The 56,440-nt window shown below is 63.7% G+C and carries 56 protein-coding genes (2 of these 56 running past the window's edge); 45 read left to right on the plus strand and 11 right to left on the minus strand.

Annotation, left to right across the window (positions count from 1 at the left end):
- Both LOY33_RS08550 and LOY33_RS08555 read right to left on the minus strand, forming a co-directional pair.
- Positions 1–56 carry the beginning of a MacB family efflux pump subunit gene (locus tag LOY33_RS08550; RefSeq protein WP_258662450.1) on the minus strand. 1,912 nt of this gene lie to the left of the window's left edge, so 56 of the gene's 1,968 nt are visible here — the first part of the coding sequence; it begins with the start codon at positions 54–56; the stop codon falls past the left edge of the window.
- Entirely contained in the window at positions 57–1,235 is a 1,179-nt protein-coding gene (locus tag LOY33_RS08555) for an efflux RND transporter periplasmic adaptor subunit (RefSeq protein WP_258662451.1), read from the minus strand.
- Between the two features lie 255 nt (positions 1,236–1,490).
- Between LOY33_RS08555 and LOY33_RS08560 the strand changes: the two genes are divergently transcribed.
- The 3 genes from LOY33_RS08560 to LOY33_RS08570 all read left to right on the plus strand — a co-directional run bounded on the left by LOY33_RS08560 (position 1,491) and on the right by LOY33_RS08570 (position 4,023).
- A complete protein-coding gene (locus tag LOY33_RS08560; RefSeq protein ID WP_104572886.1) occupies positions 1,491–1,967 on the plus strand; it encodes a sigma-70 family RNA polymerase sigma factor in 477 nt (158 codons plus the stop codon).
- A 169-nt stretch (positions 1,968–2,136) separates the two neighbouring features.
- Positions 2,137–2,622 carry a histidine kinase gene (locus tag LOY33_RS08565; RefSeq protein ID WP_104572885.1) on the plus strand — a complete coding sequence of 162 codons (486 nt, stop codon included), beginning with the start codon at positions 2,137–2,139 and terminating at the stop codon, positions 2,620–2,622.
- Positions 2,623–2,706: 84 nt separating this feature from the next.
- Positions 2,707–4,023 carry an MFS transporter gene (locus LOY33_RS08570; RefSeq protein ID WP_104572884.1) on the plus strand — a complete coding sequence of 439 codons (1,317 nt, stop codon included), beginning with the start codon at positions 2,707–2,709 and terminating at the stop codon, positions 4,021–4,023.
- Between the two features lie 75 nt (positions 4,024–4,098).
- On the opposite strand, the gene LOY33_RS08575 is transcribed toward LOY33_RS08570, so the two are convergent.
- Positions 4,099–5,763 (minus strand): electron transfer flavoprotein-ubiquinone oxidoreductase, encoded by a 1,665-nt coding sequence (locus tag LOY33_RS08575; protein WP_043863152.1) that lies wholly within the window; start codon positions 5,761–5,763, stop codon positions 4,099–4,101.
- A 543-nt stretch (positions 5,764–6,306) separates the two neighbouring features.
- Here LOY33_RS08575 and LOY33_RS08580 point away from each other — a divergent pair.
- The 9 genes from LOY33_RS08580 (at position 6,307) to LOY33_RS08620 (ending at position 13,311) form a co-directional block, all read left to right on the plus strand.
- Positions 6,307–7,056 carry an electron transfer flavoprotein subunit beta/FixA family protein gene (locus LOY33_RS08580; protein WP_043863151.1) on the plus strand — a complete coding sequence of 250 codons (750 nt, stop codon included), beginning with the start codon at positions 6,307–6,309 and terminating at the stop codon, positions 7,054–7,056.
- The gene (locus LOY33_RS08585; RefSeq protein WP_043863150.1) at positions 7,057–7,986 is read left to right on the plus strand and encodes an electron transfer flavoprotein subunit alpha/FixB family protein; all 930 of its coding nucleotides are present in this window, start codon (positions 7,057–7,059) and stop codon (positions 7,984–7,986) included.
- Positions 7,987–8,080: 94 nt separating this feature from the next.
- Positions 8,081–8,887 (plus strand): substrate-binding periplasmic protein, encoded by an 807-nt coding sequence (locus tag LOY33_RS08590; protein WP_408980701.1) that lies wholly within the window; start codon positions 8,081–8,083, stop codon positions 8,885–8,887.
- A gap of 9 nt (positions 8,888–8,896) precedes the next feature.
- On the plus strand, positions 8,897–9,250 hold the full coding sequence (locus tag LOY33_RS08595) for a DUF4398 domain-containing protein (protein WP_043863148.1): 354 nt from the start codon (positions 8,897–8,899) through the stop codon (positions 9,248–9,250).
- Complete coding sequence (locus LOY33_RS08600) at positions 9,247–10,056, plus strand: OmpA family protein (RefSeq protein ID WP_043863147.1); 810 nt, start codon at positions 9,247–9,249, stop codon at positions 10,054–10,056. Before LOY33_RS08595 ends, LOY33_RS08600 begins: the two co-directional genes overlap by 4 nt.
- Before the next feature lie 188 nt (positions 10,057–10,244).
- Positions 10,245–11,690 (plus strand): PLP-dependent aminotransferase family protein, encoded by a 1,446-nt coding sequence (locus tag LOY33_RS08605; RefSeq protein ID WP_043863146.1) that lies wholly within the window; start codon positions 10,245–10,247, stop codon positions 11,688–11,690.
- Between the two features lie 67 nt (positions 11,691–11,757).
- Positions 11,758–12,288, plus strand: a complete 531-nt coding sequence (locus LOY33_RS08610; RefSeq protein ID WP_043863145.1) for a hypothetical protein — start codon at positions 11,758–11,760, stop codon at positions 12,286–12,288.
- A 127-nt stretch (positions 12,289–12,415) separates the two neighbouring features.
- Complete coding sequence (locus LOY33_RS08615; protein WP_043863144.1) at positions 12,416–12,670, plus strand: YkgJ family cysteine cluster protein; 255 nt, start codon at positions 12,416–12,418, stop codon at positions 12,668–12,670.
- 35 nt (positions 12,671–12,705) lie between these two features.
- Entirely contained in the window at positions 12,706–13,311 is a 606-nt protein-coding gene (locus tag LOY33_RS08620; protein ID WP_058541861.1) for an START domain-containing protein, read from the plus strand.
- A 134-nt stretch (positions 13,312–13,445) separates the two neighbouring features.
- Here LOY33_RS08620 and gltA read toward each other — a convergent pair whose 3' ends face one another.
- Positions 13,446–14,735 carry a citrate synthase gene (gltA, locus tag LOY33_RS08625; RefSeq protein ID WP_043863142.1) on the minus strand — a complete coding sequence of 430 codons (1,290 nt, stop codon included), beginning with the start codon at positions 14,733–14,735 and terminating at the stop codon, positions 13,446–13,448.
- Between the two features lie 350 nt (positions 14,736–15,085).
- Here gltA and sdhC point away from each other — a divergent pair, with 350 nt between their 5' ends.
- The 12 genes from sdhC to LOY33_RS08685 all read left to right on the plus strand — a co-directional run bounded on the left by sdhC (position 15,086) and on the right by LOY33_RS08685 (position 29,401).
- The gene (sdhC, locus tag LOY33_RS08630; RefSeq protein ID WP_088515660.1) at positions 15,086–15,472 is read left to right on the plus strand and encodes a succinate dehydrogenase, cytochrome b556 subunit; all 387 of its coding nucleotides are present in this window, start codon (positions 15,086–15,088) and stop codon (positions 15,470–15,472) included.
- Positions 15,466–15,834, plus strand: coding sequence for a succinate dehydrogenase, hydrophobic membrane anchor protein (gene sdhD, locus LOY33_RS08635; protein ID WP_043863140.1), 369 nt, complete (start codon positions 15,466–15,468; stop codon positions 15,832–15,834). The genes sdhC and sdhD overlap by 7 nt, the downstream gene beginning before the upstream one ends.
- A 3-nt stretch (positions 15,835–15,837) precedes the next feature.
- Complete coding sequence (gene sdhA, locus LOY33_RS08640) at positions 15,838–17,610, plus strand: succinate dehydrogenase flavoprotein subunit (protein WP_043863139.1); 1,773 nt, start codon at positions 15,838–15,840, stop codon at positions 17,608–17,610.
- 11 nt (positions 17,611–17,621) lie between these two features.
- Entirely contained in the window at positions 17,622–18,326 is a 705-nt protein-coding gene (locus LOY33_RS08645) for a succinate dehydrogenase iron-sulfur subunit (protein WP_043863138.1), read from the plus strand.
- 244 nt (positions 18,327–18,570) lie between these two features.
- On the plus strand, positions 18,571–21,402 hold the full coding sequence (locus LOY33_RS08650) for a 2-oxoglutarate dehydrogenase E1 component (RefSeq protein WP_043863137.1): 2,832 nt from the start codon (positions 18,571–18,573) through the stop codon (positions 21,400–21,402).
- A gap of 42 nt (positions 21,403–21,444) precedes the next feature.
- Positions 21,445–22,662 carry a 2-oxoglutarate dehydrogenase complex dihydrolipoyllysine-residue succinyltransferase gene (odhB, locus tag LOY33_RS08655; protein WP_043863136.1) on the plus strand — a complete coding sequence of 406 codons (1,218 nt, stop codon included), beginning with the start codon at positions 21,445–21,447 and terminating at the stop codon, positions 22,660–22,662.
- A 94-nt stretch (positions 22,663–22,756) separates the two neighbouring features.
- On the plus strand, positions 22,757–24,193 hold the full coding sequence (lpdA, locus tag LOY33_RS08660) for a dihydrolipoyl dehydrogenase (RefSeq protein ID WP_043863135.1): 1,437 nt from the start codon (positions 22,757–22,759) through the stop codon (positions 24,191–24,193).
- Positions 24,194–24,368: 175 nt separating this feature from the next.
- Positions 24,369–25,535, plus strand: coding sequence for an ADP-forming succinate--CoA ligase subunit beta (sucC, locus tag LOY33_RS08665; RefSeq protein ID WP_043863134.1), 1,167 nt, complete (start codon positions 24,369–24,371; stop codon positions 25,533–25,535).
- Positions 25,535–26,419 (plus strand): succinate--CoA ligase subunit alpha, encoded by an 885-nt coding sequence (gene sucD / locus LOY33_RS08670; protein WP_038613108.1) that lies wholly within the window; start codon positions 25,535–25,537, stop codon positions 26,417–26,419. Before sucC ends, sucD begins: the two co-directional genes overlap by 1 nt.
- A gap of 351 nt (positions 26,420–26,770) precedes the next feature.
- Complete coding sequence (brnQ, locus tag LOY33_RS08675) at positions 26,771–28,084, plus strand: branched-chain amino acid transport system II carrier protein (RefSeq protein ID WP_043863133.1); 1,314 nt, start codon at positions 26,771–26,773, stop codon at positions 28,082–28,084.
- Positions 28,085–28,262: 178 nt separating this feature from the next.
- Positions 28,263–29,003 carry a DUF599 domain-containing protein gene (locus LOY33_RS08680; RefSeq protein WP_054915669.1) on the plus strand — a complete coding sequence of 247 codons (741 nt, stop codon included), beginning with the start codon at positions 28,263–28,265 and terminating at the stop codon, positions 29,001–29,003.
- Positions 29,000–29,401: an MAPEG family protein gene (locus LOY33_RS08685; protein WP_054915670.1), complete on the plus strand. Its 402-nt coding sequence runs from the start codon at positions 29,000–29,002 to the stop codon at positions 29,399–29,401. Before LOY33_RS08680 ends, LOY33_RS08685 begins: the two co-directional genes overlap by 4 nt.
- A 49-nt stretch (positions 29,402–29,450) precedes the next feature.
- Here the strand turns inward: LOY33_RS08685 and LOY33_RS08690 are convergent, their stop codons facing one another.
- Positions 29,451–29,732, minus strand: a complete 282-nt coding sequence (locus LOY33_RS08690; protein ID WP_043863130.1) for a hypothetical protein — start codon at positions 29,730–29,732, stop codon at positions 29,451–29,453.
- A gap of 177 nt (positions 29,733–29,909) precedes the next feature.
- On the opposite strand from LOY33_RS08690, the gene LOY33_RS08695 reads away from it, so the two are divergent.
- From LOY33_RS08695 to LOY33_RS08710, 4 genes are all read left to right on the plus strand, one after another.
- Positions 29,910–30,368 (plus strand): PaaI family thioesterase, encoded by a 459-nt coding sequence (locus LOY33_RS08695; RefSeq protein WP_258662878.1) that lies wholly within the window; start codon positions 29,910–29,912, stop codon positions 30,366–30,368.
- Entirely contained in the window at positions 30,365–30,826 is a 462-nt protein-coding gene (locus tag LOY33_RS08700; RefSeq protein ID WP_043863128.1) for a PaaI family thioesterase, read from the plus strand. Before LOY33_RS08695 ends, LOY33_RS08700 begins: the two co-directional genes overlap by 4 nt.
- A 109-nt stretch (positions 30,827–30,935) precedes the next feature.
- Complete coding sequence (gene htpG, locus LOY33_RS08705; RefSeq protein WP_054915672.1) at positions 30,936–32,840, plus strand: molecular chaperone HtpG; 1,905 nt, start codon at positions 30,936–30,938, stop codon at positions 32,838–32,840.
- A 56-nt stretch (positions 32,841–32,896) separates the two neighbouring features.
- Positions 32,897–33,622 carry a dienelactone hydrolase family protein gene (locus tag LOY33_RS08710; protein ID WP_258662455.1) on the plus strand — a complete coding sequence of 242 codons (726 nt, stop codon included), beginning with the start codon at positions 32,897–32,899 and terminating at the stop codon, positions 33,620–33,622.
- 60 nt (positions 33,623–33,682) lie between these two features.
- On the opposite strand, the gene LOY33_RS08715 is transcribed toward LOY33_RS08710, so the two are convergent.
- A complete protein-coding gene (locus LOY33_RS08715; RefSeq protein WP_054915674.1) occupies positions 33,683–34,543 on the minus strand; it encodes a pirin family protein in 861 nt (286 codons plus the stop codon).
- Between the two features lie 113 nt (positions 34,544–34,656).
- Between LOY33_RS08715 and LOY33_RS08720 the strand changes: the two genes are divergently transcribed.
- From LOY33_RS08720 to LOY33_RS08730, 3 genes are all read left to right on the plus strand, one after another.
- Positions 34,657–35,661: an amidohydrolase family protein gene (locus LOY33_RS08720; protein WP_258662456.1), complete on the plus strand. Its 1,005-nt coding sequence runs from the start codon at positions 34,657–34,659 to the stop codon at positions 35,659–35,661.
- Positions 35,662–35,721: 60 nt separating this feature from the next.
- Positions 35,722–36,186, plus strand: coding sequence for a DUF3859 domain-containing protein (locus tag LOY33_RS08725; RefSeq protein ID WP_043863123.1), 465 nt, complete (start codon positions 35,722–35,724; stop codon positions 36,184–36,186).
- A gap of 140 nt (positions 36,187–36,326) precedes the next feature.
- A complete protein-coding gene (locus tag LOY33_RS08730; protein WP_104572269.1) occupies positions 36,327–37,952 on the plus strand; it encodes a methyl-accepting chemotaxis protein in 1,626 nt (541 codons plus the stop codon).
- Between the two features lie 141 nt (positions 37,953–38,093).
- On the opposite strand, the gene fabB is transcribed toward LOY33_RS08730, so the two are convergent.
- From fabB to LOY33_RS08755, 5 genes are all read right to left on the minus strand, one after another.
- Positions 38,094–39,314, minus strand: a complete 1,221-nt coding sequence (gene fabB / locus LOY33_RS08735) for a beta-ketoacyl-ACP synthase I (protein WP_054915677.1) — start codon at positions 39,312–39,314, stop codon at positions 38,094–38,096.
- 11 nt (positions 39,315–39,325) lie between these two features.
- On the minus strand, positions 39,326–39,841 hold the full coding sequence (fabA, locus tag LOY33_RS08740) for a 3-hydroxyacyl-[acyl-carrier-protein] dehydratase FabA (RefSeq protein ID WP_043863120.1): 516 nt from the start codon (positions 39,839–39,841) through the stop codon (positions 39,326–39,328).
- A gap of 205 nt (positions 39,842–40,046) precedes the next feature.
- On the minus strand, positions 40,047–41,972 hold the full coding sequence (locus LOY33_RS08745; RefSeq protein WP_116053358.1) for an ATP-binding protein: 1,926 nt from the start codon (positions 41,970–41,972) through the stop codon (positions 40,047–40,049).
- Complete coding sequence (locus LOY33_RS08750; protein WP_043863118.1) at positions 41,969–42,862, minus strand: ABC transporter substrate-binding protein; 894 nt, start codon at positions 42,860–42,862, stop codon at positions 41,969–41,971. Before LOY33_RS08750 ends, LOY33_RS08745 begins: the two co-directional genes overlap by 4 nt.
- Positions 42,862–44,973, minus strand: a complete 2,112-nt coding sequence (locus tag LOY33_RS08755) for a TonB-dependent siderophore receptor (RefSeq protein WP_258662457.1) — start codon at positions 44,971–44,973, stop codon at positions 42,862–42,864. Before LOY33_RS08755 ends, LOY33_RS08750 begins: the two co-directional genes overlap by 1 nt.
- Positions 44,974–45,143: 170 nt before the next feature.
- Between LOY33_RS08755 and LOY33_RS08760 the strand changes: the two genes are divergently transcribed.
- The 14 genes from LOY33_RS08760 to LOY33_RS08825 all read left to right on the plus strand — a co-directional run.
- A complete protein-coding gene (locus LOY33_RS08760; RefSeq protein WP_043863116.1) occupies positions 45,144–46,169 on the plus strand; it encodes an NAD(P)H-dependent glycerol-3-phosphate dehydrogenase in 1,026 nt (341 codons plus the stop codon).
- Between the two features lie 16 nt (positions 46,170–46,185).
- Positions 46,186–46,533 (plus strand): DUF4389 domain-containing protein, encoded by a 348-nt coding sequence (locus LOY33_RS08765; RefSeq protein ID WP_043863115.1) that lies wholly within the window; start codon positions 46,186–46,188, stop codon positions 46,531–46,533.
- Positions 46,530–46,985 carry a phosphohistidine phosphatase SixA gene (gene sixA, locus LOY33_RS08770; protein WP_213607256.1) on the plus strand — a complete coding sequence of 152 codons (456 nt, stop codon included), beginning with the start codon at positions 46,530–46,532 and terminating at the stop codon, positions 46,983–46,985. Before LOY33_RS08765 ends, sixA begins: the two co-directional genes overlap by 4 nt.
- 26 nt (positions 46,986–47,011) lie before the next feature.
- The gene (locus tag LOY33_RS08775) at positions 47,012–47,455 is read left to right on the plus strand and encodes a hotdog fold thioesterase (protein ID WP_043863113.1); all 444 of its coding nucleotides are present in this window, start codon (positions 47,012–47,014) and stop codon (positions 47,453–47,455) included.
- An 81-nt stretch (positions 47,456–47,536) separates the two neighbouring features.
- Positions 47,537–47,884, plus strand: a complete 348-nt coding sequence (locus tag LOY33_RS08780; protein WP_043863112.1) for a hypothetical protein — start codon at positions 47,537–47,539, stop codon at positions 47,882–47,884.
- Between the two features lie 92 nt (positions 47,885–47,976).
- Complete coding sequence (locus LOY33_RS08785) at positions 47,977–48,771, plus strand: alpha/beta fold hydrolase (protein ID WP_054915681.1); 795 nt, start codon at positions 47,977–47,979, stop codon at positions 48,769–48,771.
- Positions 48,768–49,619, plus strand: coding sequence for an alpha/beta hydrolase (locus tag LOY33_RS08790; RefSeq protein ID WP_258662459.1), 852 nt, complete (start codon positions 48,768–48,770; stop codon positions 49,617–49,619). Before LOY33_RS08785 ends, LOY33_RS08790 begins: the two co-directional genes overlap by 4 nt.
- A gap of 115 nt (positions 49,620–49,734) precedes the next feature.
- The gene (locus LOY33_RS08795) at positions 49,735–50,544 is read left to right on the plus strand and encodes a DUF4892 domain-containing protein (protein ID WP_043863109.1); all 810 of its coding nucleotides are present in this window, start codon (positions 49,735–49,737) and stop codon (positions 50,542–50,544) included.
- A gap of 11 nt (positions 50,545–50,555) precedes the next feature.
- Positions 50,556–51,608 (plus strand): AI-2E family transporter, encoded by a 1,053-nt coding sequence (locus LOY33_RS08800; protein WP_258662461.1) that lies wholly within the window; start codon positions 50,556–50,558, stop codon positions 51,606–51,608.
- A gap of 193 nt (positions 51,609–51,801) precedes the next feature.
- Positions 51,802–51,891, plus strand: a complete 90-nt coding sequence (kdpF, locus tag LOY33_RS08805) for a K(+)-transporting ATPase subunit F (protein ID WP_043863107.1) — start codon at positions 51,802–51,804, stop codon at positions 51,889–51,891.
- 8 nt (positions 51,892–51,899) lie between these two features.
- Positions 51,900–53,594 carry a potassium-transporting ATPase subunit KdpA gene (kdpA, locus tag LOY33_RS08810; protein ID WP_054915683.1) on the plus strand — a complete coding sequence of 565 codons (1,695 nt, stop codon included), beginning with the start codon at positions 51,900–51,902 and terminating at the stop codon, positions 53,592–53,594.
- Positions 53,595–53,604: 10 nt separating this feature from the next.
- Positions 53,605–55,656, plus strand: coding sequence for a potassium-transporting ATPase subunit KdpB (gene kdpB / locus LOY33_RS08815; RefSeq protein ID WP_078480474.1), 2,052 nt, complete (start codon positions 53,605–53,607; stop codon positions 55,654–55,656).
- Positions 55,657–55,670: 14 nt separating this feature from the next.
- The gene (gene kdpC, locus LOY33_RS08820) at positions 55,671–56,231 is read left to right on the plus strand and encodes a potassium-transporting ATPase subunit KdpC (protein WP_054915735.1); all 561 of its coding nucleotides are present in this window, start codon (positions 55,671–55,673) and stop codon (positions 56,229–56,231) included.
- Between the two features lie 15 nt (positions 56,232–56,246).
- Positions 56,247–56,440, plus strand: partial view of a sensor histidine kinase KdpD gene (locus LOY33_RS08825; RefSeq protein WP_043863104.1) — the 5' end (the start) only. It continues 2,461 nt past the right edge of the window; 194 of the gene's 2,655 nt are visible here — the first part of the coding sequence; the start codon lies at positions 56,247–56,249; the stop codon falls past the right edge of the window.

The raw sequence follows: 56,440 nt of genomic DNA on the forward strand, positions 1-56,440 counted from the left end.
TCGATGCCGCCGTAGGATTTGCGTATGTCGCGCAGTTCGATCAGGGGTGTGGACATTCAGCCTCCACTGGCGGCGGGCGCGCCGATCAGCAGGGTGTCGCCCTCGGCCAGGCCTTCGAGGATCTGCACGCGCAGGCGATCGCTGAGGCCGGCGCGAACCTGGCGTTGCTCGACCTTGCCGTTGGGGTGCAGTACCTGGACCAGGCGCATGTCGTTTTGCCGGGCATCGGGTTCCAGCGCCACGATCGGGGCGGTGAGCACGTTGCTGGCCTGGCCGGCGACGAAGAACACCTGGGCGGTCATTTCCGCCATCAGGGAATTGTCGACGTTGTCCACGTCCAGCAGGACGGTATACAGCACGACCTTGCCCCCACCGCCGGAGGCTCTGGAGCTGGTGGGGCTGCCACCGCCCTGGCTGATCTGGTCGAGCGGCTTGGGCGGTACCGGCAGGATCTGGCGCACGGTGCTGCTCCAGCGGCGCTTGCCGCCGGCCAGGGTGGTGAAGTAGGCCTGCATGCCGGGTTTGACGTTGCCGATGTCGGCCTCCGAGACCTCAGCCCATACGGTCATCGGCGACAGCTTGGCGATGCGCAGGATCAGCGGTGTTTGCTGCTGCGCGTTGAGTGTCTGGCCCTCACGCGCATCCACGGCGACCACCGTGCCGGACATCGGCGCGTAGATACGCGTGTAGCCCAGCTCTGCCTCGTCGCTGCGCAGGCTGGCCTGGGCCTGCAGGATCTGCGCCTGGAACATGCCGATGCGTGCCTGGGTGACTTTCAATTGTGCCTGTGCGGTCTGCACATCCTCTTCGCGGGTAGCGCCGCTGGCGGCCAGTTGCTGCTGGCGCTTGAGCTGATGCTCGGCCAGGGTGTACTGGGCGCGCTGCTCCTGCAGCTGGGCCTTGAGGTTCTCGATCGAATAGCGGCCTGCATCGAGGCGTGCCTTCTGGGTCGAAGGGTCGATCTCGACCAGCAGTTGGCCTTCCTCGACGTGGTCTCCGGTTTCCACATGCAACTTGCGGATCTGTCCCGAGGCCTGGGCGCCGACATCGACATAGCGGCGTGGCTGCAGGGTGCCGAGTGCTGTCACGCTGCTTTCGATGTCGGCGCGGGTGACCTTGATGGTGTTCGAGGGCTCACCACCCAATGGCAGGGTTTGCCAGGCTGCCAGGCTGCCGGCGGCGAGCAGGCCGAGGCCGCAGAGCAACAGGCGGCGATTTTTCATAAGACGTGTCATGCGGGCTTCCAGCCAGAAGGGTTGACCCGCGAGTTGCTGGCGTAGACAGCGCAGGCACGGGGGCTCCTCGTTAGACGAGCTATATGCGCAGGAATTTACCGGTGCACATTCAGGGTCGCAGGCCGTGCAGTCGGGTAATCTGCGAGGCGTGACGGAGGTTGCTGAGAATAATAATAATTTGTATTGTTGCCTACTGGCTTCACCCTGATTCTCCATTCTCGGCGCTTTAGCGCCGAATCCTGGCCAGGTGTCGTTTTGGAAAACTACTATCGCGAACTGGTGAGCTTTCTGTGTGTTCGGCTGGGCAGTCGCCAGGCGGCCGAGGACGTGGCCCACGACGCTTATGTGCGAGTGCTCGAGCGACATGGCGAACAGCAGATCGAGTATCCGCGGGCCTTTCTCTACCGTACCGCGCTGAATCTGGTGATCGACGACCATCGGCGTAGTCAGGTGCGGCACAACGAGCCGCTGGAAGTGCTCGACACCGACGAGGCATTCCGTTCGCCGGCGCCCTGCCAGCGCATGGACATGGATCGCCGACTGGAGCTGATGCAGCAGGCGTTGGGGGAACTAAGCCCTGGGTGCCGGGACAGTTTCCTTCTACGCAAGCTGGAGGGGCTTTCTCACCAGCAAATTGCCGAAAGACTCGGAATTTCTCGCAGTCTGGTGGAAAAAAATATCGTCAATGCCATGAAGCATTGCCGGGCGCGGATGCGCCAAAATTCCGTCTGATGCACTGGTCAGCAACAAACAATTGAGGCTGCGCCTTGATTTCCCGGCATTTCCCTACAACTATCTATCAGATCCGTCACCTGACGTAATGCCTGTCGCAGCCTGAGGTTTATCGTGGCGTAGTAGCGGTCAAGGAATGTCTTCCATGCTCTCTATCCAGGCCCTTCCGATGCCCGACAAGTCCATGCGAATCCTGATTGCCGATGAGCACCCCATCCAACTGCTGCAGTTGGAGAAGATGCTCAACGGCCTGGGGTATTACCGGATTGCCCCTGTCGAGACCTTCGACGACCTGCAGCGCCTGGTGCAGAACGCGCTTTTGCCGTTCAGTCTGCTGGTCGGAAATATCGACCTGGCCAGCCACGTGGGGGTCGATCTGGAGCGGTTCTGTCGCGTGAGTACGCAGATCCAGCATGTGCTGCTGTATGAGTCGCAACACCTTCGCGTACCTGCGGTGCCTGCTGGCCAGCGTCAGGCGGTGAGCGTCAGCCTGCCCAAGGTGCCCGACAACGAGGCCCTGCAGTCCTTCATGGCTATCATCGATGCCCCACTGCTGCTGGGGCAGTTGCCCAACCCCGGGTACAGGCCTGCTGGTAACGCGCCCCCCATGCGCCGCCTGAACATGGGGCATACGGTGTTCCCTCGCGAGGCCTGAGCCGTTCGCCGCTTTTTGGTATGCTCTGCGCCTGTCCTGGCGCGCCTTGCTGCGCGCAGTGAGCCTATCGAAGCGGATGCCTTTATGACTGCCACCAACCCTGCGCGCCCGCTGCGGCTTTCGCGCGACGACCACAAGACCCTGGGCCTGGCGGCGCTGGGCGGTGCGCTGGAGATCTACGATTTCATCATCTTCGTGTTCTTCGCGCTGACCCTGAGCCAGCTGTTCTTCCCGCCCGAGATGCCGGAGTGGCTGCGTCTGCTGCAGAGCTTCGGGATCTTCGTCACCGGGTACCTGGCGCGGCCGCTGGGCGGCATCCTGATGGCGCATTTTGCCGATCACCTGGGGCGCAAGAAGGTCTTCAGCCTGAGCATCCTGATGATGGCGCTGCCGTGCCTGCTGATCGGGGTGATGCCGACCTATGCCGACATCGGCTACGCGGCGCCGCTGATCCTGCTGGGCCTGCGCATTCTGCAGGGCGCGGCGGTGGGCGGCGAGGTGCCAAGCGCCTGGACCTTCGTCGCCGAGCATGCGCCGGCCGGGCGGCGGGGCTATGCGCTGGGTTTTCTGCAGGCCGGGCTGACGTTCGGCTACCTGCTGGGCGCGCTGACCGCCACGGCGCTGGCCCAGGTGTTCACCGCCCAGGAGATTCTGGACTACGCCTGGCGCTATCCATTCTTGCTGGGCGGGGTGTTCGGCGTGATCGGGGTGTGGCTGCGCCGCTGGCTGAGCGAGACGCCGGTGTTCCTGGCGCTGCGCGAGCGGCGTGAACAACCGGTGGCCTTCCCGCTGCGCACGGTGCTGCGCGAGCACCGCCGCGCGCTGGTGCCGGCGGCCCTGCTGACCTGCGTGCTGACCTCGGCGGTGGTGGTGCTGGTGGTGATTACCCCGACGGTGATGCAGCAGCGCTTCGGCATGAGCGCGGCCGACACCTTCGCCCTGAGCGCGCTGGGTATCGTGTTCTTGAACATCGGTTGCGTGCTGGCCGGCTTGCTGGTAGACCGGGTAGGTGCCTGGCGCGCGCTGATGGTCTATAGCCTGTTGCTGCCGCTGGGAGTGGGGGCGCTGTATGCCAGCCTGATCGGCGGCTGGGGCTGGACCGGGGTGGCCTATGCGCTGGCAGGGCTGGCCTGTGGTGTAGTGGGGGTGGTGCCGTCGGTGATGGTCGGGCTGTTTCCGCCGGCCATTCGCGTGTCGGGGATTTCCTTTACCTACAACCTGGCCTATGCGCTGTGGGCCAGCACCACGCCGCTGATGCTGATTGCGCTGATGCCGTGGAGCCCATGGGTGTGTGTGGGGTTCTGCCTGCTGATGGGCACGGTGGGCCTGCTCACGGCGGTGTACTTCAGTGCGCGGGAGGACCTGCGGGCCGGGGATGAACTGGTGTTGGCGAAGGTGTGAGACCGTTTGCTCGAACGCCTTCACGAAAAAGCCCCCAGCGCCGCAAGGCGTGGGGGCTTTTTTTGTGGGCTGTACTTACATGTTCGGGTAAGTCGGGCCGCCAGCACCTTCCGGGGTCACCCAGGTGATGTTCTGCGAAGGGTCCTTGATGTCACAGGTCTTGCAGTGCACGCAGTTCTGGGCGTTGATCTGGAAGCGCTTGCTGCCGTCTTCCTGGCTGATCACCTCGTATACGCCGGCCGGGCAGTAGCGCTGCGCCGGTTCGTCGTACAAAGGCAGGTTGGTGCCGATCGGGATGCTCGGGTCGGTCAGCTTCAGGTGGCACGGCTGCTCTTCTTCATGGTTGGTGCTGGAGAGGAACACCGAGCTCAGCTTGTCGAAGCTCAACTTGCCATCGGGCTTGGGGTAATCGATCTTCTTCGAGTCGGCCGCCAGCTTGAGGCAGGCGTAGTCCGGCTTGGTGTCGTGCAGGGTGAACGGCAGCTTGCCGCCGAACCAGTTCTGGTCGACATAGTTGAATGCCGCGCCGAGCATCGGGCCGAACTTGTGCATCGCCGGGCCGAAGTTGCGGCTGGCGAACAGTTCTTCGTACAGCCAGCTGGCCTTGAAGCCGTCGACGTAGGCGGTCAGTTCGTCGCCACCCTCGCTACCGGCCAGCAGCGCATCGGCCACCGCTTCGGCTGCGAGCATGCCGGACTTCATGGCGGTGTGGCTGCCCTTGATCTTGGCCACGTTCATGGTGCCCAGGTCGCAGCCGATCAGCGCGCCGCCCTTGAATACCATTTTCGGCAGCGAGTTCAGGCCGCCCTTGGCCAGGGCACGGGCGCCATAGCTGATGCGCTTGCCACCCTCCAGGTACTGGGCGAGCACCGGGTGGTGCTTGAGGCGCTGGAACTCGTCGAACGGGGAGAGGTAGGCGTTGGCATACGACAGGTCGACGATCAGGCCGACCACCACCTGGTTGTTTTCCAGGTGATACAGGAACGAGCCGCCGGTGTTCTCGGTGCTCATCACGTCCAGCGGCCAGCCGGCGGTGTGGATCACCAGGCCTTGCTGGTGCTTGGCCGGGTCGATTTCCCAGATTTCCTTGAGGCCGATGCCGTAGTGCTGCACGTCGCTGGCGTTGTCCAGGTCGAAGCGCTTGATCAGTTGCTTGCCGATATGCCCACGGCAGCCTTCGGCGAACAGCGTGTACTTGCCGCGCAGTTCCATGCCGGGGGTGTATACGCCTTCCTTGGGGTTACCTTCGCGGTCGACACCCAGGTCGCCGGTGATGATCCCGCGGACCACGCCGTTTTCATCGAACAGCGCTTCCTGGGCAGCGAAGCCTGGGTAGACTTCCACGCCCAGGTTCTCGGCCTGCTGGGCCAGCCAGCGGCACAGGTTGCCCAGCGAGATGATGTAGTTGCCTTCGTTGTGCATGGTCTTGGGCACGAACAGATCGGGCACCTTGACCGAGCTGCTGGCGTCGCGCAGCACGTAGATGTCGTCGCGCTTGACCTCGGTGTTCAGTGGCGCGCCGAGTTCTTTCCAGTCCGGGAACAGTTCGTTCAGGGCACGCGGCTCGAACACCGCACCGGAGAGAATGTGTGCACCGACCTCGGAGCCTTTCTCGACCACGCAGACGCTGATTTCATTACCGGCTTCGGCGGCCTTCTGCTTCAGTCGGCAGGCGGCGGACAGGCCTGCCGGGCCAGCGCCGACGATGACCACGTCGAATTCCATGTATTCGCGTTCCACAGGTTCTCTCCTACTCAAGGCTCATCGGTTTTTCTTTGTTGGCGGGTGTCAGGCGGTCATTTCGAAGTACCCGGGTGTGTAGCTCGGGTGATGACGGACTACACCGCTTTCTCTTGGCCGCGCATTATATCTACACCACTTGCGAGGTCCAATACAAACGTTTGTTTGAATTTGCCGCAGCCCAGTAAAATCAAAGACGCACGGCTTGAAGCTGGCTGGTTTGCCGTATTGACCGGATTGGGCGTTACGGTCAAGATACGGGCGGTTTTACGCTCGCCGTAGGCTGACCGTCGGATGCAGGAGCACCCCTAAAAACCAGGCAAAAAGCAGGGCAGTTACGCCAGGACCCGCCTTTGTAGTGGAGTTTACACGCCACGACAAACAATGACCCACGGGTTTTGCGCGCAAGCGTCGAGAACAGACTGCACAGTCAGTTGAATTTCACCTGCTCGCGTTCGTTTTTGGAGGTGCCCTTGTACCCACGCGCAATCGCCCGGTTCTGCCCAGGCGACATTCTTTTCACCGGAGAGTAACGAGGAATCCATGAAGGTTCTTGTAGCTGTCAAACGAGTGGTCGACTATAACGTCAAGGTTCGCGTCAAGGCGGACAACTCCGGCGTAGACCTTGCTAACGTCAAGATGTCCATGAACCCCTTCTGCGAAATCGCCGTAGAAGAAGCCGTGCGCCTGAAAGAGAAGGGCGTGGCGAGCGAAATCGTCGTCGTTACCGTCGGCCCGGCCACTGCCCAGGAGCAGCTGCGTACCGCCCTGGCACTGGGTGCCGACCGCGCCGTGCTGGTCGAGTCGGCTGAAGAGCTGACCTCGCTGGCCGTGGCCAAGCTGCTCAAGGCTGTGGTCGACAAGGAGCAGCCGCAACTGGTCATCCTTGGCAAGCAGGCCATCGACAGCGACAACAACCAGACCGGCCAGATGCTGGCTGCGCTGACCGGTTATGCCCAGGGTACTTTCGCCTCCAAGGTGGAAGTGGCCGGCGACAAGGTCAACGTCACCCGTGAAATCGATGGCGGCCTGCAGACCGTTGCTCTGAACCTGCCGGCGATCGTGACCACCGACCTGCGTCTGAACGAGCCGCGCTATGCGTCGCTGCCGAACATCATGAAGGCCAAGAAGAAGCCGCTGGAGACTGTGACTCCGGACGCGCTGGGCGTTTCCACCGCCTCTACCAACAAGACCCTGAAAGTCGAAGCGCCAGCTGCACGCAGCGCTGGTATCAAGGTCAAGTCGGTGGCTGAACTGGTCGAGAAACTGAAGAACGAGGCGAAGGTAATCTAAATGACTATCCTGGTTATCGCTGAACACGAAAACGGCGCCGTTGCCCCGGCGACCCTGAACACCGTTGCTGCCGCCGCGAAAATCGGTGGCGATATCCACGTACTGGTCGCTGGCCAGAACGTGGGTGGCGTTGCCGAAGCTGCCGCGAAAATCGCTGGCGTGGCCAAGGTGCTGGTAGCCGACAACGCTGCCTATGCGCACCAGCTGCCGGAAAACGTCGCGCCGCTGGTGGCCGAGCTTGGCAAGGCCTACAGCCACGTGCTGGCACCAGCCACCTCCAACGGCAAGAACATCCTGCCGCGCGTTGCCGCGCTGCTGGACGTCGACCAGATCTCCGAGATCATCGCGGTCGAGTCGGCGGACACCTTCAAGCGTCCGATCTACGCCGGTAACGCCATTGCCACCGTGCAATCGAGCGCTGCGGTCAAGGTCATCACCGTGCGTGCCACCGGCTTCGACGCCGTTGCCGCCGAAGGTGGTTCGGCTGCTGTCGAAGCGGTTGGCGCTGCCCACGATGCGGGCAAGTCGGCATTTGTCGGCGAAGAGCTGGCCAAGTCCGATCGTCCTGAGCTGACCGCTGCCAAGATCGTCGTCTCCGGCGGTCGCGGCATGCAGAACGGCGACAACTTCAAGCACCTGTACGCGCTGGCCGACAAGCTCGGCGCCGCCGTGGGTGCTTCGCGCGCCGCGGTCGACGCAGGCTTCGTGCCCAACGACATGCAGGTCGGCCAGACCGGCAAGATCGTTGCGCCGCAGCTGTACATCGCCGTCGGTATCTCCGGCGCAATCCAGCACCTGGCCGGCATGAAGGACTCCAAGGTGATCGTTGCGATCAACAAGGACGAAGAGGCGCCGATCTTCCAGGTGGCCGACTACGGCCTGGTCGCCGACCTGTTCGAAGCCGTACCTGAGCTGGAGAAGCTGGTTTAATCCAGCCGCTTCACTTATAAAGAGCCCGGTCTTTTGATCGGGCTTTTTTATTTCGCGACGCAAGGGAGGCATGTGCATGGGGTGGCTTGGCCGAATGGCGATGGCGGGATTGCTGGGGTTTGCCAGCTTGCCCACGGCGGCGCTGGCGGTGGGCAAGTGCGAGCGTCTGGTGGCGACCGGCAGCCCCGATGCGCCGCCCTATGCCTGGCGCGACCCGCAGGACCCCAGGCACCTGATTGGCGCCAACGTCGACCTGCTCAAGCAGGTGGCGACGGAGCTTGGGCTGAAGGTCGAGGTGCTGTACGCAGGCAAGCGCAACGAGGCGCAGGATGAAGTGCGCAGCGGACGCATGGACCTGCTGGTGGATGCGCCGCTGGCCACTGAAGACCTGACCCGTGTCGACTTCATCCACCCGGCGCTGCTGCAGAACGACTACCTGGTGTGGACCCGGCACGACTCCACGCTGGCCTACGACGGCCTGGCCGATCTGCACCAGCACCAGGGCGCGATCTCGGAGAAGGCCAGGCTGACCCCGGCGTTCGCCCAGTTTGCCAAGGACCAGTTGAAGCTGGCGCCGGCGCAGAATCTGACCCAGGCATTCCAGAAGCTTTTGCTTGGCCAGGTCGACTATGTGCTGGCCGGGCGTTACGCCGGCATGGCCATGGCGCAGACCCTTGGCATGGCCAACGACCTGATCGCCCGCGGCCTGCCGCTGGATCGCCCCGGGCTGTACCTGGCGCTGTCGCACAATTCGGCGTGCAATGACGCCTGGTTGCGCGGACAGCTGGCCAAAAAACTGACAGAATTGCCGGCCTCAGGCGTGCCTCAGGCAGTACTGCAACGCAATGTCGAGCGCTGGAAGGCGCAGCTGCAGCAACCGCTCGACGCCCCCAAACAGTAGGAAGATTGTGTGAGAACTCAACCGCTTTTCGCTGCCATGGCGTTACTGGCCCTGGCCGGTTGCGCTGCCGACCCGGCGCCCCACGAGCAGATGCGCCTGTCCGAACAGGCGCTGGAGCAGGCCAAGGCCGTCGGTGCCACCGACGAAGTGGCCGAGCTGAAGCTGGCCGAAGACAAGCTTGCCCGCGCCCGCAGCAACATGGCCAGCGAGTCGTACCGTGATGCGCGGCTGCGCGCCGAGCAGGCCGAGCTTGATGCGCGGCTGGCCGAAGCCCGGGTGCTGACCCTCAAGAGTCAGGAGCAGCTGTCGCTGCTGCAATCGCGGGTCAATCGTCTGCGCAAGCAGTTGGGGGAGCAACAGTGAGTTCGATCAAGCCCTTGGTGGCCGTGTTGTGTGCAGGTGTGCTGGGGTTGCAGGGCTGCGCCAGCGAGCGCAGCGAAACCGCCCTCGACCAGGCCGCCGCCAGTTTCCAGGCAGTGAAGGACGATTCCAATGTGCTGCGCAGTGCGCCGCGTGACGTGATCCGCGCCGGCGAGTCGCTGGCCCGTGCCGAGCGGTTGTCCAGCTACGTGGGCAGTGGTGCGGACGTGCGCCATTACGCCTACCTGAGTCAGCGCTACAGCGAGATTGCCCGCGAGCACAGCAACCTGGTGCTCAATCAGGAGCGCCTGGCCAAGCTCGAACTGGAGCGCCAGCGCCTGCAGCTGGCCCTGCGCGAGGCCAAGCTGGTCAGCGTGCAGCAGCAGGGCAAATGGCTGGAGGCGCAGATCGTCAGCCTGGCCACGACCCAGAGCGACCGTGGTCTGGTGATGACCCTGGGTGACGTGCTGTTCGATACCGGGCAGGCCGAATTGAAGAACTCCGCCAGCCGTACCGTGCTCAAGCTGGTGCAGTTTCTGCAGCTCAACCCCCGGCGCGTTGTGCGCATCGAGGGGTATACCGACAGCACCGGCACCCCCGAGGACAACCTGACGCTGTCGCGTGATCGTGCGCAGGCCGTGGCGGACATGCTGGTCGACCTGGGCGTCGACGAAAAACGCATCCAGGTCGAAGGCTATGGCGACCAGTACCCGATCGAGGCCAATGCCTCGGAGCGGGGCAGGGCGCAGAACCGTCGGGTGGAGATCGTGTTTTCCGACGAGAAAGGCCACCTGGGCGCGCCGCGCTGAGGTCGAGGTAAACAAAAACCGGTGATAGTCACCGGTTTTTTTATGCCGCAAAGCTTGAAAAAGCCGCTGTCACACAACTGTGTAGTCGACTATTCTGGCATCTGTGCCCGTACACTTATGCACTGTTCCGGTATTCTTCGCCGACTGTACAAGAACAATTAGATAGCCCGCGTTTCGAGATCCGTCCCATGACCAATCTGTTGCTCTACCAGCGCATCGCCCAGCAACTGGCGGAAGACATCCGCCGCGGCGTCTATCAGCCCGGTGAGCGCGTACCGTCGGTACGCAAGATGAGCTCGCAGCTCAATGTCAGCCATGCCACCGTGCTGCAGGCCTATGCCAACCTCGAGGACCAGGGGCTGATTCGCGCGCGGCCGCAATCGGGCTACTACGTCCACCAGACCCCGGCCCTGACTGCGCAGACCCCGGACATCGCGCGGGTCGAGCGTCCAGGGCTGGTCACGCGCAGCAGCATCATCCAGCAGGTACTGACCGAAGCCCGGCGTGATGGGGTGTTCCCGCTGGGGGCGGCGGTTCCGCATGTGGACTACCTGCCTGTGCGGGCGCTGCACCAGCAACTGGCCAAGGTCACGCGGTTCCAGAGCCCGCGCGCGTTCAGCTACATGTTCAGCCCGGGTTTCGAGCCGCTGCGCCGGCAGATCGCCATTCGCATGCGCGACGCCGGGGTGGTGGTCGACCCGTCCGAAGTGGTGGTGACCCACGGTTGCGTCGATGCGCTGCAGATGTCGTTGCGGGTGCTGACCCGGCCAGGCGACCTGATCGCCGCCGAGTCGCCCACCTATTACGGGCTGCTGCAACTGGCGGACCTGCTGGGGCTCAAGGTGATCGAGATCCCCAGCGACCCGGCCACCGGCATCAGCCTGGAGGCCCTGCAACTGGCGGCCAACCAGTGGTCGATCAAGGCGCTGGTGCTGACTGCGCGGTTGAGCAACCCGCTGGGCGGCACCATTCCCGAGGAACGCCAGAAGCAGTTGCTGCGCCTGGCCTCGGATTTCAATATCCAGATCGTCGAGGACGATATCTACGGCGAGCTGATGTTCGAGCAAGGGCGCACCAAGGCACTCAAGGCCTTCGACCGGCTGGGGCGGGTGATCTATTGCTCGAGCTTTTCCAAGACCCTGTCGCCGGGGGTGCGTATCGGCTGGATGATCGCGGGCAACTATCAGCAGGAAATCCAGCGACTGCAGACCTTTACCACGCACTCGGCGTGCAGTGTGACGCAGATGGGGGTGGCGGCCTACCTTGAAAATGGTGGCTATGACCGCCATCTGCGCTACATTCGCCAGGAATATCGCAAGAACCTCAGTGCCTACCAGCTGGCGGTACAGCAGCACTTTCCGGAAGGCACCCAGATGAGCCGGCCTACCGGGGGCTTCATCCTGTGGGTCAGCCTGCCGGGGCGGGTCAACACCCAGGAGTTGCATGTACGTGCCTTGCAGCAGGGCATCAGCATCGCGCCCGGGCTGATCTTCAGTAACACGGAGCAGTTCAACCACTGCATTCGCCTCAACTGCGGCATTCCGTGGAACCGCGAGGCTGAGCGGGCGCTGCTGACATTGGGGATGCTGGCCCATCAGCTTTGCCAGGAAACCGCCTCGGGCGGATACCTCTAGATCGCGGGCTTGCCAGCGACTGCAGGAACAAGGAGCATGTGCGACTCATGAATACGTCTCGTTGCCTATGAAAGCGTTGAGCTGTGCTGCCGTGATGTTGTGTGCGCTGGGCCTGTGTGCAACGGGCCCGGCACTGGCTGTGCCCGGACCGGGGCCGATACTGCTGGCACAGGCGTCGGCTGCCCCGGCACCGGACCGGAAGCCTTCGACCCAGGCCCCGGTAAAAGCGAGTGCCAAGCCACAGGCCAAGCCCAAGGCGCAACCCAAGACCAAGGCTGGCGACCCCAGGAAGACGCCGGCCAAGGCGGTAAAGTCGGGCAAGCGCAAGGCCTCCGAGGTGATTGCCGCGCCCTTGCCCAAGGCGCGCCTGGATCTGAGCCTGCCCCCGGAGATGGTCAAGGACCTGCAGCCGAGCAGTCAGGAGGAAGTCCGTGTGCGACGTCCGCTGCTGCCGTCGTTGTTCGAAGAAAAGCCTGCCGCGGACAGCCCGTTCCAGCTCAATGGCCGCTTGATCAGCAACGAAATGCAATTGCAGTTGCGCAATGATGCCCGTCAGGACATTGAGGGTGCAGCCATCGATTTCGAGTTCAAGCAATAAACGCTGCTCGACCTGCCGGTCACATTCTGCGCGGCGATATTTCATCTGAGCGGTAATTTCAAACACCTGTTTTAGCGGTTACTATCCCCATTCACCCATCATTTGTTAGGCCGAGGTCCATGTCGTCATGAACTGCCGTGAAGGCTGTGGCGCTTGCTGCATTGCCCCTTCCATCAGCTCGCCCATTCCTGGCATGCCGCACGGCAAGCCGGCTGGCGAACGCTGTGTGCAACTGTCCGAGCACAACCTCTGCAGCCTGTTCGGCCAGCCTGAACGGCCGGCGGTGTGCTCGGGCTTCCAGGCGGAGGTGGACACCTGCGGCAATGATCGCGACGAGGCGATCAGGATCATCGGTTGGCTGGAGCAAGTGACGGCGGCTTGAGTGAGTGGAACTTCGCAAACAAGGAAAACAACACGATGGGTTCGATGAAGCGGGTAGCGGTGATTTGTGGTCTGAGTGCGATGTTCATGTCGGTGGCGCAGGCTGAAGACTGGAAGGTTGCCAAGCAAGCGGATGGCATCAAGGTATCGCTGAGCGAAGTGAGTGGTTCGAACTACAAGGCCTATCAGGGCGTGACGACCATCAAGGCGCCGCTGGCCAAGGTCCGGGCGCTGCAGGAAGACGTGGCCGGGGCCTGTGCCTGGATTCACGAGTGCAAGAGCCAGAAGCTGCTCAAGCACGAGGGTGACCAGAGCTGGACCTACACCCAGTTCAATACGCCGTGGCCGGTCACCCCGCGCGATTCGATCATCCATGTAACCACCAGCGAAGGTGCTGACGGCAGCCTGACCCGCAAGCTGGAGGGTGTGCCCAAGTACCTGCCGGAGGAAAAAGGCTATGTGCGGGTGGCTGAAGTGCAGGGTTTCTGGAAGCTGGTGCCCAAGGGTGACACTACCGAGGTGACATACCAGGTGCACACCGAGCCAGGCGGGAGTGTGCCAGCGATGGTGGCGAACAAGTTCGTGGTGGATGCGCCGTTCAATACGCTCAAGGCGTTGAAGGAGCGGGCGGAGAAACCGTAACAGTTTGATGGTTGGCTGGAATATGTCTCAACTGTAGGGGCCGCCAAGGCTGGCTCCTCCTACATGAAGCGTTACGCAACAAAAAAGGCTGCCCGAGGGCAGCCTTTCTTGTTGTTGCAGGCGAGCCGTTTGGCTTACTTGCGGTCTTCCAGTTTGACGATGTCACGCGACTCGTAGCCGGTGTACAGCTGGCGCGGACGGCCAATCTTGTACGGGCTGGAGAGCATTTCCTTCCAGTGCGAGATCCAGCCGACGGTCCGCGCCAGGGCGAAGATCACGGTGAACATGCTGGTAGGGATGCCGATCGCCTTGAGGATGATCCCCGAGTAGAAGTCGACGTTCGGGTACAGCGAGCGCTCGATGAAGTACGGATCGGTCAGGGCGATCTCTTCCAGGCGCATGGCCAGTTCCAGCTGCGGATCGTTGGTGATGCCCAGCTCGCGCAGCACTTCGTCGCAGGTCTGCTTCATCACGGTGGCACGCGGGTCGCGGTTCTTGTAGACGCGGTGACCGAAGCCCATCAGCTTGAACGGGTCGTTCTTGTCCTTGGCCTTGGCGATGAAGGTGTCGATGTTCGAGACATCGCCAATTTCGTCGAGCATGGTCAGCACGGCTTCGTTGGCGCCGCCGTGGGCAGGGCCCCACAGTGCAGCGATGCCGGCAGCGATACAGGCGAACGGATTGGCGCCCGAGGAGCCTGCCAGGCGTACGGTGGAGGTCGACGCATTCTGTTCGTGGTCGGCGTGGAGGATGAAGATCCGGTCCATTGCCTTGGCCAGCACCGGGCTGATCGGTTTGATCTCGCACGGGGTGTTGAACATCATGTGCAGGAAGTTTTCGGCGTAGGTCAGGTCGTTGCGCGGGTACATCATGGGCTGGCCCATGGAGTACTTGTAGACCATCGCGGCCAGGGTCGGCATCTTGGCGACCAGGCGCACTGCCGAGATTTCCCGGTGCTGCGGGTTATTGATGTCCAGCGAGTCGTGATAGAACGCCGACAGGGCGCCAACCACACCGCACATGACGGCCATCGGGTGGGCGTCGCGGCGGAAGCCGTTGAAGAACGACTTCAACTGCTCGTGCACCATGGTGTGATTTTTGACGGTGCTGACGAACTGAGCCTTCTGCTCGGCATTCGGCAGTTCGCCGTTGAGCAGCAGGTAGCAGGTTTCCAGGTAGTCGGATTGCTCGGCGAGCTGTTCGATCGGGTAGCCGCGATGCAGCAGGATGCCCTTGTCGCCGTCAATGTAGGTGATCTTGGACTCGCACGATGCGGTCGCCATGAAACCAGGGTCGAAAGTGAAGTGACCCGTGGCCCCCAACCCTCTAACGTCGATAACATCGGGACCAACGGTGCCGGTTAAAATGGGCAGCTCGACGGGGGCTGCGCCCTCGATGACCAACTGCGCTTTTTTGTCAGCCATGTGGCCTCCTATTAATGCTTGAAATCATCAGACAGACCCCCCACGCAGGGCCCGCACCACTATAGTGAGATAAATTCGAATGTCAATTTGCCTAAAGCACGGTTGTAAAGGGCTTTGGGCGCTGTTTTTCCGCGAAATTGCGGCCCGTTTACGCCTTTTGTTCGCCAAAGGCAATGCGCTATTTGGGCTAGGGCTTCACGTTGTCATTAGTAGCCTAACTGTCTATACTCGGCACCCGACCGCCAGGGGCTTTAAAGCCCGCTTTTCTGGGGTGGTCACTCCCTGGGTGGTGGGTACCTGACCAGTACACTTACCAACAACTTTGCCCTGCTTGCTAGGGGCTCTTCAGTGTGAAAAAAGCCGTGAAAAGCCAACGACCTGTAAACCTAGACCTAAGGACCATCAAACTCCCCATTACCGGCGTTACGTCATTTCTTCACCGTGTTTCCGGCATCATCCTCTTTCTGGGCCTGGGCATCATGCTGTACGCATTGAGCCAATCCCTGAGTTCCGAGGAAGGTTTTGCCGAGGTGAAGGCATGCCTGACCAGTCCGCTGGCCAAATTCGTGGCGTGGGGCCTTCTGTCCGCCTTGCTGTATCACCTGGTTGCCGGTGTGCGCCATCTGATTATGGACATGGGCATCGGTGAGACGCTGGAAGGCGGCAAACTGGGCTCGAAAATCGTTATCGCCATTTCCGTGGTGGTGATCGTTCTGGCGGGAGTTTGGATATGGTAACTAATGTCACGAACCTGTCGCGTTCGGGCCTCTATGACTGGATGGCGCAGCGCGTTTCTGCGGTCGTTCTCGCGGCTTACTTCATTTTTCTGATCGGCTACCTGGTGGCGCACCCTGGCATCGACTATGCCCAGTGGCACGCCCTGTTCTCCCATAACGCGATGCGGATCTTCAGTCTGCTGGCCCTCGTTGCTCTGGGCGCTCACGCCTGGGTCGGCATGTGGACCATTGCCACCGACTATCTGACGCCGATGGCGCTGGGCAAGTCGGCGACTGCAGTTCGTTTCCTGTTCCAGGCGGTATGTGGTGTCGCGATGTTCGCGTACTTCGTCTGGGGTGTGCAGATTCTCTGGGGTATCTGATTCATGGCTAACATTCCAACGATTTCCTTCGACGCCATCATCATTGGTGGTGGCGGTGCCGGCATGCGCGCTGCGCTGCAGCTGGCTCAAGGCGGCCACAAGACCGCCGTGATCACCAAGGTGTTCCCGACCCGTTCGCACACCGTATCGGCCCAGGGTGGCATCACCTGCGCCATCGCTTCGGCCGACCCGAACGATGACTGGCGCTGGCACATGTACGATACCGTCAAGGGTTCCGACTACATCGGTGACCAGGACGCTATCGAATACATGTGTCAGGAAGGCCCGGCTGCGGTGTTCGAGCTGGACCACATGGGTCTGCCGTTCTCGCGTACCGAAACCGGCCGTATCTACCAGCGTCCGTTCGGTGGCCAGTCCAAGGACTACGGTAAAGGTGGCCAGGCCGCCCGTACCTGCGCCGCTTCCGACCGTACCGGTCACGCGCTGCTGCACACCCTCTATCAGGGCAACCTGAAAGCCGGCACCACCTTCCTCAACGAGTGGTACGCGGTTGACCTGGTCAAGAACCAGGACGGCGCCTTCGTCGGCGTGATCGCGATCTGCATCGAAACCGGCGAGACCGTCTACATTCGCGCCAAGGCCACCGTACTGGCCACCGGCGGTGCAGGGCGTATCTACGCCTCCACCACCAACGCCCTGATCAATACCGGCGACGGTATCGGCATGGCCCTGCGTGCCGGCGTGCCGGTGCAGGACATCGAGATGTGGCAGTTCCACCCGACCGGCATCGCCGGCGCAGGTGTACTGGTTACCGAAGGCTGCCGTGGTGAAGGTGGTTACCTGATCAACAAGCACGGCGAGCGTTTCATGGAGCGCTACGCGCCAAACGCCAAGGACCTCGCCGGTCGCGACGTTGTGGCCCGTTCCATGGTCAAAGAGATCATCGCCGGCAACGGCTGTGGCCCGAACGGCGACCACGTGATGCTCAAGCTCGACCACCTGGGCGAGGAAGTGCTGCACAGCCGCCTGCCAGGCATCTGCGAGCTGTCCAAGACCTTCGCGCACGTCGACCCGGTCGTTGCACCCGTACCCGTCGTTCCAACCTGCCACTACATGATGGGCGGCGTTGCCACCAACATTCATGGCCAGGCGATCTCGCAGAACGCCGACGGCGAAGACACCATCATCGAAGGGCTGTTCGCGGTCGGTGAAGTGGCTTGCGTATCGGTTCACGGCGCCAACCGCCTGGGCGGCAACTCGCTGCTCGACCTGGTGGTGTTCGGCCGTGCGGCCGGCCTGCACCTGGAAAAGGCCCTGAGCGACGGTATCGAATACCGCGACGCCAGCGACACCGACGTGGAAGTCGCGCTGAACCGTCTGAACAAGCTCAACGAGCGTACCGACGGCGAAGACGTGGCAACCCTGCGTCGCGAGCTGCAAAGCTGCATGCAGAACTACTTCGGCGTGTTCCGCACCGGCGAATACATGCAGAAGGGTATCGAACAGCTGGCTGGCCTGCGCGAGCGTATCGCCAACGTCAAGATCAACGACAAGTCCCAGGCCTTCAACACCGCGCGTATCGAAGCGCTGGAGCTGCAGAACCTGCTGGAAGTCGCTGAAGCCACTGCAATCGCTGCTGAAGTGCGCAAAGAGTCCCGCGGTGCCCACGCCCGTGAAGACTTCGAAGACCGTGACGACGAAAACTGGCTGTGCCACACCCTGTACTTCCCGGGTGAAAAGCGGGTTGCCAAGCGTGCAGTCAACTTCTCGCCGAAAACCGTTCCGACGTTCGAGCCTAAAGTCCGGACTTACTAAGGGTGGCCACTATGTTGAAAGTCGAAGTTTATCGCTACAACCCCGACACCGACTCGGCACCTAAGACCCAGGTGTTCGAAGTCGATACCGGCGGCAAGGACCTGATGGTTCTGGATGTGCTGGCACTGATCAAGGAACAGGACGAAGGTTTCTCCTATCGTCGTTCGTGCCGCGAAGGCGTGTGCGGTTCCGATGGCATGAACATCAACGGCAAGAACGGCCTGGCCTGCATCACCCCGCTGTCGGCGGTGGTGAAGAAGAACAAGCTGGTCGTGCGTCCGCTGCCCGGCCTGCCGGTCATCCGTGACCTGGTCGTTGATATGAGCATCTTCTACAAGCAGTACGAGAAGGTGAAGCCGTTCCTGCAGAACGATACCCCGGCGCCGGCGATCGAACGCCTGCAGTCCCCGGAAGAACGCGAGAAGCTGGACGGTCTGTACGAGTGCATCCTGTGCGCTTGCTGCTCGACTTCCTGCCCGTCGTTCTGGTGGAACCCGGACAAGTTCCTGGGCCCGGCCGCTCTGCTTCAAGCTTATCGCTTCCTGGCCGATAGCCGTGACACCAAAACCCAGGAGCGCCTGGCGTCCCTGGATGACCCGTTCAGCGTATTCCGCTGCCGCGGGATCATGAACTGCGTAAACGTTTGCCCCAAAGGTCTGAACCCGACCAAGGCAATCGGCCACGTACGTAACATGCTGCTGCAAAGCGGCACCTGATTCAAAAGTGTTGTACCCGTAGCACACCGAAGTGCGGGCCCTTGCCCGCACCGAGGTGCAACTTGAGCAAAGGCCAAAAGCCCGAGCTTTTACCTATGAAGATATGAGACCAGCAGGGGCGTCCGGGCTGGTACCCGGTAAATCTGCGGAACTCTCGGTGGCTTGGTTCAGTCGCTGCATACGGACTCAACTCAGCTTGCTGTGGTTCTTGCCGATCGAGGCCCCTAACCGAGGGTGACCAAGCATGCAAGAAAGCGTGATGCAGCGCATGTGGAACAGCGCCCACCTTTCAGGTGGTAACGCTGCCTATGTGGAAGAGCTCTACGAGCTCTACCTGCACGACCCTAACGCTGTGCCAGAAGAGTGGCGCACTTACTTTCAGAAGTTGCCCGCCGAAGGCAGCACTGCCACCGATGTATCGCACTCGACGATCCGCGACCATTTCGTACTGCTGGCAAAGAACCAGCGCCGCGCCCAACCGGTTTCCGCCGGTAGCGTGAGCAGTGAACACGAGAAGAAGCAGGTTGAAGTGCTGCGACTGATCCAGGCCTACCGTATGCGCGGCCACCAAGCCGCGAAGCTCGACCCCCTGGGGTTGTGGCAGCGCCCTGCGCCAGTAGACCTGTCGATCAATCATTACGGCTTGACCAATGCCGATCTTGATACGACCTTCCGTGCCGGCGACCTGTTCATCGGCAAAGAGGAAGCGAGCCTACGCGAAATCTTCGAGGCGTTGCAGCAGACATATTGCCGCACCATCGGCGCCGAGTTCACCCACATCGTCGACTCCGAGCAGCGCAGCTGGTTCCAGCAGCGTCTGGAGAGCGTGCGTGGGCGTCCTGAATTTTCCGCAGACATCCAGAGCCACCTGCTCGAGCGCGTTACCGCGGCAGAAGGCCTGGAGAAATACCTGGGTACCAAATACCCGGGCACCAAACGTTTCGGCCTGGAAGGTGGCGAAAGCCTGATTCCGATGCTGGACGAGCTGATCCAGCGCTCCGGTTCCTACGGTACCAAGGAAGTCGTGATCGGCATGGCCCACCGTGGTCGCCTGAACGTACTGGTCAACACCTTCGGCAAGAACCCGCGCGAGCTGTTCGACGAGTTCGAAGGCAAGAAGAAGGTCGAGCTGGGTTCCGGTGACGTGAAGTATCACCAGGGCTTCTCGTCCAACGTGATGACCGCCGGCGGTGAAGTTCACCTGGCCATGGCGTTCAACCCTTCGCACCTGGAAATCGTCTCGCCAGTGGTGGAAGGTTCGGTGCGTGCCCGTCAGGACCGCCGCAACGACAGCGTTGGCGACAAGGTACTGCCGATCTCGATCCACGGCGACGCGGCCTTCGCTGGCCAGGGCGTGGTCATGGAAACCTTCCAGATGTCGCAGACCCGCGGTTTCAAGACCGGCGGCACCGTGCACATCGTGATCAACAACCAGGTTGGTTTCACCATCAGCAACCCGCTGGACTCGCGTTCCACCGAGTACTGCACCGACGTCGCCAAGATGATTCAGGCGCCGATCCTGCACGTCAACGGCGACGATCCGGAAGCGGTGCTGTTCGTGACCCAGCTGGCGGTCGACTACCGCATGCAGTTCAAGCGTGACGTGGTCATCGACCTGGTCTGCTACCGTCGTCGCGGCCACAACGAGGCCGACGAGCCGAACGGCACCCAGCCGCTGATGTACCAGCAGATCAGCAAGCAGCGCACCACCCGTGAGCTGTACGCCGATGCACTGACCCAGGCCGGTCGTCTGGATGCCGAGCGCGTCCAGGCCAAGGTCGACGAGTACCGCAATGCGCTGGACAACGGCCTGCATGTTGTGAAAAGCCTGGTCAAGGAGCCGAACAAGGAGCTGTTCGTCGACTGGCGTCCATACCTGGGCCACGCCTGGACCGCGCGTCACGACACCCGCTTCGACCTCAAGACCCTGCAGGAGCTCTCGGCCAAGTTGCTGGAGCTGCCGGAAGGCTTCGTGGTTCAGCGCCAGGTCTCGAAGATCTACGAAGATCGCCAGAAGATGCAGGCCGGTGGCTTGCCGATCAACTGGGGTTACGCCGAAACCATGGCGTACGCCACCCTGGCCTTCGAAGGTCACCCGATCCGCATGACGGGTCAGGATATCGGTCGCGGCACCTTCTCTCACCGCCATGCGGTGTTGCACAACCAGAAGGACGCCAGCACCTATATCCCGCTGCAGAACCTGTTCCCGGGCCAGCCACGTTTCGACCTGTACGATTCGTTCCTGTCCGAAGAGGCGGTACTGGCGTTCGAATACGGCTACTCGACCACCCAGCCCAATGCGCTGGTGATCTGGGAAGCCCAGTTCGGCGACTTCGCCAACGGTGCCCAGGTGGTTGTCGACCAGTTCATCACCAGCGGCGAGCACAAGTGGGGCCGTCTGTGCGGTCTGACCATGCTGCTGCCACACGGTTATGAAGGGCAGGGGCCTGAGCACTCCTCGGCGCGTCTGGAGCGTTACCTGCAACTGTGTGCCGAGCACAACGTTCAGGTCTGCGTACCGACCACGCCGGCTCAGATCTACCACCTGCTGCGTCGTCAGGTCATCCGTCCGCTGCGCAAGCCGCTGATCGTGCTGACACCCAAGTCGCTGCTGCGCCACAAGCTGGCCATCTCGACCCTGGAAGAACTGGCCGAAGGCTCGTTCCAGACCGTCATTCCGGAAATCGACAGCCTCGATCCGGCCAAGGTGACGCGCCTGGTGCTGTGCAGCGGCAAGGTCTACTACGATCTGCTGGAAAAACGCCGTGCCGAAGGTCGTGAAGACATCGCTATCGTGCGTATCGAGCAACTGTATCCGTTCCCTGAAGACGATCTGGTTGAAATCCTTGCGCCTTACACCGGTCTGAAGGACGTGGTGTGGTGTCAGGAAGAGCCGATGAACCAGGGCGCGTGGTACAGCAGCCAGCACCACATGCGTCGCATCCTGAGCCGTCACAACAAGGACCTGGTCCTTGAGTACGCCGGTCGTGACGCCTCGGCAGCACCTGCCTGTGGTTACGCTTCGATGCACGCCGAACAGCAGGAAAAACTGCTGCAAGCTGCCTTCACCGTTTAATGCCATCGCGCACCAGAAACCGAATTTAAGGAACCACTGATAATGGCTATCGAGATCAAAGCCCCTACTTTCCCGGAATCGGTTGCCGATGGCACCGTTGCCACCTGGCACAAGAAACCGGGCGAAGCCGTCAAGCGTGACGAGCTGATCGTCGACATCGAGACCGACAAGGTCGTCCTGGAAGTGCTGGCCACCGCCGATGGCGTGCTGGGCGACATCGTCAAGGGCGAAGGCGAGACCGTGCTGTCCGACGAAGTGCTGGGTTCGATCAATGAAGGCGCTGCACCAGCTGCTGCTCCGGCCGCCGCTGCCGCCGCACCTGCCCAGGCTGCCGCTGCGGCCGACGCTGGCGAAGACGACCCGATTGCTGCGCCTGCCGCACGCAAGCTGGCCGAAGAAAACGCCATCGACCTGGCCAGCGTCGCTGGCACCGGTAAAGGCGGTCGCATCACCAAGGAAGACGTCGTCGCTGCCGTCGCCAACAAGAAGGCCGCTCCGGCTGCCGCTGCTGCCAAGCCGGCCGCTGCTGCCGCTGCCCCGGTTGTCGCCACTGGCGACCGTACCGAGAAGCGTGTGCCGATGACCCGCGTGCGTGCCACCGTGGCCAAGCGTCTGGTCGAAGCACAGTCGAACATGGCGATGCTGACCACCTTCAACGAAGTCGACATGACCGAAGTCATGGCACTGCGTTCGAAGTACAAGGACCTGTTCGAGAAGTCCCACAACGGCGTGCGCCTGGGCTTCATGTCGTTCTTCGTCAAGGCTGCCACCGAAGCGCTGAAACGCTTCCCGGCTGTCAACGCCTCGATCGACGGCAGCGACATCGTCTACCACGGCTACGCCGACATCGGTGTTGCCGTGTCCAGCGACCGCGGCCTGGTGGTACCGGTACTGCGTAACGCCGAGCAGATGAGCCTGGCCGAAATCGAAGGCGGCATCGCCACCTTCGGCAAGAAGGCCCGTGACGGCAAACTGTCGATCGACGAGATGACCGGCGGTACCTTCACCATCACCAACGGTGGTACCTTCGGTTCGATGATGTCGACCCCGATCGTCAACCCGCCGCAGGCTGCAATCCTGGGCATGCACAACATCATCCAGCGTCCGATGGCCGTCAACGGCCAGGTCGTGATCCGTCCGATGATGTACCTGGCACTGTCCTACGATCACCGCCTGATCGATGGCAAAGAAGCCGTGACGTTCCTGGTGACCATCAAGAACCTGCTGGAAGACCCGGCTCGTCTGCTGCTGGACATCTGATAAACAGCTGCAGGCTGCAAGCGACAAGCTTCGAGCAGAAGCGTGTTCGCCTTGCCGCCTGCAGCTTGCCGCTTGACGCTAAAAGGAATCTTTTATGACCCAGAAATTCGACGTGGTAGTGATTGGTGCAGGTCCTGGCGGCTATGTAGCCGCGATCAAGGCTGCCCAGCTCGGCCTGAGCACTGCCTGTATCGAGAAGTACGTTGACGGCGAAGGCAAACTGGCCCTCGGCGGTACCTGCCTGAACGTGGGTTGCATTCCGTCCAAGGCGCTGCTGGACAGCTCCTGGAAGTACAAGGAAGCCAAAGAGAGCTTCAACGTGCACGGCATCTCCACTGGCGAAGTGAAGATGGACGTGGCGGCGATGGTTGGCCGCAAGGCTGGCATCGTCAAGAACCTGACCGGCGGCGTTGCCACCCTGTTCAAGGCCAACGGCGTCACTTCGATCCAGGGCCACGGCAAACTGCTGGCCGGCAAGAAAGTCGAAGTCACCAAGCCTGACGGCAGCACCGAAATCATCGAAGCCGAGAACGTGATCCTGGCCTCCGGTTCGCGTCCGATCGACATTCCGCCGGCTCCGGTCGACCAGAAAGTCATCGTCGACTCCACCGGCGCCCTGGAATTCCAGACCGTGCCAAAACGCCTGGGCGTGATCGGCGCCGGCGTCATCGGCCTGGAGCTGGGTTCGGTATGGTCGCGCCTGGGTGCCCAGGTGACCGTGCTCGAAGCCCTGGACACTTTCCTGATGGCAGCCGACACCGCTGTTGCCAAGGAAGGCCTGAAGACCCTGACCAAGCAAGGTCTGGACATCAAGCTGGGCGCTCGCGTGACCGGCTCGAAGGTCAACGGCGACGAAGTCGAAGTGACCTACACCGACGCCAACGGCGAGCAGAAGATCACCTTCGACAGGCTGATCGTTGCAGTCGGCCGTCGCCCTGTGACCACCGACCTGCTGGCTGCCGACAGCGGCGTGACCATCGACGAGCGCGGTTTCGTGTTCGTTGACGACTACTGCGCTACCAGCGTACCGGGCGTCTACGCCATCGGTGACGTGGTACGTGGCATGATGCTGGCGCACAAGGCCTCGGAAGAGGGCATCATGGTCGTCGAGCGCATCAAGGGCCACAAGGCCCAGATGAACTACGACCTGATCCCATCGGTTATCTACACCCACCCGGAAATGGCCTGGGTCGGTAAAACCGAGCAAGCCTTGAAGGCTGAAGGCGTTGAGGTTAACGTGGGCACCTTCCCGTTCGCGGCCAGCGGCCGTGCGATGGCGGCCAACGACACCGGTGGTTTCGTCAAGGTCATCGCCGATGCCAAGACCGACCGCGTTCTGGGTGTACACGTCATTGGCCCAAGCGCTGCCGAACTGGTGCAGCAGGGTGCAATCGCAATGGAATTCGGCTCCAGCGCCGAAGACCTGGGCATGATGGTCTTCTCCCATCCGACCTTGTCTGAAGCGCTGCACGAAGCCGCTCTGGCCGTGAATGGCGGTGCCATCCACGTAGCCAACCGCAAGAAGCGTTAAACAATAAGAAACCACGGCGGACGGCCCGTCGTGAGTCTTGCGTGCATGGCTCACCGCGGAAAGTCCGCCGGACTCGAACTCCCGGAGCATACCGGGGGCAAGCGGTCACAGGTGGCGCGGCACTCCACAGGAGCGCAGCGCCGAAGCGCAGTACCTAACGAAGACGGTAAAAAGCATGAATCTTCACGAGTATCAGGGTAAGCAGCTGTTCGCTGAATACGGCCTGCCAGTTTCCAAGGGTTTCGCAGTCGACACCCCTGAAGCTGCAGCAGAAGCCTGCGACAAGATCGGTGGCACCGAGTGGGTTGTAAAAGCCCAGGTTCACGCCGGTGGTCGCGGTAAAGCGGGCGGCGTAAAGCTGGTTCGCAGCAAAGAAGACGCCAAGGCGTTCGCTGCCCAGTGGTTGGGCAAGCGTCTGGTTACCTACCAGACCGATGCCAATGGTCAGCCAGTCACCAAGATCCTGGTTGAATCGTGCACTGATATCGCTAAAGAGCTGTACCTGGGCGCTGTCGTTGACCGTTCGAGCCGTCGTATCGTGTTCATGGCCTCCACCGAAGGTGGCGTGGACATCGAGAAAGTCGCTCACGACACTCCGGAAAAAATCATCAAGGCCACTATCGATCCACTGGTTGGCGCTCAGCCATTCCAGGGTCGCGAGCTGGCATTCCAGCTGGGTCTGGAAGGCAAGCAGGTTGCTCAGTTCGCCAAGATCTTCGTCGGTCTGGCCAAGCTGTTCAAAGAGCACGACCTGGCACTGCTGGAAGTGAACCCGCTGGTGATCAAGGCCGACGGCGATCTGCACTGCCTCGATGCCAAGATCAACATCGACGCCAACGCCATGTACCGTCAGCCCAAGCTGAAAACCTTCCACGACCCGTCGCAGGACGATCCTCGTGAAGCCCACGCTGCCAGCTTCGAGCTGAACTACGTGGCCCTGGAAGGCAACATCGGCTGCATGGTCAACGGTGCCGGCCTGGCCATGGGTACCATGGACATCGTCAACCTGCACGGCGGCAAGCCAGCCAACTTCCTCGACGTAGGTGGTGGCGCTACCAAAGAGCGCGTGACCGAAGCGTTCAAGATCATCCTGTCCGACAGCAATGTCGCGGCCGTACTGGTCAACATCTTCGGCGGCATCGTTCGTTGCGACATGATTGCCGAAGGCATCATCGGTGCGGTGAAAGAAGTTGGCGTTAAAGTGCCGGTTGTTGTTCGTCTGGAAGGCAACAACGCTGAACTGGGCGCCAAAGTACTGGCAGAAAGCGGTTTGAACATCATTGCGGCAACCAGCCTGACCGACGCTGCTCAACAAGTTGTCAAAGCTGCGGAGGGCAAGTAATGAGCGTCCTGATCAATAAAGACACCAAAGTCATCTGCCAGGGCTTCACCGGCTCGCAGGGTACCTTCCACTCCGAGCAAGCCATCGCCTACGGCACCAAGATGGTTGGCGGCGTGACCCCAGGCAAAGGCGGCACCACTCACCTGGGCCTGCCGGTGTTCAACACCGTGAAAGAAGCAGTAGCTGCTACCGGCGCCGACGCGTCGGTCATCTACGTACCGGCTCCTTTCTGCAAGGACTCGATCCTGGAAGCAGCGTTCGGCGGCATCAAGCTGATCGTGTGCATCACCGAAGGCATTCCTACCCTGGACATGCTCGATGCCAAGGTCAAGTGCGACGAGCTGGGTGTTACCCTGATCGGCCCTAACTGCCCAGGCGTCATCACCCCGGGCGAGTGCAAGATCGGCATCATGCCAGGTCACATCCACTTGCCAGGCAAGGTCGGTATCGTGTCGCGTTCCGGCACCCTGACCTATGAAGCCGTGAAGCAGACCACTGACGCCGGTTTCGGTCAGTCCACCTGCGTCGGTATCGGTGGCGACCCGATCCCGGGTTCGAACTTCATCGACATCCTGAAGCTGTTCCAGGAAGACCCGAAGACCGAGGCGATCGTGATGATCGGCGAGATCGGCGGTTCGGCTGAAGAAGAAGCGGCTGCCTACATCAAGGCAAACGTCACCAAGCCAGTGGTTTCCTACATCGCCGGTGTGACTGCCCCAGCGGGCAAGCGCATGGGCCATGCTGGCGCCATCATTTCGGGCGGCAAGGGTACTGCAGACGAGAAGTTCGCAGCCCTGCAGGACGCCGGTGTAAAAACCGTGCGTTCGCTGGCCGACATCGGCAAGGCCCTGGCCGAGCTGACCGGTTGGGAAGTGAAGAAGTAAGCTGCGGCTGATCTTCCACGCTTCGGCAAAGGCCACCCTCGGGTGGCCTTTGTGCTTTCTGGTGTACAACGCTGCCCCCTGTAGGGGCCGGCCTTGCCGGCGAAGCAGACAGCGCGGTCTTGCATAAAAGTCGGTCATCCACGCGACATGCATATTCGCTCATCGGACAAGCACCCCTCTGGCAGTGCGTTTTGCGGCCAGATTCGTTAACCTGTGCCCTCATTTTGTGCCAGCACCCCAAAAGGGAGCTACACGCTAAACGGGTCTGCTCCATCCGGGCAGGCAGCATTTCCCTCACCCAAGGGGAAGTCCCTCTCTAAATCCCGATTTCAGAAGTGTGGTATTTCCTTAATGAAAGTCTTGAAAGGCCAGGACATCCTGGCGCTTGGTTTTATGACGTTCGCGTTATTCGTGGGCGCAGGCAACATCATTTTCCCGCCTATCGTCGGCCTGCAATCGGGCCCCTACGTCTGGTTGGCCGCCCTGGGCTTTCTGGTCACTGCCGTGGGCCTGCCCGTGATCACCGTGGTGGCACTGGCCAAGGTCGGTGGCGGCATGGACGCGCTGAGCAGCCCGATCGGCAAGGTGGCCGGTGGCCTGCTGGCGGCTGCCGCGTACCTGGCCGTAGGCCCGCTTTTCGCCACCCCGCGTACCGCGACCGTGTCCTTCGAGGTAGGTGTGGCACCGCTGACCGGCGAGAGCCCGACCGCGTTGTTCATCTATAGCCTGGTGTACTTTGCCGTGGTGCTGGCCGTGTCCATGTACCCGGGCAAGCTGCTCGATACCGTCGGGCGCTTCCTGGCCCCGCTGAAGATCATCGCGCTGGCCGCGCTGGGCATCGCCGCCTTCATGCTGCCGGCCGGCACCATGGGGGTGGCGCAACCTGAATATGTCGCCGCGCCGTTCTCCCAGGGCTTCATCAATGGCTACCTGACCATGGATACCCTGGGCGCGCTGGTGTTCGGTATCGTCATCGTCAACGCGATCCGCTCGCGTGGCGTCGACTCGCCGCAACTGATCACCCGCTATGCCATCATCGCCGGCCTGATTGCCGGTGTCGGCCTGGCGCTGGTGTACATCAGCCTGTTCCGCCTGGGTGCGGGCAGCCACGAGATCGCCGCCGGTGCGAGCAATGGCGCGGCGGTGCTGCATGCCTATGTACAGCACACTTTCGGTTCGCTGGGCAGTGGCTTCCTGGCTGTACTGATCGCGCTGGCCTGCCTGGTCACCGCCGTGGGCCTGACCTGCGCCTGCGCCGAGTACTTCAGCCAGGTACTGCCGTTGTCGTACCGTATGCTGGTGGTGCTGCTGGCCGGCTTCTCGCTGGTGGTGTCGAACCTGGGCCTGACCAAGCTGATCGCGTTCTCGATCCCGGTGCTCACGGCAATCTACCCGCCCTGCATCGTGCTGGTGGCGCTGAGTTTCTGCGGCAACCTGTGGAACTCTCAGACCCGCATCATGGCCCCGGTCATGGCGGTGTCGCTGCTGTTCGGCGTGATCGACGCGCTCAAGGGCGCCAACCTCGCTGGCTGGCTGCCGGAGTCGCTGGCGCACCTGCCGCTGAGCGAGCAAGGCCTGGCCTGGCTGGTGCCTTCGGTGGCGATGCTGGCTGTTGCCGTGGTGCTTGACCGCATGCTCGGCAAGCCGCGCGAAGCGGTCGCCTGAGTGCCGGCCGCGGCAGGCGAGGGCCACAAGCCATGATCGCCTGCCGGGCCAGCCTCTGAAGAGCCCCGCATCCATTCGGATGCGGGGCTTTTTCGTCTCGGGGCCACGTGTCTTTTTGCCGCTGGCAGCGTCGAAAGGCGGACAATGCACCATCCTGTGCCATTTCTTCGGGAGCGCCATGAGCTTCATCCAGAACAACCTGATCAACCTGTTTGCCGCCTGCTGGTTCGTTGCCTGCTGGGGCGGCTACACCCGCTACGCCAGCTGGAAGGCCCGTGATACCGCCTGCCTGGCCAGCGTCATGCACCTGTACCGCGAGGACTGGATGCGCCGCATGCTGCTGCGCGACAACCGCATCGCCGACGCCAGCGTGATCGGCAACCTGGAGCGCAACGCATCGTTCTTCGCCTCCAGCACCCTGATCATCCTGGCCGGTATCCTCACCGTGCTGGGCGCCTCGGACCGTGCCTGGTCGCTGCTGGCCGACCTGCCGCTGGTACAGCAGACATCCCAGGGCATGTCCGAAATCAAACTGTTATGCCTGGCGATGGTGTTCGTGTACGCCTTCTTCACCTTCAGCTGGTGCATGCGCCAGTACAACTTCGCCGCCGTGCTGGTGGGCTCGGCACCGATGATCGGCGAGCGTCAGGTCAGCGAGCAGGAGCGCAAGGCCTTCGCTCTGCGCGGGGCGCGGGTTATCTCGCTGGCGGCCAACCAGTTCAACTTCGGGCTGCGCTCGTACTATTTCGGCATGGCCTTGCTCAGCTGGTTCATCAGCCCCTGGCTGCTGGTGCTGATGAGCACCGGGGTAGTACTGGTGCTGTATCGCCGCGAGTTTCATTCCGACGTGCTCGACGTGATGGTCTATACCCCTACAGAGGCGCCATTGCCTGAGCCGAACAAGGAACCGGTCGCATGAGTATTCCGTTCTGGTGTGTGTTGATCAGCGCACTGCTGATCTATGTGGCGCGGGTGCCGGTGGCGCGTGCGATGAAGCAACAGGGCAGCTACGACAACCACCTGCCGCGCAGCCAGCAGGCGCAACTGACCGGCATGGGCGCCCGGGCGGTGGCGGCGCACCAGAACAGTTTCGAAGCATTCATGTTGTTCGCCGTAGGTGTATTGATGGCGCACACCACCCAGACCCAGGGTTTTCTGATCGATACCCTGGCGATCATCTTCGTGATCGCGCGGATCATCTACCTGCCGCTGTATTGGTATGACTTTGCGTGGCAGCGCAGCCTGGTCTGGTCGATCGGGCTGATCTGTTCATTGTTGCTGATGCTCAGCCCGACCTTTCGCCAACTTCTGGCCTGACATGAAAAAACCCGACCTGAGTCGGGTTTTTTCATTAAAGCGCAGTTGCTTACTTGGCAGGTTCTGCCGGGGCGGCTTCTGGTGCTGGCGTCACAGGAGCGGCCTGGTTGTTTTCTTCTGCACGCTTTTGTTCGGCTTCAGCACTGTCTTTGGCGGCTTCGGCGTTTTCTTTGGCGGCGTCGTTCATCTTATCCTGAGCGTCGTCCATTTTCTTCTGGGCTTGCTCGGCATGTTCTTGAGCGTCCTGGGCTTTGTTTTCGCTGGCTTTATCGCAAGCAGCGAGGCCCAGGGCGGCGGCCAGCATAACGGCAAAGGCAATGGGTTTACGCATGGGGTGTTTCTCCTTGTGGAATAGAGTTGCTTGAATTATCTGAGTTCAAGTAAGCGACATAAGTTCCGCGTCGTTTGCACATATATAAGTGCCGGATCCATATAGACTTTCCCTCAGGCTTATGCAGCACCTGAGTTATTGCACAAGGAGCTGACCGTGAATGAACCGTCACCGTTGATGGCCCAGGCCGAACGTTTTCTTTCGGCGCTGCGCCATTGCCAGTTGTTGAAGATGCACGTAGAGCGTGCCGATGCCGACGGCATCACGCTGTGCCTGCCGTACTCGCCGCAGATCGTGGGTAACCCGCAGAGCGGCGCGATCCATGGCGGTGCAATCACCACCCTGATGGACACTGCGCTGGGCATGGCCACCCTGTGCGCCCTGGCCGAGTTCGAGGTGTGCCCGACCCTGGACCTGCGCATCGACTACATGCACCCGGGGCAGGCCGACAAGGCGGTGTATGGCCAGGCGCAGTGCTACCGGGTCACCCGCGATGTGATCTTCATCCGCGGCTGCGCCTACCAGGACGACCCCGGCGAGCCGATTGCCCAGGTGGTGGGCACCTACATGCGCCTGGGCAAGGACATCAAGGGCGGCCTGGGCTTTGGCCGGCAGCTCAAGGCGGTGGCGCAATGATTCCCGCGGACGTGCATGCACAGCTGCGCCAGGCGCATGCCCAAGGCAACTACGCGCCATTGCTGCAACTGATCCCCTACGCCAGCCTGATCGGCATCCAGTGCAGCCGTGACGGCGACGACCTGCTGTTCTGCCTGCCGGCCAGTGCCGACAATATCGGCAACCCGTTGCTGCCGGCGATCCATGGGGGGGTGATCGCCGGGTTCATGGAACTGTCGGCGGCGCTGTACCTGCTGATTTTCAGCGAAAGCGCGAGCATTCCCAGGATCATCGACTTTTCCATCGATTACCTGCGCGCCGGCCTGTACCGCGATACCTATGCTCGGTGCCAGCTGTGGCGCCAGGGGCGGCGGGTGACCAACGTCGCGATCACCGCCTGGCAGGGCGACCCGGACCAGCCTATCGCCACGGCCCGTGCGCATTTCAAGATCAAAGAACTGCCCGTGCCCTTGAAATAGATATGCCAGCCCCCATCTGCTGTTCATCCCGCCACGAAAGGCCGGACGCTGCCCCGCGGGGGCCGTCGGCCCGAGTGACTACTGCCATCAGATCGGAGTGTTGAAGACCATGAGTGTGGAAACTCAAAAAGAAACCCTGGGCTTCCAGACCGAGGTGAAGCAGCTGCTGCACCTCATGATCCATTCGCTGTACTCGAACAAGGAAATCTTCCTTCGCGAATTGATTTCCAACGCCTCCGACGCCGTCGACAAACTGCGCTTCGAAGCCCTGGCCAAGCCCGAGCTGCTCGAGGGCGGCAGCGACCTGAAGATTCGCGTGAGCTTCGACAAGGCGGCCAACACCGTCACCCTGGAAGACAACGGCATCGGCATGAACCGCGATGACGTGATCACCCACCTGGGCACCATCGCCAAGTCCGGCACTGCCGACTTCATGAAGAACCTCACCGGTGACCAGAAGAAAGACTCGCACCTGATCGGCCAGTTCGGTGTGGGCTTCTACTCGGCGTTCATCGTCGCCGACCAGGTCGATGTCTACAGCCGCCGCGCCGGTACTCCGGCGAGCGAGGGCGTGCACTGGTCGTCCAAGGGCGAGGGCGAGTTCGAAGTCGCCACCGTGGACAAGGCCGAGCGCGGTACGCGCATCGTGCTGCACCTGAAAAAAGGTGAAGACGAATTCGCCGATGGCTGGCGCCTGCGCAACATCATCAAGAAGTACTCCGACCATATCGCCCTGCCGATCGAACTGCCCAAGGAAGCGACTGCCGCCGAAGGCGAAGAGCAGCCGGCCGTGGAGTGGGAAACCGTCAACCGTGCCAGCGCGCTGTGGACCCGTCCGCGTACCGAGATCAAGGACGAGGAATACCAGGAGTTCTACAAGCACATCGGCCACGATTTCGAAAACCCGCTGGCCTGGAGCCACAACAAGGTCGAAGGCAAGCTGGAGTACACCTCGCTGCTGTACGTGCCGGCCCGTGCGCCGTTCGACCTGTACCAGCGTGAAGCGCCACGCGGCCTGAAGCTGTACGTGCAGCGCGTGTTCGTGATGGACCAGGCCGAATCGTTCCTGCCCTTGTACCTGCGCTTCATCAAGGGTGTGGTCGACTCCAACGACCTGTCGCTGAACGTGTCGCGCGAGATTCTGCAGAAAGACCCGATCATCGATTCGATGAAGTCGGCGCTGACCAAGCGCGTGCTGGACATGCTCGAGAAGCTGGCCAAGAACGAGCCTGAGCAGTACAAGGGCTTCTGGAAGAACTTTGGCCAGGTGCTCAAGGAAGGCCCGGCGGAAGACTTCGCCAACAAGGAGAAGATCGCCGGCCTGCTGCGCTTTGCCTCCACCCACGACGACAGCGGCGAGCAGAGCGTGTCCCTGGCCGACTACCTGGCACGTGCCAAGGAAGGTCAGGACAAGATCTACTTCCTCACCGGCGAGTCCTACGCGCAGGTACGCAACAGCCCGCACCTGGAAGTCTTCCGCAAGAAAGGCATCGAAGTGCTGCTGCTGACCGACCGCATCGACGAGTGGCTGATGAGCTACCTGAGCGAGTTCGACGGCAAGGGCTTCGTCGACGTGGCCCGTGGCGACCTGGACCTTGGCAAGCTGGACTCCGAGGAGGACAAGAAGGCTCAGGAAGAAGTGGCCAAGGACAAGGAAGGCCTGGTCGAGCGTCTGAAAGCTGCGCTGGGCGATACCGTCAGCGAAGTGCGCGTGTCGCACCGCCTGACCGATTCGCCGGCGATCCTGGCCATCGGTGAGCAGGACATGGGCCTGCAGATGCGCCAGATCCTCGAAGCCAGCGGGCAGAAGGTGCCGGACTCCAAGCCGATCTTCGAATTCAACCCGGGTCACCCGCTGATCGAGAAGCTGGACAACGAGCAGAGCGAAGACCGTTTCGCCGACTTCTCGCATATCCTCTTCGATCAGGCCGCCCTGGCGGCGGGCGACAGCCTCAAGGATCCGGCGGCGTATGTGCGTCGACTGAACAAGCTGCTGGTCGAACTGTCGGCGTAAGCAGTTGCAGGAAAGCCCGCTTCGGCGGGCTTTTTTCATTGTGCAAGGAGGGGTTCATGAGCAACGTGACGATCGAGTCGCTGGTGTACAAGCTTGACGGCAAGGTGTACGAAAGCCGCCTGGTGTATACCCACGGCGCCAAGGAACAGCCGGGCCTGGTGATGGCGCCGAACTGGATGGGCATCGGCGAGGGCGCCGAGCGCATTGCCAGGGAGGTGGCGGCCCAGGGCTATGTGGTGCTGCTGGCTGACCTGTATGGGCAGACGCTGCGCCCATCCAACATGGATGAAGCGGGGGCGGCGATGATGCCGCTGAAAAATGATCGGGTCGAGCTGCGCAAACGCATGAAGGCGGCGCTGGATCAGTTGCTGGGGCAATCGAAGGCAGTGCTTGCGCCGGGCAAGCTGGCCACCTTCGGCTTCTGCTTCGGCGGTTGCTGCGCACTGGAGCTGGCCCGTGAAGACCAGCGTCTGCGCGCTGCGGTGTCGTTCCACGGTACGCTGGACACGCCGCTGCCGGCCCAGGAGGGCAAGGTGTCGGCAGCGTTGCTGGTGTTGCACGGTGCAGCCGACCCGCTCGTGCCGCGCGAGCAACTGCCTGCCTTCGAGGCCGAGATGGATGCGGCCAAGGCTGACTGGCAGCTGGTGAGCTACGGAGGCGCGGTGCATTCGTTCACCGACCCCGCAGCGAGCGTGCCAGGCAAGATGAAGTACGACGCCAGGACGTCCAAGCGCGCGTTCCAGGCGATGCACACCCTGCTGCGGGAAGTGTTCCAGGCCTGATGGCCTCTTCGCTGGCAAGCCCGCTCCTGCCTCTGTAGGAGCCGGCCTTGCCGGCGAATCTCAAGGCAACTCGATTCGCCCGATCTCGCCCGGTACCACCGGCCAATCCCCGGCCGCCCAGCGTGCCCGTGCCTGCTCGATCAGCGCCGGGTCACTGGCGACGAAGTTCCAGTTCATCCGCCGCGGCCCGTCCAGTGCGTCGCCGCCAATGATCACCAGGTGGCATTCGCTGTCGGCGTACAGGCTCATCGCTTCGCCTTCGGGCAGCACCACCAGGCTGCATGGCTCCAGTGGCTGATCATCAAGGCTCGCCTCACCGTCGAGTACATAAACCGCCCGTTCAGCGTGTTCGGCGGGAATCAGCAGCGTGCTCGCCGCTTGCATGCGCACCTCGGCATACAGGGTCGCTGACAACACCGGCACTGGCGAGGTCAGGCAAAACCCCGTGCCCGCGATCATGCGGATACTCACCCCCAGCGCATCGCTGCTCGGCAAGCTGGCCGCCGGGTGATGGCTGTAGTGTCCCGGCCCCTGTTCGTGATCCTTTGGCGAGGCCAGCCACACCTGCAGCCCGTGCAGGCGCTTGGGCTGACCCAGCAGCTCCGGCGGGGTGCGCTCGATATGCGCCACGGCGCTGCCGGCGGTCATCCAGCTCACCTCGCCGGCACTCACGCGCTGATCCGAGCCCAGGCTGTCCTTGTGCTGCAACTGGCCTTCGAACAGGTAGGTGAGGGTGGACAGGCCGATGTGCGGGTGCTGGCGAATGTCCATGCCACGCCCGGGCGGGTAGTCGGTCGCCAGCATGTGATCGAAGAACACGAACGGCCCGACGCTGCGCCGCCGTGCCGAAGGCAGCGGGCGCAGGATGGGTTGGCCTTCGACGGATTCGGCGCGCGGGCGGATTACCAGGGGAGGGTTCATCAGGGGCACCAGGGCGATGGAAATAATTGGAAGCATAACCTGCCCGGTGCCCGGGCTGAACCGTTGCGCCCGGCGGCAGGTCTACCCTGGGTCAATTGCACAAGGGGATTGCGATGTGGGCCAGGACGCTGGGGTGCCTGTTGCTGTCGGTGACGCTGTCGGGCATGGCCCAGGCGCGGGAGTACCGCTACAGCGACGCGCACCTGCATTATGTCGATTTCTTTCAGGAAAGCGCCGGCATGGACGAGTTGCTCAAGGCCATGGATGCGGCGCGTATCGATCAGTCGATGATCTCGGGTGTGGCGGTGGCCAAGAAATGGCATGAAGACGAGCCCAAGCGCCCGCGCTACTACGCCGGCGATGATGCCGCAGCCTACTGGTACAGCGCCACCGACATCTATGTGGCAGCGGCGCTGCAACAGTTGCCCGAGCAGCAGCGCCAGCGCTTTCACCCGTTTCTGACCGGCTTCAACCCGGTGGACAAGAACGCGGCCACCCATATCGAGCGCATGCTCGAGCTGTTTCCCGGCCTGTGGCAGGGCATCGGCGAAGTATTCACCCGCCACGACGACCTGACGGCGTTGACCAGCGGCGACACGCCACGGGCCAACAACGAAGCGCTGGGCCTCATCTATCAGCTGGCGGCCAGGCACGACATGCCGGTGCTGATCCACTCCAACATCACCTCCAAGCGCGAACGCAACCCACTGTACCTGGAAGAGATCGAGCAGCCCCTGCGCGAGCACCCCGATACCCGTTTCATCTGGGCCCACGCCGGCACCAGCATGGAGATTCACCGCCACCAGACCCAGCTGGACTTTCTGCTGCCGACCCTGACGCGCATGCTCGAGCGTTATTCGAACCTGTACATCGACCTGTCGTGGAGCGTGCTCGAACCCTACCTGCTGGACGACAAGGGCGTGCCACGGCCCGAATGGGTTGCGCTGGTGGAGCGCTTCCCCGAACGTTTCATGCTCGGTTCCGATGTGGTCGGCCGCTTCGGCAGCCTGGGCGAGCAACTGCACGGGTTCGACCGGTTCCTGGATGCCTTGCCCGAGGCCGTGGCGCACAAGGTGGCCAAGGACAACTTTCTCGCGGTACTGCCCAGGTCACGCTGATGTCATCAGCCTGTCATGCAAGCCCCATAGCCTGCCGCCATCAACCTGATGGAGAGCAGTATGTCGAAGAGTCGTTTGGGCGCCATGGCCGCGCTGATGCTGGTGAGTGCGGTGGCCGGTGCAGAGGTGCGGGTGCAGGGGCCGGTGGAGTACGGCGTGTTCCAGACCCGCCACCAGGACTTCCAGCCCGGTGAACGGGTATTGACCCAGACCAGCCAGACCCTGGAGCACACCGACCGAGTGCCGGCCCGTCTTGGCAGCAAATTCGGCCTGCGCTATCGCCTTGAAGGCAAGGTGGCCGAAGACACGCCCCTGACGCTGCTGTACCTGACCCCCGGGGTGATCACCCCCGACGGCCAGCGCCATGACAAGTTCGAGGTGGTGCAGAAGCTGGTACCGGGGGCCGCGCAGGATGTCATGGCCTATGAATTTACCGAGCACCACGAAGTGGTACCGGGCCAGTGGCACTTCATGGTGTTCCAGGGGGACCGCCTGCTGGCCGAGCAGCGCTTCATCGTGCAATGAGGCATGCGCCGCCTGCGCTCGCAATGACAAGGCGTTTTGATATCACTTTTTCGTCTTACGCAAAAATCTCAAGGGCCGATACCTTCTAATAAGCACGTCAGCTGCATGACCGATGCAGCGCTTTTGGAGGGAACCGGAAGATGAGCTTGAGACGTTTGAACATTGCGCCGCGGGCAGGTCTGGGGTTTGGTCTGGTAGCGTTGCTGGTGTTTGCATTGGGGGCCTTCTCGCTCCTGCAGATGAGCAGCATGCGCCAGCAGTCCGAACAGGTCGACAGCAACTGGCTGCCCAGTGTGATCTCGGTGGGGCAGATCAGCCAGGACATGTTCCGGATACGGGCGCTGACCCTGCGCCTGCTGCTCAACAGCGACAACGCCGCGCAGCAGCAGACCCATTCACGCATCGAGCAGATCAAGGGCGAGCTGGGCAAGGAACAGCAACGCTACCAGGCCCTGATTGCATTGCCCGAGGAGCAGGCGCTGTTCGACCGCTACCTCAAGCTCGAGCAGCAGTACCTGGGCTATCAGGCACGGGTAGCGCAGATGGCCCTGCAGGGCCAGACAACGGAGGCGGTGGCGCTGGTCAACGGTGAGATGAACCAGCTGGCCGATCAGCTCACCACCACCCTCAACGAGCTGATCGCCCTCAACAACCATCACGCCAACATGGCCACCGAGCTTGCCGGCACGGTGTATGAGCGTGCCCGCGTGTGGGTGGTCGGCCTGCTGGTGGCCGCACTGGTGCTCACCGTGGTGCTGGCGCTGACCTTGACCCGCAGTATCGTGCGCCCGCTGGCGCAATCGCTGCAGGTGGCCGAGGTGGTCGCCACCGGCGACCTGACCCCGCAGATCAACGTGGAGGGCAGTGACGAGCCGGCGCGCTTGCAGGCGGCCCTCAAGCAGATGCAGCAGAGCCTGCGCGATACCATCGGGCGTATTTCCGATTCGTCCAACCAGCTGGCCTCGGCGTCCGAAGAGCTCAGCGCAGTGACCGAGGACGCTACCCGCGGCCTGCACCAGCAGACCCAGGAAATCGAGCAGGCCGCCACCGCCGTGAACCAGATGACCGCCGCGGTGGAAGAGGTGGCGAGCAATGCGGTGGCCACCTCCCAGGCCTCGACCGAGTCCGATCGCATTGCCCGTCAGGGGCGCGAGCAGGTGCGCCTCACGGTAGCGTCGATCGAGGCGCTGGCCGATGGCGTTACCGCCAATGCCGCGGAAGTCGGGCAGTTGGCCGAGCAGGTGCACGGCATCACCAAGGTGCTGGATGTGATCGGTTCGATCGCCGAGCAGACCAACCTGCTGGCCCTGAACGCGGCCATCGAGGCGGCGCGGGCGGGGGATGCCGGGCGCGGTTTTGCAGTGGTGGCCGACGAGGTACGGGCACTGGCTCATCGTACCCAGCAGTCGACACGGGAAATCGAACAGATGATCGGTGGCATCCAGGAGGGTACCGACCGGGCGGTGGAGGGCATGCAGCAGACCAACCAGCGTGCTCAGGGCACCCTGGATGGCGCGCATGCGGCGGGTACGGCGCTGGAAGAGATTGCCACGGCCATCAGCCTGATCAACGAGCGCAACCTGGTGATCGCCAGTGCGTCCGAACAGCAGGCACAGGTGGCGCGGGAGGTGGACCGCAACCTGACCAACATCCGCGACCTGGCGCTGCAGAGCTCGGCGGGGGCCAACCAGACCAGCGCGGCGAGCCAGGCGTTGTCGCAGCTGGCCATCGAGCTCAATACGCTGGTGGGCAGGTTTTCGGTGTAACGCCTTTGGCCGGCAAGGCCGGCCCCTACAGGCATCGCGTGCCCTGCAGGAGCCGGCCTTGCCGGCCAATTGCCCCGAAAGCCGCAAACAAAAACGCCCCGAACCAGTCGGGGCGTTTCTACAGCAGGGGCGAGCCCTTGCTTACTTGCCAGCCCAGCGCTTGAGCACCAGGGTGGCATTGGTGCCGCCGAAACCGAAGCTGTTGCTCATCACGGTGTCGATCTTGGCATTTTCGCGGGTTTCGCGCAGAACTGGCAGGTCGGCCACTTCCGGGTCCAGCTCGTCGATGTTGGCGGAGCCGGCAATGAAGTTGCCTTCCATCATCAGCATGCAGTAGATCGCCTCGTGAACGCCGGCAGCGCCCAGCGAGTGGCCCGACAGGCTCTTGGTGGAGCTGATGGCCGGGGCCTTGTCGCCGAACACTTCACGCACACCCTTCATTTCGGCAACGTCACCGACCGGGGTCGAGGTGCCGTGGGTGTTCAGGTAGTCGATCGGGGTATCGACGGTGGACAGCGCCTGCTGCATGCAGCGGATCGCGCCTTCGCCACTTGGGGCAACCATGTCGTAACCGTCGGAGGTCGCGCCGTAGCCAACGATTTCGGCGTAGATCTTCGCGCCACGGGCCAGAGCGTGCTCCAGCTCCTCGACCACTACCATGCCGCCACCGCCGGCGATGACGAAACCGTCACGGTCGGCATCGTAGGCGCGCGAGGCTTTTTCCGGGGTGTCGTTGCGCTTGCTGGACAGTGCGCCCATGGCGTCGAACAGGAACGACTGGCTCCAGTGCTCTTCTTCACCGCCACCGGCGAACACCACGTCCTGCTTGCCCATCTGGATCTGTTCCATCGCGGTACCGATGCAGTGCGCGCTGGTGGCGCACGCCGAGGCGATGGAGTAGTTCAGGCCCTTGATCTTGAACGGGGTGGCCAGGCACGCCGACACGGTGCTGCTCATGGTGCGGGTAACGCGGTATGGGCCGACGCGCTTGACGCCTTTTTCGCGCAGGATGTCCAGCGCTTCCATCTGGTTCAGGGTCGAGGCGCCGCCGGAACCGGCGATCAGACCGGTGCGCGGGTTGGACACCTGCTCTTCGCTCAGGCCCGAGTCCTTGATCGCGTCCTGCATCGCCAGGTAGGCGTAGGCGGCTGCGTGGCCGACGAAGCGATAGACCTTGCGGTCGATCAGCTCTTCGAGGTTGAGGTCGATGGAACCGGAAACCTGGCTGCGCAGCCCCATTTCCTTGTATTCCGGGTTGAAACGGATGCCCGGACGGCTTTTACGCAGGTTTTCGGAGACGGTCTCTTTGTCATTGCCCAGGCACGATACGATGCCCAGACCTGTGATTACGACGCGGCGCATGCGAATAACCCTTAGAAATTTTCAGTGGAGGTAAATACACCGACCCGAAGGCCTTCGGCGGTGTAGATCTCGCGGCCGTCGACGCTGACCGAGCCATCGGCGATGGCCATGTTCAGCTTGCCTTTCAGGACGCGCTTGATGTGGATGTTATAGGTGACTTTCTTGGCGGTCGGCAGTACCTGACCGAAGAACTTCACTTCGCCCGAACCCAGGGCCCGGCCACGGCCTGGCAGGCCTTGCCAGCCCAGGAAGAATCCGACCAGCTGCCACATGGCATCCAGGCCCAGGCAGCCTGGCATCACCGGGTCGCCTTCGAAATGGCAGGCGAAGAACCACAGGTCTGGACTGATATCCAGCTCGGCGACCAACTCACCTTTGCCGTACTTGCCACCCTCTTGGCTGATGTGCGTGATGCGATCCACCATCAGCATGTTAGGGGCGGGCAGTTGCGCGTTACCTGGGCCGAACAGCTCACCGCGACTGCAGCGCAGCAGGTCTTCCCGGGTAAAGGCGTTTTGTTTGGTCATGCGAGCTCCTCAATAGTCACCGTGCGGCACGGGGTAGATCTTCCCGACCGACCCAAAAGCCTCAGGCTTGGGGCGGCAGCCTACACATAGACTATTGCGTTGTAGTGAAAGTCACAGCACAGGGGACGAAGATGTACACTTGTGCACTGAAATTTTTATGACAAGCCCGGCAAGGGCCCGGTTCAGTCTGTAAGACTGCCGCACTTTAGCATTTATCGCCAGTCACAGATGCCTGTGCGGGCAGCCAGCGTTGCAGAATCTGCTGCAGATCAATGCGTTTGAACGGCTTGGTCAGGTAGTCGTTCATGCCGGCGGCCAGGCAGCGTTCGCGATCGCCCTGCAGCGCGTTGGCAGTCAGGGCGATGATCGGCATGGCTGCGGCATGGGGGATCTGGCGGATGCGCCGGGTGGCCTCGTAGCCGTCGATGACCGGCAGGCGGCAATCCATCAGCGTGGCGGCAAAGCGCTGGCGGCTGGCCAGCGCCACCGCCTGGGCGCCATCGGCGGCCACGCACACCTCGAACCCCAGGCTGCGCAGCATGGCCTGGGTCACGGCCTGGTTCACCGGGTTGTCCTCCACCAGCAGGATGCGCCGGCCCTGGCCAGGGTCACTGTTGTCGGCCCTGGGCGCAGGCAGCGTGGGGTTCTGCTGCATGCATAGCGCCAGCGGCATTTCCAGGGTAAAGGTCGAGCCCCTGCCTTCACGGCTTTCGGCACGCAGCGTGCCGCCCATGCGCTCGGTCAGGGTGCGGGCGATAGACAGCCCCAGGCCGGTACCGCCGTAACGTCGTGAAATAGAACTGTCGGCCTGCTGGAAGGCAACGAACATGGTTTCCAGGCGCTCGCTGTCGATACCGATGCCGGTATCGCGCACCGCACAGGTGAACCAGATCAGTTGTCGGTCCAGTACCTGCCAGCGCGGTTCGATCTGCACGCTGCCGTGTTCGGTGAACTTCAGCGCGTTGCCGATCAGGTTCACCAGCACCTGGCGGATGCGGGTCGGGTCGCCGGCCACGCGCAACTGTTCCATGCCCGGCGGCAGTGGCGCCAGCAGCAGCAATCCGCGCTGCTGGGCGACGTGCTGGAACGACTGCGTGCAACTGCCCAGCAGCTCGGCCAGGTTGAACTCGATGTGCTCCAGCTCCAGCGTCGTGCGCTCGATCCGCGAAAAGTCGAGGATGTCGTTGATCACCTTGAGCAGATGGCCGGTGGACTCGCTGGCCACGGCCGCGTACTCGCTCTGTTCTTCGCTCAGCGCGGTGGTCTGCAGCAGTTGCAGCATGCCCAGCACCCCGTTCATGGGGGTGCGCAGCTCGTGGCTCATCATCGCCAGGAAGTCCGACTTGGCCTTGTTCGCCTGTTCCGCTTCCTCGCGGGCCTGGATCAGCTGGGCGATGGCCTGTTGCTGCTCGTGGCTGGCCTGTGCCAGGCCGCTGGCCAGGTTGTTGATGTGGCGGGCCAGGTGGCCCAGCTCGCTGTCGTCGACCACCGGCAGCGGCGCATTGAAGTCGCCTTTCTGGATGGCCTTGACCGCGTGCCCCATGTCGCTGATCGGACGCGACAGGCTGCGCGCCAGGCGCCGTGCGAGGATGAAGGTGAACAGCAGGGCGAACAGGGCCAGGATCGCGGCCTTGATCACGATTTCCTGCTGGCGCTGGTTGAAGGCGTCATCGGACATGCCCACGATCACCCGGCCCAGGTAATCGTCCTTGCGGGTCGAGGCCGAGCCGCCGTTGTGCAGGAAATCGCTGTCCAGAAAGATCCGCTGCAGGCGGATAGGCGCCTGGAAAACCTCGACCTGCTGGGGGCGGTTCTCGTGCTCGTCGGCCTGCTCGACATACACCAGGATGTGGTTTTCGCTGTCCTGCACTTCGAGAAAGCGCACATGCGGAATGGTCAGGGTGGCGCGCATCAGGCTCTCGAGCACTTCGTCATTGCCCGAAATGACCCCGTATTCCGAGGCCGGTGCCAGCTGGTTGGCGATCAGCTGGCCGGTATGGTTGAGCTCCTGGCGCAAGTCCTGGATGCGCACGAAGGTGAAGAAGCTGATCAGCAGCAACGTCAGCAGCAGGGCCGGCCCCAGGCTGATGATCTGGGTGCGGGTACTGATGTCCCAGGTCAGTTTTTTCATCGGTGCTTCTCTCCTGCGGCCACGGCCTGTTGTGCGGCCACCGGGTCTATCGCCTCGATGCCCAGGGCTCGGGCCACCTGCTGGTTGCCGGCCACGCGAAATCGCTCGGGGTACAACGTCCGCGGCCAGGCCGCCGGCGGCTGGTCGAGCAGGCGGTCGAGCACCGCCAGCCAGTCATGCTGGTCGCTCAGGGTACTGGCCAGCCCGCCGGCGCGCACGAACCCGGCATTCGGACCGATCAGCGGGACCTGGCGTGCATAGCTGCTCAACAGCAGGTGCTTGGCCGTGGTGGCGTTGTACAGCAGTGGGTCGTCCAGGCCCAGTAGCACATCGCTGTTTTTGAGCACGGCCTGCAGCGGCCGATTGTCACGCGGGTCGGGCCAGGCCTGGGCGATGATCTCAAGGCGCAGCGCCTTGGCCGCCTGGCGCAGCTCGTCGAGCAGGAACCGGCTGTTCTCGGTATATAGCACACCAATGCGCCTGGCCTGGGGCAGCAGGTAGTGGGCCAGGCGCAACTGACGCGCGGGCGGCGGGTCGCTCCACAGCAGGCTCAGGTAGGACGGGCGTCGGTCGCCCAGGTGCCGGCTGGCCTGTACCCGGCTGACCCGCAAGGCCAGCGTCGGCGGGCCTTCGGCCTGTTTCAGGCGCCAGTCCAGTGCGGCCAGGTCGAGCAGAATCAGGCGCGTGCCCGGCTTGAGCCTGTGCCCGGCAGGCAGTTCTGACACGGCGGTGAAGCGCACGTGATCGGTGGGGCGCTGCGCGCGCAGGGCGGTGACGAAGTCGCGCACGCCTGCATTGCCCTGGGCGGCCGTAACCAGAATGTCTGCGGCCGCCAGTGCGCTCAGCGGCCACGCCAGCATCAGCACCAGGCAAGCGTGCAGCAGGCGCATCAGAATTCCAGCTCCGCGCTCAGGTACAGCACCTGCCGGCTGTCGTAGCGGTTCTGCCAGTTGCTGGTGGGCTCGTCATCCAGGCGTTGCTGAAGCATCCCGGCCAGCTCCAGGCTGGCGTTGCGGATGGGGATGCGCCTGGCCACGCGCAGGTCGACACGCTCGAAGCGGTACTGGTTGAGGGCGTCGTCGCCGTAGTAGAACACTGCGCTCGACCAGCCTCGGCCCCAGTCGCGCAGCCAGCCGGCCGAGCCGCTGTTGCGTGCGCTGAGGTGGCGGTCATCGGGGTTGCTGGCCCAGGCATCCACATAGGCGTAGGTCAGGCGCAGGCGGTCGGCACTGCGCAGTTGCCAGTCCAGTTGCGCCTCGCTGCCGGTGAAACGCGCCTTGTTGGCGTTGCTGGCGATGGGCCGGTTGTTGCGCAGCGGTTCGCTGACCATGCCGGTGAGCTGGTCATGGAACAGCTTGATGTCCAGGCTCAGGCCGATTTCGCTGAAAAAGCCGTTGTAGCCCAGCTCCTGCGAGCGCATGCGTTCCTGGTCGAGGTCGCCCGGGCCGCGGGTGGTGACGAAGTACTCGGCGTGGCGCTGGCCGAAGGCGGCCGGGCGCAGGTTGTCGACGCGGTAGCTCCAGTTGACGTTGTTCTCGAACATGTCCGGCGAGCGTACCGCCTCCGAGTACACCGCACGCAGGCCGTGGCGCGGGGTGATCAGGTAGTTCACGGCCAGGCGCGGGGCCAGCGAGCTGCCCGCCAGCCGGGTATCCTCGAACATCGCGCCGCCCTGCACGATCCAGTGTTCGTCGGCGCGCCACTCGAGCTGGCCGAACAGGCGCCAGGTGGTGTCGTCGAGGCTGCCATCGTAGTAGGTCTGCGAGTCGGCCCGGTCGTAGCGGTAGGCGATTCCGCTGACCAGGCGCAGGCTGTCGCTCAGGCTCAGGGTGTCCTGCAGCTCCAGGTCCAGGCGGCTTTCGCGGGTACTCTGGTCGATGTCGCCGCACACCGGGTTGGCACCGCCGTTGTGCCACTGCTGGCGGACCTCGCGGGCCAGCGCCTGCTCCTGGTCGCTGCCAGGAGGAATCGGCGCGTCGATGTTGCGGGCCAGGCGTTCGGTATAGCCCGGGTTGAGCCGCCACAGCTGCGCCAGTTGCGGGCTGAAGGCGATGGCCGCATCGCACGCGCTCCACACCTGCTGGCGATCCCAGTGCAGCGCCGAACCCTGCAGGTACAGGCTGTGCCGCGGGTCCAGGTCGATGTTCCAGCGTACCGAGGCGGCGTAGTCCTTGGCATTCACGTCGGCGTTCGCCCCTGCGCCGCTAACGCCGGGGAACACCGGGGTATAGGCATAGGGGCGCTGCTCGCTGCCTTCCTTGGCGGAAAACTGCCAGTCCAGGCTCTGCTCGGCGTTCAGCGCATGGCTGGCGCTCAGGCTCAGGCGGGTCAGGCGGCGGCCATCGCGGTAGTGCTGGCCCTGCGCGTTGTGGTCAAAGCCGTCGTCCTGCTGGCCCGACAGCGACAGGCGCAGGTCGCCGCCGTCCCAGCCCAGGCCCTGGCTGGCGTACCAGTCGTCGATGCCGCGCTGGCCGCGGATCATCTTGAGCCGCGTGCCATGGCTGTCGGCCGGGCTGCGGGTGAGGATGTTGACCACCGCCATCAGTGCATTGGCGCCATAGCTGACGGTGTTGGGCCCGCGGAACACCTCGATGCGCTCGATATCCTCCAGTGCCAGCGGGATATCGCCCCAGTCCACCGTCGCCAGCCCCGCGCGGTACACCGAACGGCCATCGACCAGCACCTGCATGCGCCGCGCATCGTTGACGCTGCTGCCGTGGTAGTTGGCCGCCGGCTGGTTGCCCGCGCCGTAGCCGACCATCATGCCGGGCACCAGGCGCAGCAGTTCGGGTACGTTGCGCGCGCCGCTGGCGCGGATCAGCTCACTGTCGAGCACGCTCATGCTGCCGGGCACCGCCGCCGGCGACTGCCTGAGGCGGGTGGCGGTCAGGATCTGCGGCAGCGCCTGGCTGTCGACGAACAGGTCGTCCGCCACCGCCGGACCGCCCAGCAGGGCAGTCAGCAGAACCAGCGGGCGCGAGGGGGGAGGGCCAAGATGCACGGCGCGGCCTTGATGGCGGGTATCGAGCGGGCATGTTAACCGAGTAGCCGGCTTTTTCCAGCGATCAAACCCGCATTGCTGCGGTCCAATCGCACATCTGGCGCTGGCCGTGGCCTTAACGCTCCGTATAATGCGGGGGTCGCCACTTTATTGGTTTTAACGGATTGGATATGACTGAACAGCAGCCTGTTGCAGTTCTTGGAGGCGGGAGCTTTGGTACCGCCGTGGCGAACCTGCTGGCCGAGAATGGTGTCGAGGTACGGCAGTGGATGCGCGACCCCGAGCAAGCCGAGGCCATGCGCAACAACCGCGAAAACCCGCGCTACCTCAAGGGCGTGAAGATCCACCCGGGCGTCGAGCCGGTCAACGACCTGCTGGCCACCCTGCAGGCCTGCGAGCTGATCTTCGTCGCCTTGCCGTCCAGCGCCCTGCGCAGCGTGCTGGCGCCCCATGCCGAGCTGCTGAGCAACAAGCTGCTGGTGAGCCTGACCAAGGGCATCGAGGCGCACACCTTCAAGCTGATGAGCCAGATTCTCGAAGAGATCGCCCCACAGGCGCGCATCGGCGTGCTCTCCGGGCCCAACCTGGCCCGCGAGGTGGCCGAGCACGCGCTGACCGCCACCGTGGTCGCCAGCGAGGACGAGCAGCTGTGCCAGCGGGTCCAGGCCGTGCTGCACGGGCGTACTTTCCGTGTCTATGCCAGCAACGACCGCTTTGGCGTCGAGCTGGGCGGCGCCCTGAAGAACGTCTATGCCATCATCGCCGGCATGGCGGTGGCGCTGGGCATGGGCGAGAACACCAAGAGCATGCTGATCACCCGCGCGCTGGCCGAGATGACCCGCTTCGCCGTCAGCCAGGGCGCCAACCCGATGACGTTCCTGGGCCTGGCCGGTGTCGGCGACCTGATCGTCACCTGCTCTTCGCCCAAGAGCCGCAACTACCAGGTCGGCCATGCCCTGGGCCAGGGGCTGAGCCTGGACGAGGCGGTCAACCGCCTGGGCGAGGTGGCCGAAGGGGTCAACACCCTCAAGGTGCTCAAGGCCAAGGCCGAGCAAGTGCAGGTGTACATGCCGCTGGTAGCCGGCCTGCATGCCATCCTGTTCGAAGGCCGGACCCTGAGCCAGGTGATCGAGCTGCTGATGCGCGGCGAGCCGAAAACCGACGTCGACTTCATTTCCACCAGCGGTTTCAACTGAATTACAGGAGCAGGGCATGAACGAGTCCCCAAAACAGGCGCAGCGCGAATCGATCATCTTGCGTGTGCTGTGGATGCTGGTGTTCCTACTGGTATGGCAACTGGCCGAGCTGCTGCTGGGTGGCCTGGTGGTGGTGCAACTGGTGTACCGGCTGATCTACGGCGCACCCAGTGCCAGCCTGATGAACTTCGGCGACAGCCTGAGCCAGTTTCTGGCCCAGATCGGTCGCTTCGGCAGTTTCCACACCGACCAGAAGCCCTGGCCGTTCGCCGACTGGCCCACCCCGCGCGCGCCGGAAGGCGAAGCCGCCCACAGCGTGCCGCCTGCGCCACACCCGGCGCGTGACGAAGAGCCCAAGCTGTGAGGCTGTGGGTACTGCGCCACGGTGAAGCCGAGCCCCGCGCCAACAGCGACGCCGAACGCCGGCTGACCGCCCACGGTCGCGAGCAGGTGCTGCGCAGTGCCGCCCAGTTGCTCGGCTGCGCGCCGCAGGTGATCCTGGCCAGCCCCTATGTACGCGCGCAGCAGACCGCTGCGCTGGTCCACGAGGCGCTGGGTTTGGACAAGCCGGTGCAGACCGTGCCCTGGCTCACCCCCGAAAGCGACCCGCAGCAGGTCATCGCCGAGCTGGACAGGCTGGGGGTGGAGCAGGTGCTGCTGGTCAGCCATCAACCGCTGGTGGGCACGCTGGTGTGCCTGCTCGAGCATGGCCACCGCAAGGACCCCGCACCCATGGGCACCGCCAGCCTGGCCGAACTCGACGGCGACCACCCCCTGGCCGGGCTGATGACACTGCGCAGTCTCACTCCCCCCTGATCGCCAACCACGACAAGGAATGCTGCATGAGCCTCTGGAAAACCCAACCCGATATCGACCAGCTCAACGCCCGCCAGAAAGGCACCATCGGCGAAGTGCTGGATATTCGCTTCGAAGGCTTCACCGACGACTCCCTGAGCGCCAGCATGGTCGTCGACCAGCGCACCCACCAGCCGTTCGGCCTGCTGCACGGCGGCGCCTCGGTGGTGCTGGCCGAGAGCGTCGGCTCCATGGCCAGCTACCTGTGCATCGACACCACGCGCTTCTATTGCGTGGGCCTGGAGATCAACGCCAACCACCTGCGCGGTGTGCGCAGCGGGCGCGTCACGGCCACTGCCCGGCCCGTGCACATTGGCCGAAGCACCCATGTGTGGGACATCCGCCTGAGCACCGAAGACGGCAAGCTCAACTGCATCTCGCGCCTGACCATCGCCGTCATCGCGCTGGGCGACAACCCACCGGCGACCTGATATTTCTACCAGTTGTTGCCCATGCGCTGCCTTGCTAGCGTGCCCCCAGGACCCATCGGGGGCGCGAACAGGAGTTTGGCGATGAACACACCGGATCCGGAAATGGCAGGCTCGGCCTACTTCTACGACATCGTGCGCCAGGTCGAGCGTGCCCAGGCGCTGGATTTTGCCGAGTACAACGTGCTCAAGGACAGTGCCGAGGCCAAGCTCGACGAGTTGATGCGACGCCTGGAGGGGCTGCGTGAGCTCAGGCAATTGCGCGAGACGGGCCGCCTGATGGGGCATCAGTTGCAGGCCACTTGCCTGGCACTGCGCCGGGCCGAACTGAGCCGCGAGCACAAGCGCAAGGCACGTGATGCGCTCGAGTACCAGTTGCTGTACCTGCAGGCCTGCCTGCGCCGTTCGATCGCCAGCTTCGACGCGAATTGACCTGATCGTCGTGCTCCCTGGCCTGTACGGATGTTGCCGGGTGTTGCCGCGGCGGGGAAAATGGCCCGATTCCCCTTCGCGGACAGGCGACCATGACGCAGCAGATCTTCTTCGCCCATGCCAACGGCTTCCCCTCGGCCACCTACGGCAAGCTGTTCGCTGCGCTGGCCCCCGATTATCACGTCACCCACCTGCCGCAGCACGCGCACGACCCGCGCTTTCCGGTCAACGACAACTGGCAGAACCTGGTCGATGAACTGATCCATCACCTGGAGCAGCAGCCCGAGCCGGTGTGGGGGGTAGGGCACTCGCTGGGCGGGGTGCTGCACCTGCACGCGGCGATGCGCTGCCCGCAGTACTACCGTGGGGTGGTGATGCTCGATTCGCCGGTGCTGACCCGAGCCGACGAGTGGCTGATCCAGCTGGCCAAGCGCTTTGGCTTCATTGACCGCATCACCCCGGCCGGCCGCACCCTGGGACGCCGCGAGGCGTTCGCCGACCGCGAGAGTGCCCGGGCCTACTTCACCGGCAAGGCGCTGTTTCGACAGTTCGACCCCGACTGCTTCGAGGCTTATCTGGAACATGGCCTGCAGGACGAGGGCGAGCAGTTGCGCCTGCGCTTCGACCCGGCCACCGAGATCAGCATCTATCGCAGCCTGCCCCACGTAAGCCCCGGCCCGGCCCGCCAGCTGACGCTGCCGCTGGCGATGGTGCGTGGCAGCCAGAGCCGCGTGGTACGCCGCCACCACGCGTATGCCGTGCGCAGCATGCCCAGGGGCGAGTTCCACAGCCTGCCGGGCGGGCACATGTTTCCGCTGGAGCGCCCGCATGACACCGCGAGCCTGATCAAGGGCCTGTTCGATCGCTGGCAGGAGGCGGTGCAATGAGTGGCGTGGAGGAAGTGCGCCTGAACCTGGGGCACATCGAACTGGCAGCGCACCTGTTCGGCCCGCAGCAGGGCATCCCGGTAATCGCCCTGCATGGCTGGCTCGACAACGCCAACACCTTCGCGCGCCTGGCGCCCCGGCTGCATGGGCTGCGCATCGTGGCACTGGACCTGGCCGGGCATGGCTATTCAGACCATCGGCCGGTGGGCGCCGGCTACGCGCTGTGGGACTACGCCCACGACGTGCTGCGGGTAGCCGAGCAACTGGGCTGGCAACGGTTTGCCCTGCTCGGGCCCTCGCTGGGGGCGATCATCTCGGTGATCCTGGCCGGTGCCTTGCCCGAGCGGGTCACCCGCCTGGCGCTGATCGACGGGGTGATTCCGCCCGGCGCCGGCCCCCAGGACACGGCCGAGCGCATGGGCATGGCCTTGCAGGCGCAGTTGCGCCAGGGCGGCAAGGGCAAGACCGTCTACCCGACCCTGGAGCTGGCGGTGCAGGCGCGCATGCAGGGCATGGTCGCGGTCACCCGCGAGGCCGCCGAGCTGCTGGCCCAGCGCGGCCTGATGCCGGTGCCGGGTGGCTACACCTGGCGCAGCGACAGCCGCCTGACCCTGCCGTCGCCGCTGCGCATGAGCGAAGAACAGGCGCTGACCTTCGTGCGCCGCATCGCCTGTCCGACCCAACTGGTGGTGGCCGCCGACGGCATGCTGGCGCGCAACACCACCCTGCTCGAGCAGCTACCCTTCAAGCTGGAACAGCTGCCGGGCGGGCATCACCTGCACCTGAACGACGAGTCGGGCGCCAGCCTTGTTGCAGACTGTTTCAATCGCTTCTTTGCCATTTCTTGACTTGCGGCGGGCAACTGTCGAGGCTTGGCGGGTTGAACAGGGAGACAACCATGACCAAGCGCGACACCGTTGCACCTTTTTTCGCCATCGAGGCCCTTAGCGCCATGGCCCGCCAATGAGTATTTCGCGTCTGATTCGAACAGGCCTTGCCGGCCTGGCCGTGCTTGCCAGCACGCCACTGATGGCCGATCAACTGCCGATTCCGGTGGATGCCAAGGTAGTGGGCCAGACCAGTGCGCAGGAACTGGAGCAGGAACAGGAGCGGGTGTACCCCCTCGGTTCGCTGCGCAAGATCAGCAATGTGGTACGCATGGAGGGCAAGGTCGAGGGCCGCGGCAAGGTCAGCTATGCCACCTACCAGCTGCCGGCCGAGCGCAGTGCCAACGAAGCCTTTACCGCCGCCCGCGAAGCCTTGCAGACCGCAGGTGGCTACCCGCTGTTCTGGTGCCAGGGGCAGGACTGCGGTGAAAGCAGCCTGTGGTCGGCGCAGCTGGCCGGGCGATTCAACCTGACCGGTGCCGACAATCAGCAGGCGTTCATTCTGTTGCGCCGCTCCGGCGCCTCCAGCGACACCCTGGTTGCGCTGTACAGCATCACCAAGGGCAATCGGCGCGCGTACCTGCATGTCGAGGAGTTCGTGGCCAACGCACCGCTGGGCGAGGTGTTGCCCACGCCGGCCACCGTGCAGCGCGAACTGCTGAGCACCGGCAAGCTCGACTATGCCGACCTCAAGGGCGAACCGCAGCCGGCCTGGGTCAACCTGCTGTCGCGCAGCCTCAACCTGAACAGTACCTTGCGCGTGACCCTCACCGGCGCCCAGGCCGAGGCCTGGCGCGAGCAACTGGTCAAGGCCGGGGTGCGCGCTGCACGGCTTGAAGTGGGTACGCAGCCGGCTGCCGGGCTGCATGTCGAACTGATCCGCTGACCGGGGCCGCTATGCTCAACAACGATCGCCTGCTGGTGCAGATCATCCTTATCGGCCTGCTGGGGGCCGGTCTGTGGGTCATGGCCCCGTTCATTTCCGCGCTGCTGTGGGGGGCGATCCTGGCCTATGCCAGCTGGCCGCTGATGCGCCTGCTCACGCGCGTGCTCGGCGGGCGCGAAACCCTCGCGGCGAGTGTACTGACGGGCGTGTGGATGCTGCTGGTGGCATTGCCGCTGGTGTGGCTGGGCTTCAACCTGGCCGACCATATTCGTGATGCCACCGCGTTCGTGCGCGACGTGCAGGTCGACGGCCTGCCCGATTCGCCGGCCTGGCTGGGCGGCATACCCTTCGTGGGGGAGCGCCTGGTCGGCTTCTGGGACACCCTCGACCAGCAGGGCGCGGCCATGCTGGCGGCGATCAAGCCACACCTGGGGCAGGTGGGCAACTGGTTGCTGGCCCGCAGTGCGCAGATCGGCGGCGGGATTCTCGAACTGACCCTGAGCCTGGTGTTCGTGTTCTTCTTCTACCGTGACGGGCCGCGGCTGTCGGCCTTCGTGCTGCGCCTGCTGAACCGCCTGATCGGCGAGCGCGCCGAATACTACCTGGACCTGGTGGCTGGCACCGTGCAACGGGTGGTCAACGGCGTGATCGGCACCGCAGCGGCGCAAGCCCTGCTGGCGCTGATCGGCTTCCTGATCGCCGGGGTGCCGGGCGCGCTGGTGCTGGGCCTGGTGACCTTCCTGCTCAGCCTGATCCCCATGGGGCCGCCGCTGGCGTGGGTGCCGGCCACCGCATGGCTGGCGTGGCAGGGCCAGTACGGCATGGCGGTGTTCCTGGGGATCTGGGGCACGTTCATCATCAGTGGCGTGGACAACGTGCTCAAGCCCTACCTGATCAGCCGGGGCGGCAACCTGCCGCTGGTGATCGTGCTGCTGGGGGTGTTTGGCGGGTTGCTGGCGTTCGGCTTCATCGGCCTGTTCATCGGCCCCACGCTGCTGGCGGTGGCCTACAGCCTGCTGCTGGACTGGACCCGCAGCGAGCCGCAGCACCCGCCGCGGGCCTGATCGCACCGGCCTGGCTGGCCGGACCGCCCTTGCCAGGCGCCGGCCTTGCCGGCCAACGGGGCGTCCCAGCCATGCCGACTCGCTCTCTTTACGCATTCTTTATACCCAACCCTCGCTAGCCCTCTCGCCCCTTTACGCCCCCCCTCCCGACAATCACCGTCAGCGGCACCGTGCCGCGGGACGGAGATTCTTCATGAGCATTCTGGACGGGGTGTCACTGCTGCTGGCAGTGGCGTTGTTTGTGTACCTGATGGCCGCGCTGCTGCGCGCCGATCGCGGTTAGGAGCAGCCATGCACAGTTACGATTACGCATTGCTGCTGGCCTTTTTCGCCCTGGTGCTGCTGCCGGCGCCCTGGCTGGGCCGCTTCTACTACAAGGTGATGGAAGGCCAGCGCACCTGGCTGAGCCCGCTGCTGGGGCCGGTGGAGCGAGGCTGCTACCGGCTGGCCGGGGTCGACCCTGCCACCGAGCAGAGCTGGAAGACGTACGCCCTGGCGCTGCTTGCCTTCAACCTTGCAGGCTTCGGGCTGCTGTTTGCCGTATTGCTGCTGCAAGGGCACCTGCCGCTGAACCCGCAGCACCTGCCCGGCCAGGAGTGGTCGCTGGCGTTCAACACCGCCGTCAGCTTCATGACCAACACCAACTGGCAGTCCTACAGCGGCGAAGCCTCGCTCAGCTACCTGAGCCAGATGCTCGGCCTCACCGTGCAGAACTTCGTCAGCGCCGCCACCGGCCTTGCCGTGCTGGTCGCGTTGTGTCGTGGCATTGCCCGACGCTCGGCCAGCACCCTGGGCAACTTCTGGGTCGACATGACCCGCGCCACCCTCTACGGGCTGCTGCCGCTGTGCCTGCTGCTGGCGCTGCTGCTGGTATGGCAGGGCGTGCCGCAGACCTTCACCGATTATGTGCATGCACTGACCCTGCAGGGCGCCGACCAGGTGATCCCGCTGGGCCCGGCTGCCAGCCAGATCGCGATCAAGCAGCTGGGCACCAACGGCGGCGGCTTTTTCGGGGTGAACTCGGCGCACCCGTTCGAGAACCCCAGCGCCTGGAGCAACCTGTTCGAGGTGGCCTCGATCATCCTGATTCCGGTGGCCCTGGTGTTCACCTTCGGCCACTACGTCAAGGACCTGCGCCAGAGCCGCGCGATCATCGCCTGCATGCTTGCGCTGTTCGTGATCGGCGGCGCCACCGCGCTGTGGTCGGAGTACCAGCCCAACCCCACCCTGAACAGCCCGCTGGTGGAACAGACCGCCCCCCTGGAAGGCAAGGAGAGCCGCTTCGGCACCACCGCCAGCGTGCTCTGGAGCGTGACCACCACCGCGGCCTCCAACGGCTCGGTGAACAACATGCACGACAGCCTCAACCCGCTCAGCGGCATGGTCGCGCTGGTCAACATGATGGTCGGCGAGGTGATTTTCGGCGGCGTCGGCGCCGGGCTCTACGGCATGCTGCTCAACGTGCTGATCGCGGTGTTCCTGGCCGGGCTGATGATCGGTCGTACCCCTGAATACCTGGGCAAGAAGCTGCAGGCCCGCGAGGTGCAACTACTGGTCGCCACGCTGCTGGTGATGCCGGTGGGCGTGTTGGTGCTCGGCGCGCTGGCCACCAGCCTGCCGGGGCCTGCCGCCGCGGTCAGCAACCCGGGCCCGCACGGCTTCAGCCAGTTGCTGTACGCCTACACCTCGGCCAGTGCCAATAACGGCTCGGCGTTTGCCGGGCTGGGCGCCAACACCACCTTCCACAACCTGATGATCGGCCTGGGTATGTTGATCGGGCGCTTCGGCTACATCCTGCCGGTGCTGGCCCTGGCCGGCAGCCTGGCGCTGAAGAAGAGCGCGCCGGTGGGCCAGAACAGCTTCCCGACCCATGGCCCGCTGTTCGTCACGCTGTTGCTGGTGACCATCCTGCTGATCGGTGGCCTGACCTTCCTGCCGGCCCTGGCCCTGGGCCCGGTTGCTGAATACCTGAGCCTGGGCTTGTGAGGAGCCGACCATGAACCTGCCTGTTTCCGAAGTGAAGGCGGCCCCGTCCGCCACTGCCCGCACCACCTTCGCCGCGCTCTGGCGTCCGGCCCTGGTGCAGGCATTCGTCAAGCTCGACCCGCGCCAGCTCAAGCGCGCCCCGGTGATGCTGGTGGTGGAACTGACCGCTATCTTCACCACCCTGCTGTGCCTGCTGCCCAGCGACGTACCCACCGGCGTATCGGTGCAGATCGCCGTGTGGCTGTGGTTCACCGTGCTGTTCGCCAACTTCGCCGAGGCCCTGGCCGAAGGCCGTGGCAAGGCCCGCGCCGACAGCCTCAAGGCCGGCAGCCAGGGTCTGAACGCGCGGCGGCGCATGGCCTCGGGCGAGTTCGAGGTGGTGCCGGCCAGTGACCTGCGCAAAGGCGATGTGGTGCGTGTGGATGCCGGGGAGATGATCCCCGGTGACGGCGAGGTGATCGAAGGGATCGCCGCGGTCAACGAGGCGGCAATCACCGGCGAGTCCGCACCGGTGATCCGCGAGTCTGGCGGCGACCGCTCTGCGGTCACCGGCAACACCCGGCTGGTGTCCGACTGGCTGCTGGTGCAGATCACCAGCAACCCGGGCGAGTCGACCCTGGACCGCATGATCGCCCTGGTCGAGGGCGCCAAACGCCAGAAGACGCCCAACGAGGTGGCCCTGGACATCCTGCTGATCGGCCTGACGCTGATCTTCCTGGTGGTAGTGGTCACGCTGCAGCCCTTCGCGCACTTTGCCGGCGGCAGCATCCCGATGGTGTTTCTGGTGGCCTTGCTGGTGACCCTGATCCCCACCACCATCGGCGGCCTGCTGTCGGCCATCGGCATCGCCGGCATGGACCGCCTGGTGCGGCTCAACGTGATTGCCCGTTCGGGGCGTGCAGTGGAAGCGGCCGGCGACGTACACGTGCTGCTGCTGGACAAGACCGGCACCATCACCTTCGGCAACCGCCGTTGCAGTGCGGTGCACGCCGCCCCCGGCATCACTGCCCGCGAGCTGGGCGAGGGCGCCTTGCTGGCCTCGCTGGCCGACGACACCGCCGAAGGCAAGTCGATCGTCGACTACCTGCGCCAGTTGCATGACTTCACCCCACCCGACGCTGAACACCTGGTGCCGGTGGCCTTCAGCGCCGAAACCCGCCTGTCGGGCGTCGACTTCGGCGCCCAGCGCTACCGCAAGGGCGCGGTGGATTCGGTACTGGCGTTCGTCGGCATGCAGCGCCTGGACCTGCCGGCCGCCCTGGCCCGTGAAGTCGACCGCATTGCCCAGAGTGGCGGTACCCCGTTGCTGGTGTGCGTGGACAAGCGCCTGCTGGGCGTTATCCACCTCAAGGACGTGGTCAAGCCCGGCATTCGCGAGCGCTTCGCCGAGCTGCGCAAACTGGGCATTCGCACCGTGATGGTGACCGGCGACAACCCGCTGACCGCCGCGGCGATTGCCGCCGAGGCCGGGGTCGACGACGTGCTGGCCGAGGCCACGCCGGAGAAGAAGCTGGCACGCATTCGCCAGGAACAGAACGACGGGCGCCTGGTAGCCATGTGCGGCGACGGCGCCAACGACGCCCCGGCGCTGGCCCAGGCGGATGTCGGCATGGCCATGAATGACGGCACCCAGGCGGCCCGCGAGGCGGCCAACATGGTCGACCTGGACAGCGACCCGACCAAGTTGCTGGATGTGGTACAGGTGGGCAAGGAGCTGCTGGTGACCCGTGGCGCGCTCACCACCTTTTCCATTGCCAACGACGTGGCCAAGTACTTCGCCATCCTGCCGGCGCTGTTCGCTGCGATCTACCCGCAGCTGGGCGTGCTCAACCTGATGCAACTGGCCAGCCCGCAGAGCGCCATCGTCTCGGCGATCGTGTTCAACGCGCTGATCATCGTGGTGCTGATCCCGCTGGCGCTGCGCGGGGTACGGGTGCAGGCCGCCAGCGCTGCCCACCTGCTGCGGCGCAACCTGCTGATCTACGGTCTGGGCGGGCTGCTGGTGCCGTTCGTGGGGATCAAGCTGATCGATCTGGCGCTCAATGCGCTGCACCTTGTGTGAACTGGGAGATGAACATGACGACGCTAGTACGCCCGGCCCTGAGCCTGATTGTGCTGATGACCCTGATCACCGGCGCGGTGTACCCGCTGGTGGTCACCGGAGTCGCCCAGGTGGCGTTCCCCGAGCAGGCCAACGGCAGCCTGCTGCGCGACGACAGTGGCCAGGTGCGCGGCTCGCGCCTGCTGGCCCAGCCGTTCAGTGGCGCGGGCTGGTTCCAGCCGCGGCCCTCGGCGGCCGACTATGCCACGGTGTCCAGCGGTGCCAGCAACCTGGCGCCGAGCAACCCGGCGTTGGCCAAACGCGTGGGCGAGCAGGCCCAGGCGCTGTATGTGCCGGCACAAGGCCCGGTGCCGCTGGCGCTGCTGACCACCTCCGGCAGCGGCCTGGACCCGCACCTGCCGCCAGCAGCCGTGGCCTATCAGCTGGCGCGGGTGGCAGCGGCGCGGCAATTGCCGCTGCCCACCTTGCAAGCCCTGGTGGAGCAGTCCACCCTGCACCCACTGGTGGGGCCGCCGGTGGTCAATATCCTGGCCCTGAATGCGGCCCTCGACCAGCTCGCACCTGCTTCGAAATAAGGACGTGTGTCGACCATGAGTGATTCTGAACGCGCCGATGCGTTGTTGGCCGAGTTGCCGCGCGAGGGGCGCGGCCGGCTCAAGGTGTTCCTGGGCGCAGCGCCCGGCGTAGGCAAGACCTACGCCATGCTGCAGGCGGCCCATGCGCAGTTGCGCCAGGGGGTGAGGGTGCTGGCGGGCATCGTCGAAACCCATGGGCGCAGCGAAAC

The sequence above is a fragment of the Pseudomonas sp. B21-036 genome (genome assembly GCF_024748925.1).
Taxonomy (GTDB): domain Bacteria; phylum Pseudomonadota; class Gammaproteobacteria; order Pseudomonadales; family Pseudomonadaceae; genus Aquipseudomonas; species Aquipseudomonas palmensis.

Coding starts and splice junctions, on each gene's coding strand:
- LOY33_RS08555 (WP_258662451.1), bottom strand. CDS start 1,235: ATGACACGTCTTATGAAAAATCGCCGCCTGTTGCTCTGCGGCCTCGGC.
- LOY33_RS08565 (WP_104572885.1), top strand. CDS start 2,137: ATGCCCGACAAGTCCATGCGAATCCTGATTGCCGATGAGCACCCCATC.
- LOY33_RS08570 (WP_104572884.1), top strand. CDS start 2,707: ATGACTGCCACCAACCCTGCGCGCCCGCTGCGGCTTTCGCGCGACGAC.
- LOY33_RS08580 (WP_043863151.1), top strand. CDS start 6,307: ATGAAGGTTCTTGTAGCTGTCAAACGAGTGGTCGACTATAACGTCAAG.
- LOY33_RS08585 (WP_043863150.1), top strand. CDS start 7,057: ATGACTATCCTGGTTATCGCTGAACACGAAAACGGCGCCGTTGCCCCG.
- LOY33_RS08590 (WP_408980701.1), top strand. CDS start 8,081: ATGGCGATGGCGGGATTGCTGGGGTTTGCCAGCTTGCCCACGGCGGCG.
- LOY33_RS08605 (WP_043863146.1), top strand. CDS start 10,245: ATGACCAATCTGTTGCTCTACCAGCGCATCGCCCAGCAACTGGCGGAA.
- LOY33_RS08610 (WP_043863145.1), top strand. CDS start 11,758: ATGAAAGCGTTGAGCTGTGCTGCCGTGATGTTGTGTGCGCTGGGCCTG.
- LOY33_RS08615 (WP_043863144.1), top strand. CDS start 12,416: ATGAACTGCCGTGAAGGCTGTGGCGCTTGCTGCATTGCCCCTTCCATC.
- LOY33_RS08620 (WP_058541861.1), top strand. CDS start 12,706: ATGGGTTCGATGAAGCGGGTAGCGGTGATTTGTGGTCTGAGTGCGATG.
- gltA (WP_043863142.1), bottom strand. CDS start 14,735: ATGGCTGACAAAAAAGCGCAGTTGGTCATCGAGGGCGCAGCCCCCGTC.
- sdhD (WP_043863140.1), top strand. CDS start 15,466: ATGGTAACTAATGTCACGAACCTGTCGCGTTCGGGCCTCTATGACTGG.
- sdhA (WP_043863139.1), top strand. CDS start 15,838: ATGGCTAACATTCCAACGATTTCCTTCGACGCCATCATCATTGGTGGT.
- LOY33_RS08645 (WP_043863138.1), top strand. CDS start 17,622: ATGTTGAAAGTCGAAGTTTATCGCTACAACCCCGACACCGACTCGGCA.
- LOY33_RS08650 (WP_043863137.1), top strand. CDS start 18,571: ATGCAAGAAAGCGTGATGCAGCGCATGTGGAACAGCGCCCACCTTTCA.
- odhB (WP_043863136.1), top strand. CDS start 21,445: ATGGCTATCGAGATCAAAGCCCCTACTTTCCCGGAATCGGTTGCCGAT.
- lpdA (WP_043863135.1), top strand. CDS start 22,757: ATGACCCAGAAATTCGACGTGGTAGTGATTGGTGCAGGTCCTGGCGGC.
- sucC (WP_043863134.1), top strand. CDS start 24,369: ATGAATCTTCACGAGTATCAGGGTAAGCAGCTGTTCGCTGAATACGGC.
- sucD (WP_038613108.1), top strand. CDS start 25,535: ATGAGCGTCCTGATCAATAAAGACACCAAAGTCATCTGCCAGGGCTTC.
- brnQ (WP_043863133.1), top strand. CDS start 26,771: ATGAAAGTCTTGAAAGGCCAGGACATCCTGGCGCTTGGTTTTATGACG.
- LOY33_RS08680 (WP_054915669.1), top strand. CDS start 28,263: ATGAGCTTCATCCAGAACAACCTGATCAACCTGTTTGCCGCCTGCTGG.
- LOY33_RS08685 (WP_054915670.1), top strand. CDS start 29,000: ATGAGTATTCCGTTCTGGTGTGTGTTGATCAGCGCACTGCTGATCTAT.
- LOY33_RS08690 (WP_043863130.1), bottom strand. CDS start 29,732: ATGCGTAAACCCATTGCCTTTGCCGTTATGCTGGCCGCCGCCCTGGGC.
- LOY33_RS08695 (WP_258662878.1), top strand. CDS start 29,910: ATGGCCCAGGCCGAACGTTTTCTTTCGGCGCTGCGCCATTGCCAGTTG.
- LOY33_RS08700 (WP_043863128.1), top strand. CDS start 30,365: ATGATTCCCGCGGACGTGCATGCACAGCTGCGCCAGGCGCATGCCCAA.
- htpG (WP_054915672.1), top strand. CDS start 30,936: ATGAGTGTGGAAACTCAAAAAGAAACCCTGGGCTTCCAGACCGAGGTG.
- LOY33_RS08710 (WP_258662455.1), top strand. CDS start 32,897: ATGAGCAACGTGACGATCGAGTCGCTGGTGTACAAGCTTGACGGCAAG.
- LOY33_RS08715 (WP_054915674.1), bottom strand. CDS start 34,543: ATGAACCCTCCCCTGGTAATCCGCCCGCGCGCCGAATCCGTCGAAGGC.
- LOY33_RS08720 (WP_258662456.1), top strand. CDS start 34,657: ATGTGGGCCAGGACGCTGGGGTGCCTGTTGCTGTCGGTGACGCTGTCG.
- LOY33_RS08725 (WP_043863123.1), top strand. CDS start 35,722: ATGTCGAAGAGTCGTTTGGGCGCCATGGCCGCGCTGATGCTGGTGAGT.
- LOY33_RS08730 (WP_104572269.1), top strand. CDS start 36,327: ATGAGCTTGAGACGTTTGAACATTGCGCCGCGGGCAGGTCTGGGGTTT.
- fabB (WP_054915677.1), bottom strand. CDS start 39,314: ATGCGCCGCGTCGTAATCACAGGTCTGGGCATCGTATCGTGCCTGGGC.
- fabA (WP_043863120.1), bottom strand. CDS start 39,841: ATGACCAAACAAAACGCCTTTACCCGGGAAGACCTGCTGCGCTGCAGT.
- LOY33_RS08745 (WP_116053358.1), bottom strand. CDS start 41,972: ATGAAAAAACTGACCTGGGACATCAGTACCCGCACCCAGATCATCAGC.
- LOY33_RS08750 (WP_043863118.1), bottom strand. CDS start 42,862: ATGCGCCTGCTGCACGCTTGCCTGGTGCTGATGCTGGCGTGGCCGCTG.
- LOY33_RS08760 (WP_043863116.1), top strand. CDS start 45,144: ATGACTGAACAGCAGCCTGTTGCAGTTCTTGGAGGCGGGAGCTTTGGT.
- LOY33_RS08765 (WP_043863115.1), top strand. CDS start 46,186: ATGAACGAGTCCCCAAAACAGGCGCAGCGCGAATCGATCATCTTGCGT.
- LOY33_RS08775 (WP_043863113.1), top strand. CDS start 47,012: ATGAGCCTCTGGAAAACCCAACCCGATATCGACCAGCTCAACGCCCGC.
- LOY33_RS08780 (WP_043863112.1), top strand. CDS start 47,537: ATGAACACACCGGATCCGGAAATGGCAGGCTCGGCCTACTTCTACGAC.
- LOY33_RS08785 (WP_054915681.1), top strand. CDS start 47,977: ATGACGCAGCAGATCTTCTTCGCCCATGCCAACGGCTTCCCCTCGGCC.
- LOY33_RS08790 (WP_258662459.1), top strand. CDS start 48,768: ATGAGTGGCGTGGAGGAAGTGCGCCTGAACCTGGGGCACATCGAACTG.
- LOY33_RS08795 (WP_043863109.1), top strand. CDS start 49,735: ATGAGTATTTCGCGTCTGATTCGAACAGGCCTTGCCGGCCTGGCCGTG.
- LOY33_RS08800 (WP_258662461.1), top strand. CDS start 50,556: ATGCTCAACAACGATCGCCTGCTGGTGCAGATCATCCTTATCGGCCTG.
- kdpF (WP_043863107.1), top strand. CDS start 51,802: ATGAGCATTCTGGACGGGGTGTCACTGCTGCTGGCAGTGGCGTTGTTT.
- kdpA (WP_054915683.1), top strand. CDS start 51,900: ATGCACAGTTACGATTACGCATTGCTGCTGGCCTTTTTCGCCCTGGTG.
- kdpB (WP_078480474.1), top strand. CDS start 53,605: ATGAACCTGCCTGTTTCCGAAGTGAAGGCGGCCCCGTCCGCCACTGCC.
- kdpC (WP_054915735.1), top strand. CDS start 55,671: ATGACGACGCTAGTACGCCCGGCCCTGAGCCTGATTGTGCTGATGACC.